Here is a 57,671-nt window from a genome sequence, read left to right as displayed (position 1 = left end):
ACTTTTTTAAAAATGTGAGTTACCTTCTTGGACAATTTTCATAATATAACTTATATACATTAAATATACTAATTAATTATTTATTTATTAGTTATTTATTAGTTGTGAACTTAATAATGTTTATTTTTATAGCATAATTTATATGTATATTTAATTTGAGTATGGACATACTAATAATGTAAAATCAAACATACTCAATCTCCCCCATTTTAGACTTCTATTATTTCCCCCAATAGAAGTCTTTTTTTATAAAATAAAAAGCTAATAGATTATCAATCTATCAGCTTTTTTATTTATTGTATACCTTTTAGCTCAAATCCTAATTCTTCTATAACTTTCTTTAATTCATCATGCCTCACATCGTTATTCATTTCTACTAATGCATATTTTCCTTCTAAGTTAACTTCTAATACATCTATCCCCTCTATATCTTCTATAAGAGCAGTTTTTAAATGGTTTACACAATGACCACAACTCATGCCTTCTATTAATAATTTTTTGTTCATAATTTATACCTCCTTGCATACCCTATGCAGGTATTATATCATATATTTTAAGTATCTAAACAATAGTTTTTTCATTTATCATGCTAAATATAATACAAATTTGATTTTTAGAGTATTCTAAGATTAAATCAAATAAAAAATAGCTATATATTTTATATAACTACTTTTTATTGATGTGGAAAACGTGACTTGAACCCGTATAGATGTAATCTACTACTCTCTCAAAGTAGCGTGTCTACTTATTCCACCATTTCCATATATTTATGTTATGTTTTAAATAGTATTAACTTTAAATAAGGAAGTCAATAAATCTAATTATTAAATTTATTGACTTCCTTATATTATTTTTCTGGAGTTTTTAAATTAGTTATCCCTTCATAAACATCAAAATCATTTGGTGATATTTTCCCTTGAACTCTTCTATTTGTTACTATATATTCATCTCTAATTGCCAAACTAATAAATATTACATTGTCATTTATATATTTTTGCATTGATTTATATACATCACTTATTTGTTCTTCAGTTGTTGCACTTATCAAAGAGTTCTCATCACTAACAAGTTTTTCATCACTATACCCAGAACTATTTATTATATCCCTAGCATCTGGTATAATTGATAATTCCCAACCTACTAATGCCAAGTCATAATTTTTAGAGCTTATTGCATCATCTAAAGCTTGTCCTTCTAATTCTACAATATGAGACTTAATACCTATAACTTTTAAGTTTTCAACTGTTAAATGTGCCGATTTAACTCTTTCTGTATTATTTTTATTAACAAGTATTTTAAGATCTATTTTAGATAATTTTTCTTTTAGTTGAGCTTCTTTATCTATAGTTTCTTCTTTTTCTTTATTTTCTTTTGTGTCTTTTTCTTTTACTTCTTTGCTTTCTTGCTTAGTATCTGAAGCTTTAGTATTTGCTTTTTCTTTATTTTCTAATTGTTTTAATTCTTCATCTGTAACTGGTTTAACTTTTTCCAAATAAGATTTAGCCTTATCCTTATCATATTTTATCGCTTTTAAATTTTTATCATAATATTTTGAGTTTGAATTTAGAGGAAAATTAGATAATGTAGCATCTGACATATAACCTTCTTCAACTATACGCTCTCTATTAATTGCATGAGCTATAGCTTTTCTAAAGTTAACATCTCTTAAGTATAGATTGTCATAATTAAATATTATATTTTCATATCCTCTTCCTTCATATGTTGTTAAATTAAATTGTTTTTCATAAAATTTACTTAAATCATTTAAAGATATGCTAGCTATATCGCTTTCTAATGCCATAACCATAGAAACTAAAGCATCTTCATCAGGAACAACCCCTACTTTTATATCCTTTACTTCTTTAGGTAATTCATTATAATAATCTTCATTTTTAGAAAGTATTATGCCTTCCCTTTCCTCATATTTATCAATTTTATAAGGCCCATTACCTATTAAATTTTTCTTTATTTCATTTGCATCTTTTGTATTTACACTTCCTATCTTATTCTCAGAAACTATAGGAAATATTAACGTATCTATTGAAAAAGGATATCTTTGTTTAAATTTTATAGTAAATTCTTTTTCACTTTGAATAGATACTGATGATATATTCTTAGCTAATTCATAATAAGGGCTGTCTGGATTTTTTTGAATTAATCTTATTGTAAAATCAACGTCTTGAGATGTAACTGGTGTCTTATCATGCCAATTTGCATCTTTTAATTTCATATCTACACTTGTACCATCTTGAGCTATTTGGTATGTATCTACCAGCTGAGGAACTACGTTATAGTTTTCATCTATAGTAAATAATCCATCATAAATTAAGTTCATAACATATCCAACAGATTTATCTTTGTTCAGCAACGGGTTTATAGTTATAGGTTTTACCATACTTAGATTTATTTCTTGTGAATTTAATGAACTTTGTACAGTACTTTCTTTTGTTTCAGCCTTCTCACTTTTACTACACCCAGATGCTATCATTAGAGTTACTAAGACTATGGGTAAAATTTTTACTTTTTTCATTAGTTAATACCTTCCTTGCCATATATCTCATTGTAATTTTTATAATTTTTATTTACTTTTTCTAAATAGTTTGATGTTTCTTTAAATGGAATCATATGTAACTTTTCTCCATCCTTGCTAAAGTCACTATCAGATAACCATTTTTTCACATTACCTGAACCTCCATTATATGCTGCTATAACTAGATCTAAGCTTCCAAATTCTTTAAACAACTTGTTTAAATACCAGCACCCTATCCTAATATTTGTATCTGGATCAAATATATTTACCTCAGATAATTCAAGCTCTTCTTTAGCCCAATCTCTAGTTATATCACTTATTTGCATTAAACCTTTAGCCCCTTTATAAGATACTGCATTTTCTCTAAACTTACTTTCTGCTTTTATAATACTATAAACTAAATTTTCTTCTAAATTAAATTCTTTTGAATATTTTTCTACAGCCTCAGGATATTTTTTAGGATATATAATTTTATGTACTGTTTTACTTTCTACCAAAATTGTTATAAATAAAATCAATACAATAGACAATACTATTAATATATTTTTCTTATTCACACCAATTCTCCTTAATATATGCTATGCATTTTTCAGCTTCTAATTTTAACTTATTAATATCCCCTGAGTTATCTATTACATAATCTGCAAATTTAATCTTTTCTTCCTGCTTTATTTGAGAATTTATTCTACTTATAGCGTCTTCTCTAGTACATGCATCCCTATATTGTATCCTTTTTATCTGTTCTTCTTTATTACAAATCACGACTATCAATTTATCTATTATCTCTAAATATCCACCCTCTATAAGTAATGCAGCATCAATAACGACTATTTTCTCTTCCATTAATTTATATTTCTTTATTTGGTTTACTATCTTCATATATATCTGAGGATGAGTTAACTCATTTAATTCTATAAGCTTTTTATCATTATTAAATACAATACTTCCTAAAGCTTTTCTATTTAAAGTATTATCCCTATTTTTTATGCCATCTCCAAAATGATTAAATACCATTTGTAAAATATCTCTATCTTCAAATATTTGCCTAGATATTATATCCGCATCTATTATTTTTATATTATTATTCATAAATATATTAGATAGGCTGCTTTTACCACAACCTATATTACCGGTAAGACCTAATATTAACACACTTTCACCTACTTTGTTTCATACCATGAATCACCTATATTTAAGTCTACATCTAAGTGTACATCCATCAATACAGCATTTTCCATTTCATCTCTAACTATTTTTTTAACTATATCTAGCTCTTCTTTGACAGATTCAACAATAAGCTCATCGTGTACTTGTAATATTAATTTGGATTTTAATTTTTTTTCTTCTAATTTTTTATACACATTAACCATAGCTATTTTTATTATATCTGCTGCACTTCCTTGTATAGGAGCATTCATGGCAAATCTTTTTCCACGATTTCGTTCCATAAAGTTACTAGATTTAATTTCAGGGATGTATCTTCTTCTATTAAATAGAGTTGTTACATATCCATCTTCTGTAGCTTTTTCTATAGTTTGATCCATATAATTTTTTATTTTATCATACTTTTCAAAGTATCCTTCTATATATTCTTTTGCTTGTTTAACTGGTATATTAAGGTCATCTGCTAAACCAAAATCACTTTTACCATACACAATTCCAAAGTTTATTGCTTTAGCTGCACTTCTCAACTCACTTGTTACATCTTTTACATCTACACCGAATACTTGAGATGCTGTTTTTGTATGTATATCTTCATTATGCTTAAACGCATCTATCATATTTTCATCTTGACTCATTTGAGCTAAAACTCTAAGTTCAACTTGAGAATAATCTGCATCTACTAACTTACAGTTTTCATCAGCTATAAATACTTTTCTTATATTTCTACCCATTTCAAGTTTTACAGGTATATTTTGAAGGTTTGGTTCTGTTGATGAAATTCTCCCTGTAGTTGTTATCGTTTGATTAAATGACGAGTGAATTCTATTACTTATTGGATTTATTATATTTAATAACCCTTCTACATAAGTCGAATTTAATTTAACTATTTGTCTATACTCTGTTATCTTATCTATTATAGGACTTTGGGATTTTAATTTTTCTAAAACATCCGCATTTGTAGAGTATCCTGTTTTTGTTTTTTTAATTACAGGCAGTCCTAATTTCTCAAATAAAATCACTCCAAGTTGTTTTGGTGAATTTATATTAAATTCTTCCCCTGCAATATCATATATCTCTTTTTCTAATTTTTTTATAACTTCTTTAAATTCAGTTCCTAGTTCACTTAGTTTTTCTTTATCAACTCTTACACCCTCATATTCCATATCACCTAAAACTTCAACCAAAGGCATTTCTATATGATAAAATAATCCATCCATTTCCATCTCTTTTAGATTACTTTCCATGATAGGATTAACATCATTTACTGTAGTTAGTATTTGAGATATATGCTTTGATAGTTCGTCAAACTCTAAGTCTTGATACTTTTTAGCTTTAACTCCTTTACCTAAAAGTTCTTCTGATGATTTTACTCTTTTAGTAAGGTATTTCATAGCTATTGCACTACATTCATATGATGTTGATGACATAGAATCTATCAAATATTCTGCTATAGTTATATCAAAGTACATATTTTCTAATTTTATATCATATGATTTCAAAGCTATATAATCATCTTTTAGATTATATCCAAATTTTTTAATTTCTTCACTCGAAAGTATCTCTTCTAAGATACTTATACTATCCTCTTCTATATAGTATATATTACTACCGTCAGTACTTACAAACATATAAAGAATATTTTTTTCTAGTATATTCCCTTCTTTTCTAACTGTTTTTATCAAAATTTCTTTTTTATCACTTACTTCTTTTATAAAAGACTCAATATCTTCAAGTTTTTTAATGCTAAAACTATAACTATTTGAATCTATTTCTTCTTTATTATCTATTTCAATTATTCTAGGTATTAAACTAGTAAATCCTAAATATTTAAAGTATTCAACCACACTATTTGGGTCAAAATCTCCATACTTTAAATCCTCTAATTTTACATCTACTGGAACATCTCTTACTATAGTTGCAAGCATTTTACTTTTTAGCGCTAAGTCTTTATTTTCCTCTACTTTCTTTTTTATACTTCCTTTTAAATTTTCTATATTTTCAATTATACCCTCTATACTAGAATACTCCTTTATAAGCTTTATACCTGTCTTTTCTCCTACCCCTGGAATTCCAGGTATATTATCTGATTTATCTCCCATTAAACCTTTTAAATCTATAAATTGTGTTGGTGTCATTTCGTATTTATCGATAACTGCCTCAAAATCATATTCTTCTACTTCTCCAATTCCCTTTTTAGTTATCAAAGTAGTTGTTTTATCAGAAGCTAGTTGTATAGCATCCTTATCTCCGGTTACTATATATACCTTATACCCATTTTCTTCACCTAATTTAGAAACTGTCCCTATAATATCATCAGCTTCATATCCGTCTAACTCTAATCTATTAATTTTAATTTTATCCAAAAGTTCTTTTAATGGTTCAAACTGAACCTTTAATTCATCTGGCATTTTCTTTCTTCCTGCTTTATATTCTTCAAACTCTATATGTCTAAATGTCGGAGATTTTCTATCAAATGCAACACTAATGTGTGTAGGTTTATATGTATCTATTATTTTAAATAGCATTGTTGTAAAACCATATATAGCATTGGTTTTTAGTCCGTCTTTATTACTCATTTCTGGTAATGCATAAAATGCTCTATTTATTATTGAATTTCCATCTATTATAACTAATTTTTTATCCAAATTTATCACTCCTGCTAAGCTTTTTATTTTTATAAGCTAATACGTTATTATTTAATATTACCATAATTTTGAAATTATATTAACATTAAATATGTTGCAAACGTTTAATTATATTGTTATAATATAATTATATTCCATATTTTGCCGGATTGGTGGAATGGCAGACGCGACGGACTCAAAATCCGTTGGTAGCAATACCGTATGGGTTCAAGTCCCATATCCGGCACCAATATTTTTAAGAGTTACAACTAATAGTTGTAACTCTTTTATTGTACCCTAAAATACTAAATCCGTTAATATTAATTGAGAAATAAAATAAAGTATTAAAATTACTGTAATAAATATAGATATATATATAAATAAAAATTTATATTATTGTAGTTGATATTGACTTATTTAAAATTTGATTTATAATAGTATACAACAAGTAGATAACTGAGATAGAGGCGCGAAACTTAAAAGTAATATTATGGAGGTAAGCTCAATGAAGTAGTATGAAAGGAAGTTTTGCCGAAGTAAATAGTTAATAGCTTTAATACTATTTGCTGGGCTTGTATAGAATATATATAAGACTGTCACATTTTTGTGGAGAGCTATTTTCAATGAAAACGTACGGTATATTCATACTTTTTTAGTATGATCTTTTCGTATAAAGTCATGGGCATAGTCTCATGGCTTTTTTATTGTTAGAAAAATTTTTATTATCTTAGTTACTTATTTATAATTGATACCATAAGGAGGAAAATTTAAATGAGTGAACAAAATCATGATTTAAAAAGATGTTTAAAAGCAAGACACTTAAATATGATTGCTTTAGGTGGATCTATAGGAACAGGTATATTTCTTGCTATGGGAGATACTCTTAATCAAGCAGGTCCAGGAGGTGCATTAGTAGCCTATGGCCTTATAGGTATAATGGTGTATTTTTTAATAACTAGTTTAGGTGAAATGGCAACATATATGCCTATATCCGGTTCATTTAGCTCATATGCTACAAAGTTCATAGACCCTGCACTAGGTTTCGCACTTGGATGGAATTACTGGTATAACTGGGCTATAACAATAGCCGCTGAAATGGTTGCAGGATCTTTAATAATGAAATATTGGTTTCCTAATATTCCTGGATTTTATTGGAGTATAATATTTTTATTTATAATTGTGAGTTTAAACTTTTTATCTGCAAAGGCGTATGGTGAGTCTGAATATTGGTTTGCAGGAATAAAAGTAGTTACTGTAATTATATTTTTAATAATAGGATTTTTAATGATTTTGGGTATAATGGGTTCAGACAATATAGGATTTCACAATTACTTTATAGATGACGGACCATTTCACAGCGGAATAAAGTCAATATTTGCTATTTTTTTAGTTGCAGGCTTTTCATTCCAAGGAACAGAACTTATTGGAGTTGCTGCTGGTGAAAGTGAAAATCCGGAAAAAACCATTCCAAAAGCAGTTAAATCTATATTTTGGAGAATATTAATCTTCTACCTAGGAACTATCATCGTTTTAGGTGCTATAATACCTTTTACTCAAGCAGGTGTTTCAGAAAGCCCATTTACTATGGTTTTTGAAAAAGCTGGAATTGCTGGAGCTGCATCTATTATGAATGCTATTATACTTACTTCTGTATTATCTGCTGGAAATTCTGGTATGTATGCCTCTACTAGAATGCTTTATTCAATGGCTACAGAAGGACTTGCTCCTAAGATTTTTGCAAAAACTAACAACAGAGGAGTCCCGGTAAATGCTCTTATTTTAACAACTTTAGTAGCCTCTGCTTGCTTCTTGACTGGGATATTTGCAGAGAGTACAGTTTATGTTTGGTTGGTTGCTGCATCTGGTCTAGCTGGCTTTATAGCTTGGGTCGGTATAGCTATTTGCCACTATAGATTTAGAAAAGCCTATATCCATCAAGGTCATGATTTAAAAGAATTAAAATTTAAAGCTAAATGGTATCCTTTTGGACCAATATTAGCACTTTTAATGTGTATTATAATTATTATAGGTCAAGGATATTCTTGTATAACACCAAGTGGAATTGATTGGAAGAATTTAATAGCTTCTTATATAGGTATCCCTTTATTTTTAGCCCTATATATTGGATATAAAATTAAACATAGAACTAAAGTCATTCCTTTGGATAAAGTAAATTTAGTTTATACCAAAGCTAATAAATAAATATTTAATTTAATAAGCTAAAAAGATTTAGTAAAAACTAAATCTTTTTAGCTTATTTTTATTTATTTTTTAAAGTTATTTGTACTATTTCAGGTTTACAATTTAATCTAACTAAAACCTTAGAACCCCCAAGCCCTTTGCTTAATAGCATGGTAGATGAATTTTCCTTATATTCTCCTAAGTCGTATTTAGGGAAAAATTCTCGGCTAGGCGAAAGTACTCCTCCTAAATAAGGTATTCTTATTATACCTCCATGCACGTGACCTGATAAAATTAAATCAGCTCCCCACTTAGAGTATTCTTCAAAGAAAAATGGATTATGTGCTAATAAAATATTATATTCATTATCATTAATTTTCCCTAGATTATCATTCATAAAGTTACTCCCTAAAGGTTTGTTTTTATTTTTATAGTTACTAAAAAAATATGGATAATACTCTAAAGGAACAACTAACCCATATAAATTTATATAGCTATCTCCCCTATTTATTGTGATTTTATCATTATCTAAATTAATTATTTTTTTATTATATAGTTGTTTAAAATAATCTTTATATAATTCTCTATGTTTTTTATTCAATGATTTTTGTTCATGGTTTCCTATAATATGATATATTGGATATTTTAAACTCAAGGCGTCTACTAAATCTAACGCTACTTTATAATTTTTATTTTCTCCTTCAACCAAATCACCTGTAATAAATATAGCATCTGGCTTTAAAGCATCTATTTTTTTTATTAATTTGTAATTATCTTTACCAAAACTTTTATTATGTAAGTCACTAATTTGAACTATTTTATAATTATGAAATTCTTTAGGTATTTTTTTATTTTTTATTTCATATTTATTGATTTCAATTGAATTAGTTTCGTATAAACATATTCCAGCGATGCCTAGTATTGCTGATCCTCCTAAAATTACTTTATCTAACATAAATATATCTCCTCTATATTATTTTGTCTTTACTATTATACCTTATATGATTTTTTATATCTTAAAAGTTAAATAATAATATTATTTTTTAGGTATAAACTTTTTCGACAAATTAAATTTATACTTATTCTAATTATTTTAATTTTTACTAAGTTAAAAATAAAAGCAGCTAAATTTAGCTGCTTTTATTTTTAAATGAATTTATTAATCCTCTTTTTTTACTTTATTATATAATTTTTCTGTTTTAGTTCTATTTGTACCACTATCTTTAGCACCTACATGTAATCCATCTTTTATTCCTAGCTCTGACCCATGTTCGAAGTACATTTTTCTCATCTCAGCTTTTGATTTTGGTCTGTCTTTTAGTCTATTCTTATTATTGTCCATCTTAATCTATGCCTCCTAGAAAAATTTATTCTCTAAGATTAATTTATCCAAAAAAATATTATTTATTACTCAAATAAATAACCTATGAATTTTTAAACAATATATTCTTAAACCAAAAAAGCTATAATTTTTAATTATAGCTTTAATAATTATACAAATACTTTTGAGCTAAATCCATTGTTTTGTCTTTATCTACAATATCAATTTTTTCAATTTTTCCATTATCTCCAAAAACAGTTAGTATTTTATTTATTTGACCACCATTATCAATTAATGCATATGCTTCCACGTATTGATTTCTAGATTTATCATACGCTTCTACATTATACATGCCATCTCCTACTACTTCATATAGTGAATCTATAGATTTACCTTCAAATTTACTAAAATCAATGCCTTCTACTTTACTTAACGGTAAATATGATGATTCATTATACTGATCTACTATTATATCTATATCATCACTTACGTTTTCTGACTTTATATCATTTTCAGAAAACTCATATGTCTGAACTTCTACAACTTTATCATCCTTTATTTCTATATATAAAGCACTACCTTCAAACTCATCTTCAGCTGTATACTTAGGATATATAAGTCTTAAGTTATCTGTTTCATCCATATTCTCTAAATTACTTACATTATCCATATCGATATAATATGTCGTGCAATATGGCTGTCCCATATTATTTATAACATATTCATAGTCTTTATCCATTATTTCATTGACATCATTTTGAACTTTTGTCATCATCCTTTGTTGAGTTGCTTCGTCTTCTATAGAAACATCTTCTTTAGCACTATTTTTATTACATCCCGTAACAAATATACTTAATACAACAATGCTAGTCATAAATGTCCTTTTTAAATCCATATTTACAGACCTCCTCCCGTTGATTTAAATATTTATATAATCTAAAGTACCATTCTTATTAAATAAAGATATTCCTTGCCTTATATAAATTATATACTATTTGTTATATCTTAATAATAAATAGGGCTATTTTGTAATATTTTTGTAATAGAATCTCTAGTTATTTCCCAATTATGTAAAATAATTACATATAGATAGTACTATTATATCAAATTATTATGTATTAATCAAAAACCTATATATCCTATTTACAGATATTTTAAATTTTATGTGTGATATAATACTTATATAATATCAAAGGGAGAGGGTAATAATGGACTTTAAACAACTTGAAGTTTTCGTTGCAGTTTCTAAGCATCAAAGTTTTTCTAAAGCTGCTAGAGAACTATTTTTAACACAGCCTACAGTTAGTTCTCATATTCAAAATTTAGAAAAAGAACTAGATACTATTTTAGTTAATAGAAATAATAAAAACATAACATTAACAAAATCAGGTGAGATACTTTATAATCACGCTATATATATATTGAATAATTGTAAAAAAGCAGTATATGATATAAAAGAATATGCAGGAAAAATAGAAGGTATAATAGACCTTGCTTGTAGTTCTATACCTGAAACTTACATACTTCCTAATTTTTTAAAAAGTTTTTCTTCTACTTATCCAGATGTTAAATTTAGCATTAGCCACTATGATTCTCAGTATGCTATATCAGAAATACTTAACGAAAGAGTAAGTTTTGGGCTTGTGGGATCTAAAATAAACAATACTCAAATTGAATATATGGACTTAATTGATGATGAATTAGTTCTAATTACTCCTTTTAATTTAGAGCTACCTAATATAAATGGTTCTATAGATATAAATGAATTAACAAACTTAAAGCTTATTATGAGAAAAGAAGGATCTGGAACTAGAAATTTAATCGTGAATACACTTAAACAAAATAATTTTTCAATTGATAAGTTAAGCATTTTAGCTCATGTAGAATCTAATGAGTCTATAAAAGAAATGGTACGATTAGGATTAGGAGTTTCATTTATATCATATGCTTCATGTATAGATTATTTAAACTCCAATAAAATAAGGTATTATAAAATAAATAATATAGAATTTAAAAGAAAGTTCTACTTTGTTTATTCTAAGAAGAAAATTTTTAATCCTTTAGAAGATAAATTTTTAACTAAATTATGTGAGTACTTTGAATTAGAAAAAAATAGACATTGATTAATCAATGTCTATTTTTAAAATTATATATTTAAATTAAAAAATGCTTTATATCCTTTATACATTTCATATATATCTACTTTTGAAACTATTTCATAAGGAGCGTGCATATTTAAAACTCCTACGCCACAATCTATAACTTCAGCACCAGAGTTAGCTAAAATATATGCGATTGTTCCACCGCCACCTTGATCTACCTTACCAAGTTCTGCTGTTTGCCATACTACATCAGCTTTATTGAATATCCTTCTTACTTCTGCCATAAATTCAGCATTTGCATCATTACATCCACTTTTACCCCTAACTCCTGTATATTTACTAAGTACAATTCCTTGACCCATATATGCAGAATTTCTCTTTTCATATACATCTGGATAGTTAGGATCATAACCTGCTGAAACATCAGCTGATAAAACTTTTGTATTTGCCATTGATCTTCTTACTTTTAGATCGCAATAATTTCCTTCTAAAGCAATAAGTTCAGCTACTGCGTTTTCAAAGAATTTTGATTGCATCCCTGTATTACCTTGTGATCCTACTTCTTCTTTATCTACACATAAAGCTACCGCACAATACTCTGGATTTTCAGTTTCTACTATAGCTTTTACTGCACCATAAGAACACACTCTATCATCATGACCATATGCTAGTACCATAGATCTGTCAAACCCTAAGTCACGAGCCTTTCCTGCTGGTACTATTTCTATTTCAGCACTTAGGAAATCTTCTTCTATCATTCCATACTTTTCATTTAACATTTTTAATATATTTTGTTCTATCGCTTCTTTTTCAACATCTTCTAATGGCATATGTCCTATAAGTAAGTTTAACCCTTCTCCTGTTATACCATCAGCTAGCTTCTTTTGCATTTGATCTCCTGCTAAGTGAACTAAAAGGTCTGTTATGCAAAATACTGGGTCAGAATCATCTTCTCCAATACAAATATCTACTTTTTTACCATCATTTAAAATAACTACTCCATGTATAGCAAGTGGCGTTGCTGTCCATTGGTATTTTTTTATACCACCATAGTAATGAGTTTTGAAAAATCCTAAATTAGCTTCTTGGTATAAAGGATTTGGTTTTAAATCAATTCTAGGAGCATCTATATGTCCTCCTACAATCCTCATCCCTTTTTCTAAGTTATTTTTACCCATTACAAATAAGGCAACTGCCTTATCTTTATTAACCGCATAAATTTTTTCTCCAGGGCTTATACTACCTTTTTCTATAGCATCTTCTATTGATATGTATCCATTTTGTTGAGCTATTTTTACTATTTCTCTTGCTGAAGTTCTTTCAGTTTTTCCATTATCTAAGAAAGTCATGTACTCTTTTGAATAAGCCATAACATTTTCTATTTTATTATTTTTTCTTTCTACTTCCCATGCATTTCTAAATTCATGTTTAAGTTCCATGTTACCCCTCCAAATTTTTTTTATTTTTATATTAAGTCAATATTATAAAAATTTTTTATTAATCTTTTTTTATTATTGGCTCTACAGGTTGTGCTTGAGGATTATTTTTCATATACTCATCATATTCTTCTTGAGAATGAACAACTTTAACATTGTCTAATCTTGATTTAAAATGAGCTCTAAAATGTTGTAAGTATTCTTTTCTTAATTCGTCTCTCTCTTTTAACTCCGCTTGTATTAATCCCTCACCCTTATTTTTTTTTGCTAGTTCATTTATTCTATCTAATTTTTTCTTATCAAACATTTTTAGTTCTACTTAAAATATACTAGTTATCTTAAGTAATCTCCTTTCTTATTTTTGCATTTAATAAAATAATTTATTACTTTTTATTTTTGCTATATTTTTATATTCTGTAAAAAATCCATCTAAATTATCACTTATTATAGATATTCCCTTTTCTAAATCTTGTATACTTGACTTTGCTATATTTATCCTAAAAAATCTATCATCAATTATATTATCAAAAAAATATGTACCAGGAAGAATTGACACTCCTTTATTTAACATAAAATCAGTAAAATCTTGTGATAAATATCCTCTAGGTAATTCTAAGAAAAAGTTAATACCACCATCACTATTTCTAACTTTCAATCTTCCTTCTAGTTTATCTTTTATTAATTTTTTTGTTAATATATACTTTTCTAAATATACATTTTCTACAGATTTTAGATATTCATTCCAATCAAAATATTTCATATAGTAATACATAGATTTTTGTATTAATCCTGGAGTAGATATATCTGAAGAATATTTTGCCCAAAGTACCTTTTTTAATAATTCATTAGGAACTTCTACCATACCGATTCTAAGACCAGGCATTAAAATTTTTGAAAAACTTTTTATATAAATGACTCTATTTTTATCATCATAACTTTTCAATGGTTTGTTATCAATTGATTCAAACTTAAAATCACTAATAAAATCATCTTCTACAATATAAAAATCATATTCTTCTGCTAATTCAATTAATTTTTTCTTTTTGTATGTAGAGTATGAAATTCCAGTTGGATTTTGAAAATTAGGCATTGTGTAAATTAACTTAGGTTTAACTTTATCTAACTTTAATTTAAGTATGCCTATATCTATTCCATCATCTAACATTGGTATTGATATTATTTTAGCTCCCCTACTTTTAAATACTTGTATCGCTCCATTATAAGTAGGCTCTTCTACAAATACTACATCTGAGTAGTTTATAAGACCTTTACAAACAATGTCTATACCCTGTTGAGCCCCTGATATTATTTGAATGTTATCTTTAGTCGTACTTATTTCTTTTTCTTTTAAGTAGTCAACTAACTTTTCCCTTAAATCATCAAATCCTAAACCTTCATCATATTCAAATATAGAGCTTCCTTCATTGGTAAGGGCCATATTAACAGCACTTTTAAAATCTTCTATTGGAAACATATCTGTTGACGGATTTCCACTATCAAAATGAATTAGCCCTTCTTTTTTTATTACTTTAGCTTCCTTTTCACTATTCATAGGCGATACAAAGGTCCCACTACCAACTGTTTTATATACATACCTTTCTTTTTCTAAAAGTTCATATACTTTAACTATAGTAGTATTATTAACTCCTATTAACTGAGATAACTTCCTTATTGGAGGAAGCTTTTCATGTTCAATTATCTTTTTTTCAATAATCATATTTTTTATATGATTATAAATTTGTAAATATTTTGCAGTATCTTTTTCTAATTCTATATTGTATTTTTCCATTTTATCACCACTTGTATTTTTCATTAATTCCTTGATGGTTATATTTATATTTGCTAATATGTAGTATGTATATATAATACCAAAATTTAATAAAAAGGGGAAATATTTATGTTTTATGACTATCACATGCACTCTAGTTTCTCTAATGACAGCAAAACTGATATGGAGGACATGATTAAAAGATCTATTGAACTAGGATTAAAAGAAATTTGTTTTACAGATCATGTTGATTATGATCTTGATACTGATTTTGATTGGGGAATTGACTATGGTAAATACTTTGAAAGATTAAATTTTTTACAAGATAAATATAATGATAAGATCTCTATAAAAAAGGGAATTGAACTTGGACTACAAAAACAAATTACTAAAAAATGTAGTGAGGATGCATGTAAATATCCTTTTGACTTTATAATATGTTCAATCCATGCTATAAACAAATTAGATTTATATTTTGGTGAATTTTTTAAAAATAAAACTCAGCATGAAGCCTATGAGGCTTATTTTAAAGAACTTTATACAGTTGTTAAAAATTATAAAGACTACTCAGTTTTAGGTCATCTTGATCTAATTAAACGTTATGGTAATTATGAAAATTTATTAGATGATAGCTTATTTTCAGATATAATAGAAGCTATCTTAAAACAAGTAATTTATGATGGTAAAGGTATAGAAGTAAATACGTCTTGTTATAGATATAATTTATCTGATTTAACACCATCTAGAAATATTATATCTCTATACAAAGATTTAGGCGGAGAAATAATAACTACAGGATCAGATTCTCATAATCCATCTCAAGTAGCTTATCAATTTAACTATATATATACATATTTAAAAAAATCTGGATTTAAATATGTATCAACATTTAATAAAATGAAACCCGAATTTAAAAAGATATAATTATTTTTTCACCCCCTTATGAATATATTTAAACATAAGGGGGTGATTTATTGAGGGTTCCCAACCTTATATTTTCTACAATAGTACTTTTTTTATCAAACTTAATAGTTAGAGTTCTTGGGTTTTTATACAAAATATTTTTATCAAGAGTTATAGGTGATACAGGACTTGGAATTTATCATATTCTTTTTAATTTTTTAATGATATGTCTTGCTTTTACTACAACAGGAATTCCTACTACCCTTAGTTGTCTTGTTGCAAATAAAAAAGCCTTAAACGATAAACATAGTAGTAATGTTTTATTTATTTCTACCTTATATGTTGCGTTTTTCATCTCTTTAGTTGTATCATTATTTATTTCATTAAATTCAAAATTTATAGCATTTAAATTACTGCATGATTCTGATTTAAATCTATTTGTTTTGGCTATATGCCCTGCTATAGTAGTTATAACACTATCTAATATTTTAAGAGGGTACTACTACGGATTAAAGGATGTTTGCGTACCTGCTATAGGTCAAGTATTAGAACAATTAACTAGAATTATTTTTGTATATTTAATAATTATGTATTTAAATGATAAGTCACAAAACTGTTATATTGCACTTTTAGGAATTTCAATTGGAGAAACAATAAATATACTCTTTATAGTAACTTGTTTATATAAAAACTCTAACTTATTTAATAAATACACTATAAATTTAAGAGATTTTTATAATGCATCTTTGGAGACATTGAAAATGTCTATACCTATAACTTGTAATAAAATGTCAAATATATTGTTACATTCTCTAAGCTCATTGATTGTGCCTTCAAGATTAGTTTTATCTGGAATTAGCTATTCACAGTCTTTAAGCATGTATGGAATTATAAGCGGTATGGTAATGCCTTTTATTTATTTACCTTTTACCCTTGGTTCTGCTTTGGTTGTTAATTTAATCCCTAGCATCTCTCAAGAGATATCTTTAGGAAAATATAAAAGTATTATAAAAAAGATAAACTATGCCTTAGCACTTACATTATTTGTTGGAATTATATCATCAATATTTTTTTATATTTGTGGAGAAAAACTTTGCTTAATTATATTTGATAATGTTTTAGCTGGCACTTACTTGAAGGCTATGTTTTTAGTTCCTTTATTTATGTCATTGAATCAGACTTTATCTGGAATCTTACATTCTATAAGAAAAGAGGTTGCATCAAGTATTATAACTATTATTAGTATGTTTATACAACTAATAGCTTTGTATGTTTTACTACCTATGCCAGATTTAAATATTTATGCTTATATTTATACAATGACTATAGTTTCATTTTTTACGTGTTTATTACATATTATAGTTCTTATTAGAACATTAAAAAAATTTAAACATTAGGAGGCTAAAATGAATAATAATAAAGATATAAAACCATTTTATATATATGCAGATAGAAATTCTCTTTATATAAAAAATATAAATGAACAAACTGAAAAATTAGCAAATAATATACATACTTATTGTGCTAATTTTGATGATAATCAAAGTATTCACATTTGTGCTTTAGATGTTAAAGGAAAATTATCTCATTTTATTAATGTAAATGGAGTATGGAAAAGAAAAATGATTTGCAAAGTTTTTAATAATCTAAAAAATATTAAAGATATGAGACTATACATAATCAATGGTTTATTAAATATATTTGTAGTTGAAAATTATGCTATTTCAGATAATCTTTATAAAGTTTCTCACTTTAATTTTTCTCCATTAAATTATAAAGTCTCTAAATATTCTATTAATAATATTTGTAAAGAGGATGAGTATATTTACAAATTAAATATTGATGAAACTTCAAATATTATATTTGAATACAATAAATTTAATCCTTCTACTAGAAGTATATTAAATGAATTAATAGTCTTTGACACAAGTTGTAATAAGTGGATATTAAGTAATAAATTTTCGCGTAGATCTACTCTTGAGAACTCTAACAATGAAATATTTGAGTCTTTCCGCAATAATATAAAAGATGATATTTTCGAATATTGTTACAGCATAAAATATAAATTTTAGTATCTATCATAAAAATAAGAAGGCTATCAATTGATAGCCTTCTTATTAATTGTAAAATTAAACTAACGGCTGCATCCGCATCCATTATTGTTATTGTTATTGTCTTTTGCTCCTGGACAAGTAGTGAAATCACAAACTTTATTGAATGTATCTACTATTCTAGGTCTTATAGCATTAGGTGCTCCTAAAACAACTATTTGCTCACTTATTAATGTACTAACTGTACATTGTAAGCATAATATTAGGTCTATTCCATTTGGCACACATAAATCATAATAACATTCACATCCATCATGATCTACAAATTTTAATAATGCTTTTCCTATACAATCTACAGTTAAGTTAGTTTGATAATCTTGTCTTAAAGTTACTCCTCTACCATCTGATGGTAAACAAATTGGTGCAGATAATGTGTTGTATATAAATTCTACATCACAACATCTTTTTATTTGTCCACCCATTCCTCTTACAGCTGGATATGCAAATGCCACAAATTTAGTACATCCACATCTTCCTCTTAATTCTAGTACTAAATCTTCTACAGTTACATTTAATCCTCTTTGTTTATATACTACACTAGTTCCTTTTCCTTTTTTACAGCATTCAGAATTTTTTTCTCCACAAACTACATATTCAAAATTAGTTTCACATGGTTTTCCAACTACTGGTTCTAAAGCTTGTATATCATAGTCTTCTAATGTTGTAACGCCTGCATCTATTACTATTCCACTGTAATTCATACATACTTTATCTATAGTTACATTTACCTGACTTGATCTTGGTATTGGACCATTTACTTCTACTACATCATAATCAAATACTAAAGCTTCTCCATTTTGAGCTACTGCATCTGTAAATGTTTGGAATGCCATAGTATCAAAAACTCTATTAGCTTCTATTGCATATGGTACACTGTTTGCAGGTGAGAAGTTTGGTGATGATATAGGATTACAGCATCCTGATCCACATTGGCTAACATTATCTATGCATTCTTTTGCTTCTGGCTCACATTGTTCACATTGTTGATGTGGCTTTTTACAAACACATACACAATCAAATTCTTCTGTATTTGAATTACATCCACAACCATGGTTGCAGTTGTTGTTACATTGATTATTACAAGAGTTATTGCAAGAATTATTGCAAGAGTTATTACAATTATGATCATGTTTTGGTTTACTGTTGCATCCTCTATTTAATTCTTCTTTTACTTCTTGTTCTTTTATCACGTTAACATCTTCGTTTAATTTGTTTTGCATTTGAACCATTTGTTGGTTCATTACTCTTTTTTTACTTCTTTTTAAGTCTTGCATAATTTGAGTCCTCCCCTTAAATGAATAATTATTATAAATGTCTCGGCTTTTTTGTAGCCTAATTAATATTATGCATTTTTATTGATATTTGTTACTTAAGTTGTACTTTAGTTTATATAATATTGAATAAATATTTTTTGTTGATAATATACATTTACTATAAACAATTTTTAAGGAGGTACATATGAGCTTTTATAATAACAGTTCTACAATAATTAGACGATCTAATAAAGATATATTTAGTATTTATTGTGATGATAAAGATCAAAAACTAATTTGTAATTGCTTTGGTCAAAACTATAATTTTTATAATTCTATTACTATATTAAATAATTTCATAGATTTTACGAACTATTCAGCATCTCTTGGAACAGATGATATTATATATGGGATTTATAAAGATAACGGTTTAAATTACTTTGAAATTTCTAATGATAACACACTTTCTCTTAATGAAATCTTTACTTTTAATAATGAAAAATTTGATTTGTTATTTCCTTACATAAAAAAAATTGATGATAATCTTCACTTATTTTATTATGTTTTCAATAATGATACACCAGGCATGTGCGCTTTATTTCATCACCATAAAAAAAATGGTATTTGGACAGAAAATAAAATTGACTTTATATCACATTCTATTCTAAACAATTATTGTATATCATGGGTTAATAATTCTCCAGTTATATTCTATTTTAATATAGTAGATGGATATGAGGAGATATTTTTATGCAGATTTAATTATAATTCCTTAACATGGTCCAATCCTTTACAAATAACTAATTCTAAAAAAAATAAGGTATATTTATCAATTTTAAAAGACACTATGAACTTTTATCACTTAACTTTTTGTGAAACTGAAAACAGTGCTTATTCAGTTAAATATATAAATGGTTATTTAATGGATGATTGTCTAGATATACGCAGTGTTAAAAATATATCAAGTCCTTGTGCATGTATGTATCCTAATTTAATAAAACATAAATCTAATCTTTATTTAATGTGGGTTGAATATAATAGACTTAAAACTTGTTCTTCTAGTGACTTAGGTAGCTCATGGACAGATCAAATAACAGATGAATTTAGTGTTGAGGAAGATTTCATAAAAGCCACATTTATTTCAAATTATAAAGAAGACTTGCTATATGATTCTACATCAGTTTTTACTATAGCCAATGATATTGCACTTTTAGGATTTTAGATTAAATTAAAATTTCAAATATTATAAAATAAAAAAGTGTTGCTAAAGTAGCAACACTAATTTTTTTAAAAGAAAATCCCGAAACACCGGTGGCTCAATAAATTCAGACCCGAGATACTCCCAGGTGGGTGACCTGCTAATAACTTTTAACTTCCTATAAGAATATACAGGCATGTTATCTGCTATTAGACTCAGTCTCCCGAACAACATTTGTCGGTTGAATTTAAATAAGCCGTGTCGTATGTTTCAGGATTTCATATTTTTATTATATAACAAATTCAAGTATTTTTAAAGTGGTTTTATATACTAATTACTATAATTTTATGACTTTTTTCAACATTAATCCTTAGGTTTTTCTATGTAGTCTATATTTTCATCATCTTCGTATTCATATTTATCCTCAAAATCTTCAAAATCATCATCTTCTTCATACTCTTCATATTCGTATTCATCATCTTCATTATCATCTTCGGTTCTTAATAAACTTCCTAATAATTTTAAATTATTCATACTTCCTAAGTTATTAATATTAGCTAACGAACTTATACTAAATCCACCTTCTCCAAAATCATCAGGTAAAAATAATTCTGCAAATAAATCTATTTTCTTTTTCATATCAATTGCCTTTTCAATTGATTCTTTTCTCTTTTCTGGAAATACTTCTATGATTTCTTTTATCATCATATTTTTTTTATCTTCTTCTTCCATACTTCTAAAAAAGTTTGTTTCCTCTTCCTCCACATTTTCTATACTACTAAGCTTCTTAATGCCTCTAACTAAATCTAATAAACTTTCTACCTTTACTAAAATTTTTTTTTCATCTCTTGACATATATTTTTTAGTTCTTGTTATAATTTCCATTCCACGTTCTAGATCTTCATCACTTAATTCCATCAGTTTCATGCCTTTATTTATGTCATTCATATTAAATCCAAACATATTATCACTTCTTTTAGTAGTCTCCCTTTTCTTTTTTACTTTTCTGTTAACGTTAGATTTTTCACTACTTTCAATTTTAGGTTTTGTTTTTTTCTGTTGTAAATTTCGCTTTGGTTTTGGTGAGACTTTCTTTGCTTTTGATTTATTTTTATTATCAAATAACGGTAAATCTGCCAATGATATATTTCCGTTACTTAATGCTATCATTCCAAGTATTAATAGTATATTATTCAATTTTCGTCACCCCTTAAAATATACTCTCCCTCATATATAAAGTATGTTTTATTTGCTATTAATGTTACTTTTTTTTATACACTTTGCATATACATTATCTATAAGAAAATTTATTTTTTATCAATAAATATCTTTCACAATTTATAGATTATTCCTATATATAAATAATATGAGGTAAGTTCAATATATATTATAGAAAGGGGCATTTTTATGAAAAAACTAAACACTGATGCTTTAGAGAAAATGGCAAAGGAGAAAAATATAGATAAAGATAAAATAGAAAATATAGCTAATAGCTATAAAGGAAAATCTGAAAATGAACTTATGGATGAGTTGGTAAAAATAGGCCAAAACTTAAAGGGCAGAGAAGAAGTTGTGTCTAAATTCAAGGCATTTTTAGATGATGATCAAAGAAAAAAACTAGATGTTATAATGAACAAAATCTCTGAGGCAGAAGTTCAAAACAAAATAGATAATAAAAAATCTAAACAAAAAAAATCTTCACATAAGCCTTCAAAGGATACAAATCAACAAGACAAAGCTACTAAAAAATCTTCACATGGTAAAAATAATAATTACTCACCTGAAGCTCACCAAGACTCTCCACATAGTAGCAAAAAAGTAAAAAAAGTTGTTAAAAAAGTAAAAAGAGGTTCTGATAAATAATTTTTTTATTACGTAAGATATCTCAATTTATTTTATAATAAAAAATGCCTTAAAGTAGCTTCTATTACTTTAAGGCATTTACATATTTTAGACTTCTAATTTAGCATGTACTTCATCTATTATCTTGTCTTTTATTCGTTTTGCTTTATTTAAAATTTCCTTACAACTTTCACTGTAACTATCATGTATTTCTTTATTTTCAATGCCCATTAAATTAACTTTTACATTTAGTATGGCTCCCTCTAATCCTGTATATAACATTAAAGTACCTACTCCAATATCTGTTATTGCATTTTGATTTCCATTATCAACCACAAAGTCTAATAATTCTAGTGCTTTAAGAGATAATTTAGCTGTTTTAAATGGAACATCAATCGAAAATAATGTAGCATCTTGAATAGCATTTTTTCTAGCTTTCTTTTCTGCTTCAGTTTCTTTAGGCATTTTCATAGCTTTCATAACTTCGTTAAAAGATTCTGTATCTTTATCTATTAATACAACTAACTCTTGTCTTATATCTGCTAATTTATTAAATCTATTTACAAACTCTTGTCTTGTAGATTCATCTAACCCTTCATATTTTTTCTTTCCAAAACTTAAGTGTGCCATCATCCTCGCTAATCCTACGCCTATGTTACTAGCAAGAGCTGCAACTGATCCACCTCCTGGAGCAGGTGAATTAGAATCTACTTCATCAGAAAATTCAATTATACTCATATCAACCAACTTCATATCATATCCCCCTTTAAATTTTTAATTATTATAAGTAATATGTTTATTATCCACGACTAACATTCCATTTTTATAAACTTGATTAACATGGTTTATTCCAAAATGATACATTAAGTATTCTACATTAGGAGCGTCAAATACTACAAAATCAGCTTTTTTACCAACTTCAATTGATCCTACTTCATTTTGTCTATCTATACAGTAGGCTGCATTAATTGTAACCGCATTTAAAACTTCATATGGAGTCATTTTTAATCCTAAGCAACCTAATTGCATTACAAATTGTAGGTTTTCACTAGGACAGCTTCCTGGGTTGTAATCACTAGACAATGAAACACCAACATTTAAATCTATCATCTTTCTTGCATTTGCATATGCTTTATTTAAATTGAAAGATGTACCTGGAAGTATATTTGCTATAACATTATTTTTTGCCATCATTTTTAGCCCATCTTCACTTGCTGCCATTAAATGATCCGCTGATGTGCATTGTAATTTAGCTGCTAATTCAGCTCCCCCTAAAGATACTATTTCATCTGCATGTATTTTTAATTTATAACCTATTTCTTTTGCTTTTGAAAGTATATACTCAGTTTCGTCTATTGTAAATACACCTTCTTCACAGAATACATCACAAAATTCAGCTAAACCTAGTTCTTTAACTTTAGGCATCATTTTATTTACAACTTCATCTATAAATGGCTTATGATTAGTTTTATATTCTACAGGTACTGCATGAGCACCTAGAAAAGTATGTACTAAATCAATAGGGTGCTCTTTACCTAGCTTATTAGATACTTTAAGTTGTTTTAACTCTGTTTCTAATTCTAGTCCATATCCACTTTTTGACTCAGCTGTTGTTACACCTAACTCTAGCATTCTATCCAAACTTTTTTTTGCTTTGTCATAAAGCTGTTGTTCTGTAGCATTTTTAGTTGCATTTACAGTGCTTAGTATTCCTCCTCCTTCATTAAGGATTTCTATATAAGGAACGCCAGCTAATTTTTTAGAGAATTCATTTTCTCTAGATCCACCATGCACTAAGTGAGTATGTGAATCGATAAGTCCTGGTGTAACTAAAAGACCCTTTGCATCTTCTATTTTTGTATAATTATTTGCTATTGATTTATAACTATCCTCTAACCCTATCTCAATTACTTTTCCATCTCTTATAGCTATATATGCATTTTCAACTATTTCAAGTTCGTTCATTTCTTTTCCAACTTTAGGTCTGCCTAAATCTTTACATGTAACTAATTTCCCTATATTTTTTATAATTAGATCTACTCTCATAATTTTACTCCATTAAACTAGTCTCTAAAACTTTTCCTAAATCAAAGTTTTCTAGACCTAAATAATAAGATGCTACATCTATTAGAGCTTCCATTGGGCAAAGTCCTACTACTTCACTACCTGTAACATTTACTCCATATCTTCTAGCTTCCATCTTAACAGCTTCAAAAGCTCTATACATACTTGTTTTTGTGTAGTCTGTTAAGTTCATAGTAACTTGAGTTATTTTTCTTTCTGGAATTTCAACAGGACCAGCTTTTATAAATCTATATCCTCCACTTGAGTGTCTTATAGTCTTTGCTATATTGCTAGCTATATTTATATCTTGTGTATCTAAATTTATATTGTATGCTATTAAAGGCCTTCTTGCCCCTATCGCTATAGCACCAGCAGTTGGATGTTTCTTAGCTTCTCCAAAATCAGGTGCCCAATTTGGATCTTCAAACTTTTTATCAAGTCCTTCATATTCACCTTTTCTAACTGTTGCTAGATTTTCTCTTTCTGGTTTACTCGCTGCTTTTTCATATAAAAATACTGGTATATTATACTTTTTAGATACTTCTTGTCCTAATTCTTTTGCTATTTGTACAGCATCATCCATTGTCATTCCCTTTATAGGAATAAATGGGCATACATCCGTAGCTCCAAATCTAGAGTGTTGTCCTTCATGGACATTCATGTCTATAACATCCATAGCTACTCCTATAGCTTCTAATACTGCATTTTTAACTTTTTCAGGTTCTCCTATTACTGTTACTACTAGTCTATTATAATTTGGATCTGGTTCATAATTTAATAATTTTACACCTTCTTTACCTCTTAAAGGACTTACTATTTTCTCTACCTTTTCTAAATCTCTACCTTCACTAAAATTAGGTACACATTGTACTATTGCCATATTTAGCCCCCCTATCAAATACTATTAGTTGTTAAAATTTTATAAATAAAAGTTTAATAAAACTTTATAAGCTTTTAATATTTTATTATTAGGTTGAATTATTTTTTTAATTCAACCTAATATGTCTACTTTATATCATATTGTTTTCTATTACTTCATTTATTAAATCATCATTTACTATATATGGAAGAGTTATATGATCTTTTCCTTCACACATTTTGTTATATTCTATAACAGTAGTTATAGAGTTTTCATTTCTAGCCCATGCACGTCTAGCAACGCCACTCATAACATCCCAAGGCATAGATGTTCTTAGTATATCATCTACTCTTTGAGACCCATCAAGAACCATACCAAATCCACCATTTATAGATTTACCTATACCTACACCTCCACCATTATGAAGTGCAACTAAGCTCATTCCTCTTGCACAGTTTCCTGCAAAACAGTGTGTAGCCATATCTGCCATTATATTACTTCCATCTTTTATATTAGACGTTTCTCTAAAAGGAGAGTCAGTTCCTGATACATCATGATGATCTCTTCCTAACATTACTGGTCCTATTTCACCTTTTCTTACCATCTCATTAAATTTAAGAGCTATATTAGTTCTTCCCATAGCATCTTGATAAAGTATTCTAGCTTGAGTTCCCACTACTAGTGCATTTTTCTTAGCATCTCTTATCCAAGCCCAGTTATCTCTATCTTGATATCTTCTATTAGGATCTATAATATCCATTGCTGCTTTATCTGTTTTTTCTAAATCCTCTTCTTTGCCTGATAAACAAACCCATCTAAACGGTCCATATCCATAGTCAAATAATTGAGGTCCTAAAATATCTTCAACATATGATGGGAATATAAATCCATCTTTTTCATCAACTTTATTTTTTGATATTTCCATGCAACCTGCATCATATACAGCTTTCATAAAACTATTTCCGTAATCAAAGAAATACACACCTTTATCATGTAATTCTTTGATTAAGTCAAAGTGTTTTATAAGAGTTTTGTCTACTAGTTTTACAAATTCATCTTTATCCTCAGCTAGTAATCTTGTTCTTTCTTCAAAAGTTACACCTTGTGGGCAATATCCACCATCATATACTGCATGGCAAGATGTTTGGTCTGAAAGTAGATCTATATGTATGTTATTTTTAACTGCATATTCTAATAAATCTACTATGTTACCATGATAAGCAATTGCACATGCTTTTTTATTTTCCATATTTTCTTTAGCTATTTCAAATGCCTCTTTGCAAGTTTTTGCAACTTTACTAACCCATCCTTGAGTAAATCTAGTTTCTATTCTAGAATAATCAACTTCAGCAATTATACCTACTCCACCAGCTATTTCAACTGCCTTTCCTTGTGCTCCACTCATTCCTCCTAAGCCCGAAGTTACAAATAACTTACCTGCTAAATCTGAATGTTGGTCTATTCCAAGCATTAACCTTCCTGCATTTAAAAGTGTTGAATATGTTCCATGAACAATTCCTTGAGGACCAATATACATCCATCCTCCAGCTGTCATTTGACCATAATTAGAAACCCCTATTGCAGCTGCTCTTTTCCATTCTTCTTGATTATCAAATAATCCTACCATAAGACCATTAGTTAATATTACTCTTGGTGCATCTGGCTTAGATTTAAATACTCCAACAGGATGGCCTGATTGTAATACTAAAGTTTGATCTTGAGTTAAAACTTTTAAATATTCTTTTACTACTAAATATTGCATCCAGTTTTGAAATACTTGCCCTGTTTCTCCGTAAGTTACTAACTCATATGGGTATAATGCTATATCAAAATCTAAGTTATTATCTATCATGACTTGAAATGCTTTTCCTTCGATGCATTTACCTTCATATTCCTCTATAGATTTACCATTTAAACTTCCTTCTGGTCTAAATCTATATCCGTAAATTCTTCCCATAGTCATTAATTCATTTAAAAATTCAGGTGCTAGCTCTTCATGATATTGCTCTGGTATATATCTTAATGCATTTCTTAGAGCTAATTTAATATCGCTTTGAGATAATTTTGCTTCTCTTTTAGGAGCTCTTCTTATTCCTTCTATAAAGCTTGGTATTTCCTTTGGAATATTATTTATTTTTATGCTCATTGCATCTTGTATTTCTCTGTTCAAATTATTTAGTACCTTTTCCATCTCTAATTCCCCCCCTATGCTATATTATATTGTGCTTTCAGCTAAAGCTTCTTCATCTACCAATAAATTACTACCTAAAGCCTTTTCAACTGCATTAACTAATAAATTTTGTTTTATTATATCTTCAGATATATTTATATCTTTATACATTACTCTATCTTTATCAACAAAAGGAGTATGCTCTCTTACAACTTTATAAGCAGCTTCAGTTCCTACTCCTAAAGCTTTCTTACCTCTTAAATCTATCGCTTGTACTGCACCTAAAATTTCCATTGATAAAACTTTACGAGCATTTTCCATTATTTCTCTTGCTTTTCTTGCTGCTATCGTACCCATTGATACATGATCTTCCTGATTTGCTGATGATGGTATTGAATCTACACTTGCTGGATGTGCTAAAACTTTATTTTCTGATACTAATGATGCTGCGCTATACTGAACTATCATAAATCCTGAGTTTAATCCACCTTTATTTACTAGAAATGCTGGTAGTCCATGACTTAATGCTGGGTTAACTAGTTTTTCTAGTCTTCTTTCTGATATATTTGCTATTTCTGATAAAGCAATTCCTAAAAAGTCAAAACTTAATGCCATTGGTTGTCCATGGAAATTACCTCCAGATATTACTTGCTCTACGTCTGGGAATATTATTGGATTATCTGTTACTGAATTTATTTCTATATTTATTTTATTTTTTACATATTCTATAGCATCCTTACTAGCTCCATGAATTTGTGGAGAGCATCTTAAAGAATATGCATCTTGTACTCTCATATCCCCTTGCTTAGTTACCATTTCACTACCGCTTAATATATCTAATATGTTTTTGGCTGTATTTATCTGTCCTTTATGCGGTCTTACACTATGAACTTTTTCATCCATAGCACATGTTATACCATTTAAAGCTTCCATAGTAAGACCAAATGCTATATCTGCTGTTTTTAATAAGTTTATTGAATCATGAACAGTTAATAAACCAACTGCAGTCATTACTTGTGTTCCATTTATAAGTGCTAATCCCTCTTTTGATGATAAGTATTCTAACACATTTATACCAGCTCTTTGCATAGCATCTTTAGAGCTTAATCTTTCACCATTATAAGTAGCTTCTCCTTCTCCTATCATAGTTAAAACCATATGTGATAGTGGAGCTAAATCTCCTGATGCTCCTAGAGATCCCTTTTCTGGAATAATAGGATGTACTCCTTTATTTATCATTTCAACTAATGTTTGTAATGTCTCTATTCTAATCCCTGAATGTCCTTTGGAAAGAGCATTTACTCTAAGTAACATTATTGCTCTTACTATATCTTCATCTAATGGTTCCCCTACTCCACAAGCATGACTTATAATTAAATTTCTCTGTAATTGTTTAGCATCATCTTTTGATATTGCTATATCGGAAAATTTTCCAAAACCTGTAGTTATTCCATAAGATATCTTTTCATTATCTACTAAATTATCTACTAAATCTCTAGCTACCTTAACCTTGCTTAATGCCTGTTTTGTTAGTTCTACTTGGTGCCCATTTCTAGATACATTAACCACATCTTCTATAGTTAAACTATTTCCATCAATTAATACTTTTTTCATAAATTATCCCCCTTACTTTTATCTATTTAATTGTATAAAACAAATAAATCTAACCATGACATACTACAACTTCACCTACTATATTTCTATTATCTGTCCTAATAATCCTCCTCGTACTGTATTAAATTTTTTGTATTATTTTTAATATATGTTTAATAACTTTTAACGAGTTAAGTACTTAATATAAAGTAAAAAAGTAGCATATTATCTATATAGATAATATGCTACTTATATATTAAAAATTATATTTATTTTTTACTTATAACACTTTCTCTTTCTACTATTCTATATGGTAGTTCTATTTTTTTGCTTTCTAATGGCTCTTTATTTATCATCTTTATTACCATTCTCATAGCTACAGCACCCATATCATATAATGGTTGATATACAGTAGTTAATTTAGGTCTATACATTTTAGCTATTTTTACATCATTGAAACCTGCAACAGATATATCTTCAGGTACTTTATATCCTGCATCACATATAGCATTTATAGCTCCTATAGCCGCTTCGTCTCCAGTTACAAATGCTGCATCTGGTATTATACCTTCATCTAATAATTCTTTCATACTTTCATATCCAGCTTCGTAAGTAGTATCTCCATACTTTATAAGATTTTTATCTAAAGCTATGTTGCTTTCTGTTAAAGCTTCTTCATATCCTGATAATCTTTCCATTTCAAGAACAGTATCGTCTTTACTAGTCATTACAAATGCTATTTTTTCATGACCTTTGTCAACTAAATATTTAGTCATATCATGAGTAGCTTCTTTGTTACTAGTACTTACAGTATGAATGTCGTAATCTCTTGCAGTCTTACTTATATATGTAGCTGGTATTCCACAGTTTTGTATGTAATTTATATGATCTTCTTCTACTTTCCAACATATCATTACTATACCTTCTACTTGCTTTGCTCTTAAAAGGTTTATACTTTTTAATTCTTGTTCTTTATCTGAGTAAGTATTTGCTAAAAGTATATCGTAATCATACATTTTAGCTATTTCCTCAACTCCATTTAATATTTCATTTACAAATGAATCCGATACTTCAGGAACTATTACACCGATTAATTGGCTTTTCTTAGTAACTAAACTTCTAGCTAATGGATTTGGAATATATCCAGTTTCCTTTATAACGTCTAAAACTTTTTGCTTTACTTCGTCCGTCACTGGTTTTGAATCGTTTATAACTCTTGACACCGTAGATATAGATACTCCTGCGCGTTTGGCTACATCTTTGATAGTTATAGTGCTCTTCATGTCAAAGCCCTCCTCATATTGATTTTAATTAATTTATTTTAATTCATCGTCTCTATTATTAAATTATAATTTTATCATATATTTGAGATTATATAAATAGATTATTCAATATTATGTAAATGTTTCTTATTTTAAGTATGTATTTTATTTGTTATTTTTATTCAATTAGTAAATATATTCTTACTTTTAATATATTATTTTTTTTATAAAAATATAAAAGCATCAGTTATGCAACCGATGCTTTTAATCATGGATTAATTTATTAGCAACCGCATCCTCCATCACCAAATAATCCACCACAAGAACAAGTTATTAATAATAATATTAAGAAAGGTATCCATGCCATTATATCTATGTCTACCCAACTTTCTCCAAATGCTAAGAATAAGAAGAATAATACTATTATCCACCAAGCTCCTCCACCAAAGAATCCTTCTTCACCGAAAAATCTACTTAACATATTTAAGTCCTCCCTTTAAATAAAAGATATTCATTGATATACTAAACTGTATATCATATTAATTGGCTAGTATTGCTCAATCTAGCTTTTTACATAGTATATACTATGAACTTTTTTAAATTTTGTTACTCCATACATGCTCCACAACTACAAAGTATTAATAATACTATTAAGAAAGGTATCCATGCCATTATATCTATGTCTACCCAACTTTCTCCAAATGCTAGGAATAAGAAGAATAATATTATTATCCACCAAGCTCCTCCACCAAAACATCCACATTCACCAAATAATCTGTCTAACATATTGCTACCTCCTGTTGATATTTAATTTATTGAGCTTTCGCTCTTAACATATAATATGCATCTCACTCAAATTGTGATAGTAATTTTATATTAATTTTTTTATGGTTATGATAAACTGCGCTATATATTAGTATTTTCAATTATTCAAGGACTGAAAAAATATTTAACTAAGCAAAAAAACAAAAAGGGTGTAATTTACACCCTTTTTGCTTGATAATTTTCAATTAATTAACATCCGCAGTCAAAGTTATTATCTAAACATCCACAATCCCCATCATCGAATCCACTACATGAACATACTATTAATAATAATATTAAGAATGGAATCCAATCTGTTATGCATATTTCACTCCAACATTCTTGGAAGGCAAGGAATAAGAAGAATAGTACTATTATCCACCATCCACCTCCACCAAAACAATCAAACATTCTAGTTAATTTGCTACTCACACAAATCCCCTCCTAAAATATAAATATGCTATTGTGTACGAACTAAGCTGTCATATAGGACCTTTGCCCTCTCCTTAATATAGTATGTAGTTTTTCAAAAAGTGTTATTGTTTTTTTAATTTTTTTATTTTAAATTATATATTCAATAAAAAGGGGCTATTTGCAAGCCCCCTCTTTATTTTTAGCAACAACATCCATCAAAATCAAAGCTAGTTAAAAGTAAAATAATTAATACTATCCATATCAATGCCATATCATCACAGAATATCCATTCTAAAAGGTCATCACCTAATAAAAGTATTGCACCTAATATTACAAGTATTATCATTCCACCTCCACCAAATCCACATCCAAATAAACGAGATAAAGTTTGGTTATCTGACATTTTTATGCCCCCTTTTTAGTTTATAGGTATATCCTGTTAATACCTATTTACTAAATATTATGTAATAATGTGTAAAATTGTTACATTTTATTGACTATTAATAAAATAAACTTCACAAAATTAAAACAACCCCAAAAAACAAAAAAAGAAATCTAAAAGATTTCTTTAAAATGATTATATTAACAACAACTATCATCAAAGTTAAATAATAAAAGTATCACTAATATAATCCATATCCATGCACTATCATTTTCTAAAAAGCTGTCTAATATATCTGTACATAATACTAAAAATACTAATACTATTATTATTAGCATTCCATTACTAAAAAGGCCATTATTACCACCAAAAAAACGGGATAATGTATCTTCTAATTTTGCCATGACATTCCCCCCCTAAGTTTAAAATGCCTTTTATTATTTATATATGTTTTAAACTTAATAAGTTGCTAAATAAATATAGCTACTTACTTATTATCAATTTATCTATTTCCTTATCACATAATTCATTGTATTTGTTTACATCATTTAATTGGATTTTTTTTATATTTTCATCTGATATCGTGTTTATTAAGCTATCGATAGATTTAAGTTTGTATTCTTTATAGTCTTTTATTAAAAAAGTTGTTTTTGTGTTATTAATTCCCTTCTTTAGTGTCAATAATCTTGATATGTATTCGTCTTTATTTTTTATAACTGTATCTTCTTTTTTAACTACGTCTTCTAATATAATATTACTTTCAACTACATACTCTTTCATCTTTTGCATATCTAGTGTTACTGAATTGTAGTAAAAGTTTGCTAATATTATTAAAAATGCTCCTATAGATGATACTAGTAAACCTACATATTTCATAACAATTCCTCCTATGTATAAAAACTTATATAGTAATTTATATTCATAGGAAAAAACTTTATTACTTTTTATTAATTCTATATTGAAAAATTTTCAATATTATATTAAACTACAATTAAATTTATAAAACCGTTTTAGGAGGGTGCAATAATGTTTGAAAAAATAAAATCAATCATCGCTGATCAATTAAGTATAGATGATGAAAGCAAAATAACTATGAACACATCTTTAATAGATGATTTAGAAGCAGATTCATTAGATGCTGTTGAGGTTATAATGGCTCTTGAAGATGAATTCGGTATAGAGATACCTGATGAAGAGGCTGAGCACTTCAAGACTATTGGTGATATTTATAAATTTATAGAAGAAAATAAATAAATGTACACATAAAAACCGAGCTATATAAGCTCGGTTTTAAATTTTTGATTAACAACAAAAATCATCATCGTCACAGCAACAACAGTCATTATTATTATTAAACATGAATAATAAGAACACAATTAAAATAATCCATACTAATGAGTTATTTTGTTCAAAGAAACACTCTAATCCACCATTATTTCCAATCATTAGCAACACTACTGCTCCTATTATTATGAATAACAATATTGGATTATCATCTATGCAATCAAATCCTCTAAAAAGCCCCTTTAATTGTTCCACACGCTCCCCCTCCTATTTTATGTAGCACAAATTTAAAATTCTTCTTATTTACTTATATGATTGTATTTTAGCTATGGTGCCTGTCTACTTATAAAAAAATACAAGAGCATCATACTCTTGTATTAAAAATTTATTTTTCTTCATAAAATTTTACATTTTTAATTGTTATATCTATAGAACCATCAGGATTTTGTTTTACACTATACTTCATTGGATCTTCAAAGTCTTCTAAATTTCCTTTTAAATCAAATCCATTATCAGTCTTTATACTTCTCTTTTTTAATTTTTTCTCTACCCAAGTTTTATCTATACTAAAGCCTTCTTCAAGACCTTTATCTTCCATATGTTCTTTGAAGCTTTCTTTTAAATCATCTTCTTTTATAGTATTTTCTACGAATTCATGTATGTCTATTGCTTCTTTTTCTTTTAATGTATAATTTAATAAACTTCTTACATCTTCAGCTTGCTTAATATTATCACTTAGTGCATTAGTTATCCATGTTTCGGCCGAATTTTTAAATACTTTTGTTTTGTATTTATCATCATCAATTCTCTCTGCATTTAAAAACTCTTTTATAAATTTTGATTCTAGTTCTTCTTTTTCAGCATCTTTGTCTAAAAGCCTTAAGTGATATTCATCATTTATTCCACTTATTCCAACTATAGCACATTGTTTTTGTCTACCAGTTTCAGGTATTCCTATTTCATTTGCAACCATTTGTATATTAAATTTATCATCTACAAACTCGATTGAATGAGTATACAATTTTTTATAATCTAGCTTTAATATAGCTACATATTTTTCATCTTTTACAGTATACAGACAAATAGCTAAGTCACCAGAGTCTATTTCAGCATTAATTTTCATTATATCAAATAAATATGACGCGATTTCCTTAGAATTTTCTAAAAAAGTACTTTCATCATATATCATTTGTTCACAACAATTTTTTACTGTATTATTATTATAATCTTTAAAGAACCCTTTTCTTAAATCATCATCTTTAGTAACTCTTTTTATTACCTTTTGAAAAAATTTATCTACTTCTGGGTTTATTTTTCCTTCATAATCATTCAATATTGGAACATCACTATTTTTGTCTAGTACATGTATTATAAACTTATGTATTATCATAATCTCACCTCTAATTTAATTATTTTAATCTTTCTATTAATATTTTTATATCATCTGGTAACTGTGCTTCAAATTTTAATTTTTCTTTAGTTCTAGGTTGATTGAACTCTAAACTATATGCATGAAGAGCCTGTCTGTTTATAAGATTTTCATCAACATGACCATATAGTTCATCACCTATTATTCCATGACCTATATGATTCATATGAACACGTATCTGATGAGTTCTTCCAGTTTCAAGTTTTATTTCTAATAATGTAGCATCATTTAACCTTTCTAGTACTTTATAATGTGTAACTGAGGCTTGTCCCCTCTTATCCACTACTCTTTTTATACTATCTTCTGTCGGTCTATATATAGGTTCATCTATCGTTCCATAGTCATCCTTTACGATCCCTTTTACTACAGTTATATATTTTTTTTCAACTTTATCTTCTCTCATATCAACTGATAACGTATGATGAGCATATGCATTTTTAGCAATTATAACAAGACCAGATGTATTCATATCCAATCTATTTACAAATCTAACTTTTACTTTTTCATCTTTCTTTATTATATAATCAGTTACTCCATTTGCTATAGTTTTATCACTATGGCTTTTAGTTGGATGAACAACCATAAATGGTGGTTTATCTACCATTATTAAATCAAAATCATCATATAATATTTTTAAATTTAAATCTTGAGGTTCAAAACCAGCCATATCCTCTTCTATTTTTACTTCTATTAAATCGCCTTTTTTTATTTTTGTGCTAGGCTTTTTAAATTCACCATTAACCGATATAGTTTGATCTCTTTTCATTTTAGACAATGATCTGACAGAGAAATTTAACCTATCTAATAAAATTTCCTTTAGAGTTGATTCTTCATCACTTATATATGATATAAGATTATATCTTTGACTTTCTTTTTTAAACAAGTCTGCACCTACCTTCTTTCTTTTGCAATAATAACATTATCTATTTTACACTATTATTTAAAAATAGATAATAGTTTTTATATGTTTATATTTTTTATAATTTATTATTTCAAGTTTTGATTATATCTATATATTTATTCTAAAAACTACGTTTCAATTACATATTAATATTCTCAAAAATTATGCTATAATACAAAGTATAAAGGGGTGGAAAAATGAGAAGAATTATAACTATAAATTCAAACCAAGTAGTTAAGTCTCTTGAGACTAGAGAACTACTAACAAAAAAATTGAAGTCTGTGGGATTTGAAGTAAGATATGATTTCCATCCAGATACGGAATTAATTATATCAATAGGTGGCGATGGTTCTTTCTTAAAGACTATTCACGATTTTGATTTTCCTGACGTACCTGTTGTTGGAATTAATACAGGTCATCTTGGTTTTTTCCCAGATATTTCTCCCAATAATATAGATATATTTATAGATGCTTATTTAAATGGAGATTTTATTGTGCAAAATATACCTCTTCTTGGAGCAAGTATTTGTACAGATAAGCATTGCTTTGATGTGTTTGCAATAAATGAAGTTGTTGTAAAAGGCGATAGATCTAGAACTATACATATAAATTTAAAAGTAAATGATAAACATGTAGAAAAGTTTAGCGGGGATGGTATGATTATCTCTACACCTACAGGTTCTACAGCTTATAATTATGCTGCAGGGGGCAGTATTGTTGATTCAAGCTTAAGTCTTATGCAACTTACTCCATTATATCCTATAAATACAAATGCTTATAGAAGTTTTACTTCAAGTATAATCTTTTCTAGAGATTCAGTAATAAATATTGAACCTGAGTATAGATTTGAAAATTCTATACTTGCAGTTGTTGACGGTGTCGAACATCGATATAATCAAATATCTGATATTAGGATTTATACCTCTGATATCTATATTAAACTACTTAGGATGTCTAATTATGAGTTTTGGAGTAGAGTTTCAGAGAAATTTTTATAATATATATGACACAGGAGGAATTACTATGAAAATAGGCGTAATGAGTGATACTCATGGAAGTTTATTATATTTTGAAAAGGCACTAAATATATTAGAAGAATGTGATGTTATATTACATTGTGGTGATGTACTATATCACGGACCTAGAAATGATATTCCTGAAGGTTACAATCCTAAAGGTTTAATATCTAAAATCAATGAAATAAATAACATCATTATAGCTAGGGGCAACTGTGATGCTGATGTAGATCAAATGGTTATAAATCATCCTATCCAAAGTCCTTATGTTATGAGCCAATTTGGTGAAGTTAGAATTATTATGAATCATGGCTACATTGATTCTAAAGAAGATACTATAAAAAAAGCTAAAAATATGGGAGCTGATATACTTATATTAGGACATACACATATTAAAGAGCTATATTGCGATGAAAATTTAATTATTTTAAATCCAGGAAGTACTTCTATCCCAAAAGATGGAACTCATTCTGTTGCAATAATAGATATAATTCAAACTGAAGATGAGCTTGATATGAATTTAGATTTATTTGATATAAATACTGGTCAGATAATACATATTAATGAAGATTAATTTTATGAAAATAATAAAAAGAGTGTTTATTTTATAAACACTCTTTTTATTTAAATTTCAACTATCTTTCAGCGTATTTTTGAGCTATTTTAACTATAAGCTCTGCACATTTTTCCATAGATCTAACAGGTATACATTCGTTCTTACTATGGAAATTTAATCCACCTGTAAATATATTTGGACAAGGTAGACCCATAAATGATAATCTAGCTCCATCTGTCCCTCCCCTTATAGGTAGTACTAAAGGATTTATTCCTACTTCATTCATAGCGTCTTGTGCTATATCTACAATAAATTTAACAGGTTCTACTTTTTCTTTCATATTGAAGTATTGATCATTTAAATCTAATGTTATTCTTCCATCATATTTTTCATTTAATTTATTTATAGTTTCTTGCATATAAGCTTTTCTTGATTCAAATTTTTCATTATCATGATCTCTTATTATATAAACCATAGAAGCTTTTTCAACGTTACCATTTATATCATTTAAATGATAGAACCCTTCATAACCTTCTGTATTTTCAGGTCTTTCATTAGCTGGGAATTTTTCACTTATTTCTGCTACTATATGTAATGCATTTATCATTTTATTTTTAGAAGCACCTGGATGAACATTTCTTCCTTGTATAGTTATTGTAGCTCCAGCAGCATTGAAGTTTTCATATTGAAGTTCTCCCTCTATACCGCCGTCTATAGTATATGCATATTTAGCTCCAAATTTTTCTACATCAAATAAGTCTGCTCCTCTTCCGATTTCTTCATCTGGAGTAAATCCTATTTTTATATCTCCATGTTTAATTTCTGGATTGCTTATTAAATATTCTATCGCAGTAACGATTTCCGCAATACCAGCTTTATCATCTGCACCTAGTAACGTTGTTCCATCTGTAACTATTAAATCTTCACCTACAAAGCTAGCAATTTCTGGATAATCAGATATTTTAGTTACTATATTTAGTTCTTCATTTAAAATTATATCTTTACCATCGTAATTTTTAACTATTCTAGGATTAACATCTTTTCCTGTAACATCTGGAGCTGTATCTAAATGAGATATAAATCCGATTGTATCTACTCCATCTGTATTTCCTTTTAAAGTCGCCATTACGTAACTATTTTCATCTACATTTACATCCGTTAATCCTAATCCTTTTAACTCTTCTACTAAATAGTTTGCAAATACTCTTTGTCCTTCACTTGATGGACAATTTGAATTTTTAGGGTCTGCAGTTGTATCAAATGCGACATATTTTAAGAATCTTTCTACTACTTTTTGTTTCATTTTATTATTTTCCTTTCTTGTTTTGTTTTATATTAATTTGTTATGATATGTTTATTTATATGATTCCATTATATTACAAATTTTAGTTAAAGTATATCTACCTTTTTTAATATTTGGTGCATCATAACCAATCCTAAAAAGAAAATTATTCCTATTATTCCTTTAACTTGAACTCCAATAAATATTGCAGCTAAGGTTGCCAATGGACTCAATCCTATATTTATTGACACTAATTTAGGTTCTAGTATTTGTCTTAAAAGCGACAATGCAATAAAAATTATACTTATAGTTATTACTAAAAAATAGTTTTCTATTATCCAATAATAAATTATAGCAGGAACATAAATAACTGTTATCCCTAAAAATGGTATTAAATCTAGTATTGCAGCTATAAATCCTAATATAGATGCATATGGAATTTTTAGTATAGCAAAACTTATCCATGTAATTAAAAAAGTTATTCCCATTAAGATAGTATATGCTCTTATATATCCTACAATCGATGATAATATTTCCTTTTTTATATTTTTTACTTTTATCTTAGTACTTTCTGCAAACATGTTATAAAAAGATTTTTCTATTATATCTATATCTTTAGCTATAAAATATGTAGCTATAAAAAGTGTTATAGTAAATATAGCAATATAAGGTATAGAACTTGCTAAGCCAATTATACTCGATAATAAGTTTTTAGTTATGTTAATTAAACTTCCACTATATTTAGTTATTAAAGATTCTATATTTATGTTTGAAACATCTTGTATATATTCCTTATAAGAACTAGCTTTACTCGCTAAATCTATAGCAATTTGATTTAGATAGTCCGAGTGTTGGCTGATATTATTCAAAAAATTTACAAGATGCTTTGTCCCTGATACTATAAATACGCTTGCTAGTCCTATAACTATTGCTACACCTAGAAAACTTAAAATTAAAGTTGATATACCTGTATTTATTTTAAATTTCTTTTTTAATTTTTGTGAAATAGGGCTAATTATGAATGCTATCATTCCTCCTATCAAAAAAGGTGCTATATATGGAAATGTTTCATACATCAAAATAAATGTTATAGTATATATAATTACAAAAATAATATTAGATTTTAATTGATGTAAAAATTTCCTATCTAATACTGCCATATTATCCCCCCCTTAAAGGTTATATTCATTTTATAATTATTACCATTTAATATAAAAAATAAAACACTGCTTTAAACAGTGTTTTAATCTAAGTGAAAATTCTTATTTTCTTTATTCTATTTTTATCTAAACTCTCTATACAAAACTTTATGTTGTCAACTTCTAAAACTTCTTCTTCTTCTGGAAACCTTCTCAAGTGGCCTATTATAAACCCACCTATAGAGTCAAATTCCTCTGATTCTAACTTAACACCTATTAGTTCATTTACATCAGAAATTTTTGTACTACCTTCAACTATATATTCATCTTCTTTTATTACAATTATTTCTTCTTCCTCTTCATCAAATTCATCTTCTATATCACCAACTATTACTTCTATTAAATCCTCGATAGTTATAAGCCCAGCTGTTCCACCATATTCATCTACAACTATGGCCATTTGAACTTTATTTATTTTCATCTCTTCTAAAAGCTGTGTGATTTTTTTAAATTCATAAGTGAAAAATGGCTCTCTTATATATTTGTTTATGTCAAAATTAGCTATCTCTTCGTCATTTAAAAATATTACATCTTTTATATTAAGAATACCTATAATATCATCTACAGAATCATTATAAACTGGCATTCTGCTTAATTTCTCATTCTTAAATAATTCTATAATCTCATCATAATTATCTTCTGAGTTTATAGCTATCATATCAAGCCTTTGCACCATCGCTTCTTTAGCTTGCATATCACCAAATTGAAATACATTATTTATTATTTCTCTTTCTTCTACTTGAAGTACACCTTCTTCATGACTAACATTAACCATAGTTTTTAATTCTTCCTCTGTTATATATGGTTGTGAGCTTTTTGTTTGTATTCCAAATATCTTAAATATAAATTTTGTAATTATATCAAATACCCATACTACAGGTGTCAATATAAATATAATAAATTTAATTGGTTTTGATACTAAAAGAGCTACCTTTTCAGAACTATTTGCAGCAATTGTCTTTGGTGTAATTTCTCCAAATATCAATACTAGTATAGTCATAAATGCTGTCGCAACAGGAACCCCTCTTGAACCTAATAATGTTATAAATAAAGATGTTGATATAGATGTTGCAGCTATATTAACTACATTGTTTCCAACTAATATAGAACTTAGTAACTTATTAGGGCTTTCTATTAATTTACTTACTAATTTAGCACCTTTTATTCCTTCATCTTTCATATGTCTTATCCTAATTTTACTTAGCGACATTAATGCTGTTTCAGATGCCGAAAAGAATCCTGATCCTATTAAGAGGATTATTAAAATTACGATTTGAATCAAAATACTGGCCGATTCCAACCTTTACCACACTCCTAAATTTTATGATTTTTATGTTAATATATTATATCATATTTAAATATTATTGGGAAATAATTCAATTAACTAATAGACTTTATTTTTTATTAGTATCTCTAATGTTCTAATAAATATTTACTCATTTATATGTTATAAATAGTTAATTTATAATTTATATGTACTTTTATTTTGTATTATTATTTAATTTATAAATTTTAAATATCTCCATATAATAATACAAAATATATATGGAGGTATTTTTATGAATGATTTATTAGATAAAGGTGCTGTTCTTCAAAGAGATAAAGAAACTTATGCTATAGCACCTCACATTCCTGCTGGTCTTATAAGCTCTGATCAGCTTAGAAAATTAGCTGACGTAGCTGATAGATATAAAGTTTCTGCTATAAAGATTACTGCAGCTCAACGTATTGCTTTAGTTGGATTGAAAGAAGAAGATATAGATAGCGCTTGGGATGATTTAGGCATGTCCCCTGGTGCCGCTATAGGTCTATGCGTTAGAAGTATAAAAACTTGTCCAGGCACAACTTTTTGTAAAAGAGGATTTAGAGATTCAGTTTCTCTTGGATTAAAATTAGATGATAGATATCATGGCATGAATTTACCTAATAAATTGAAAATAGGTGTAAGTGGATGTGCTAATAGCTGTTCTGATAATCATACTAGAGATATCGGTCTTATGGGTATGCCTAAAGGCTGGGCTGTTTTTGTTGGTGGAAAAGGTGGTACAAAACCTAGATTAGGAGACAGACTTGTAATAAATATCCCTGATGATAAAGTATTAGACTTAGTTGATGATATAGTTAAACTTTATGCAAGCAATGCAGATGGTAAAGAGCGTTTAGGTTCTTACATAGATAGAATAGGATTTGAAGAATTCAAGTCTATGATAGACTTAGATAAATATACTAAATAATATTTTAAGTTTTTTTAATATATTGTGTCACTTTTTGTTATTTTTTCATATGTTATATTAAGAGAAACAAAATATAAATAATAGTTTCTCTTAAAGAATAACAAACTCCTGTTAATATTCTAATTAATGATCGGATATAAAAATTTTTCCCCCCAAATATTCTTAAACCACCTATTCTCCCCCCCTGTTTAGGTGGTTTTCTTTTATTTTAACCATTATATTTCATATTTTTATTTTTTTATTATTTTTTCATTTTTTTGTGTCATTTTTCGTCATTAAAACATACCTTATATTAAGAGAAACAAGATATAAATAATAGTTTCTCTTAAAGAATATCAACCCCCCTGTTAATATTCTAATTAATGATCGGATATAAAAAATTCCCCCAAATATTCTTAAGCCACCTATTCTCCCCCCCTGTTTAGGTGGCTCTTTTTTTACAGAAACATCGTCAATGCTGTTGATGAAATAAACAAGGCGAATGTTTTATAAATTATGTTATACATGTGTATACAAAATCAAAAACTGTAAATACTTATATATGAGAGCGGAAATTATATATATCTCCCCCTAATAAGTATATATATGACGTCTACATGTTCCCCCTTGTAGGCGTCACTTTTTTGCAAAAAATAAGTATCTAACTTTTTAAAGTTAGATACTTATTTTTAACTATATTCTATTTTTACTTTAGATCCACTTCCTGCTTCACTTGGTGAAACTACTAATTTAATAGGAACCCTATTTTTTAGTTCTTCAACGTGACTTATTATACCAACACTTAATTTATCACTGTGTAATTTTTCTAGAGATTCCATAACTACTTCTAATAACTCATTATCTAATGATCCAAACCCTTCATCTAAGAAGAAGAATTCTAATGGCGCACTTCCTTTTAGCTGAATCTGAGATGACAATGCTAAAGCAAGAGATAAAGATGTTAGGAATGTTTCACCTCCTGAAAGTGTATCTACACTTCTTCTTTGACCACCATTAAAATTATCTCTCATAACGAAATTTAATGTTGAATCTATTTCTAATGCATATCTACCTTTTGTAATACCTTCCAATCTCTTAGACGCTTCTAATGCAATATACTTTAGTTGATTAGTGGCTACATACTCTACAAATCTATTCCCTTGAACTATTTTATCTAAATCTTCTAATAAATCTACTCTATGTTGTACTACTTTAAGCACCTTATTTAATTCTTTCACTTTCTCTATAGATTCCCTTAAAGTATTAAGTGTATTTTGTTTAGCTCCAATATCTTTAGTAATTGTTCCTACTTCTACTTTTAAGTTATAAATTTTATTTTTAAGCTCTTCAAATACCTCCGGTTTTACTGTCCTTCCACCTAGATATTCTATTAATTCATCTATTTTTAATGTTAATATCTTTTGTTCTTCATCATATTCAGTTATCTCATCATGAAGCCTTCTCTTATGATCTGGCTCTAATAAAGCTCTTTTAACTGCATATATACTTTCAAACTTATAGTCTATTAACAGTTGATTTAATATACTTGATTGACTTTCAAATTGTTCTTTAGCTATTTTTAGCCTTCCATCTACATTTGACTTTTCTGTGCTATATTTATCATATTCTAATCTTTGTTCTTCTAATTTTTTCTTAGTTGATTCTTCTTGTATTATTAACTTATTTATAGATAGCTCTAAACTTTCTAATAAAGATTTAGATGGCTCACCTTTAGTTATTGCTATTATATCATTATATTTTTCATCTCTTACTTTTCTTTTTTCTGTATATATTTCTCTCGCCTTCATTAATTCTAACTCTGTTTTATGTAAGCTGTCTTGATACTTTTTAATTTCATTTTCTATATTATCTTTAGTTTGCGCAACTTCTTGATATTGTTTATTTAAATCTTCAATAGTTTTTTCATTTTTATTTATTTCAATAACCTTTGATCCCAAGTCCTGTATTTTTACAATTGCTTTTAATCCAATATACTCTTCTTTTACTTTTTTTAACTTAACATCAATTACTTCAATTTCTTCTTTTAAGTCTTTTGATAACTTCTTATATGTATTTATATTTTCTTGTAACTTAAGCTCTTCTTTCTCTATTAAATTCTTTTCTTCTTTTAGTTTTTTAAGTTTATTATCTGTATCTTCTTTATCTTGTTGCCATCTTTGAACATTTATTTTAAGTATTTCTAATTTTTTACTTTCTTCATCTAACCTACTTGATAATTCACTAGATTTTAATTCACCAATTTTAGATTTTACTTCTTCCATTTCTTTTAATTTTATTTTTTCTGCTGATACGTATTCACTATTTTTACTATTTAAATCATCTATATTATTTTTTATTGAATGTTCTTCTTGTTTTAATTTTTCTAATTTAGATCTTGTAAATGCTATTTGTTCATCTTGATTTACTTTATCTAAATTGTCGTGATGTCTAGAACCACAAACTGGGCAAGGCATATTTTCCTTTAGTTCTTTTCTAAGCTCTAAAGCTAAATTTAGATAACGTAATTTATCAAGTTCCTTTTCTAAGTCATCTACATGTCTTTTTGTACTATCTAATCTATCATTTAAAGCAATTAATTCTCTTTCTACATGATGTTTTTGCTCCAGTATTTTATTTAAATCTGATTGTAACTCATCTTTCTTAGCTTCATTTTCTTTTATAATATCTATTTTTAATCTTAGGCTTGTTACATATTCAGTTTTTGATACAATATCTTCATTCTCACCAGGTGATTTTTTATTTAAACAATCTTGATGTATCTGATATTCATTTAATTTACTTTCAACTAAATTTTTATCTCTTTGAACATATTTTATTTTTAGATTTACATCATCTAAATTTTTAGATATTTCATCTAGTCTATCTAATTTAGTACTTTTTTCATTAGATATTGTATTATTTTCTTTTTCATATTCGTACGCTAAAAATATTTTTTGCTTTAAATCAGCACTGATTTTTAATTTACTAATTTTACTTTCTAAATCCTTTACTGATTTTGCTATTATTTCTTTTTTAGATTCTAAATCTAATTTTGATTTTTCTAATATATCTTTTTCTTTGTTTAAGCTAGTTCCTTTTTCTTTTATTTCTTTTAATTCCTTGTCTAAACTTATTAATTCTTCTTCTAATTTAAAAGCTCTTTGAAGTTTTGTTTTTTCTTCACTTAGCTTAGGCATATTTTCATTTTTATTTTGATAAGCTTCTTCATATTTATTTTTAGATAATAAAAGTTCTTTACTTAATATTTCTAGTTTTTTCTCTAACATTTCGCTATGTGAATTATCTTCATTAATTTTTTTATCTAGTTTTTGAACTTCAAATATATATGGATTAATTTTTTCAGCATTTATTGCATTCTCTAATTGAGTTGCTTTATCTCTAATTTCTTGATTTTTTAAATCTAATTCTTTTTTTCTTTTTTCATAATTTTCTTTTTGTACTTGTTTTTCATATATTTCACTACTCTCTGTGTACTTTTGTTGAGCTGATTCAAATTCATTATTTTTAATTTTTTCTAGCTCTTTTAATTCTTCTAATTGCTTTTCTATACCATCATAAACTTGTTCATTAACACCATCATATTGACTAAGTTTAGAAGTTATATCTCTTAAACTTTGATTTTGTATATTTTTTCTTTTTCTTACTTTATCTATTAGTCCTCTACCATATTTTTCTAAATTAAATATTCTTTCTAACATATCTCTTCTTTCAGATCCTGTTAACTTTAAGAAATCATTAAACTTACCTTGTGGAAGAACTACTGATCTTGTAAAATCATTTGCCGTTAATCCTACAATTTGTGTTACTTTAGTGTTTACATCTCCAACTTTGTCAGCAAGTACTGTTTCTTCTTCATCATTTTTAATTTCTACAAGTCTTGCATAAGATGTTTTTGTACCTGTGTTAGTTCTAACTATAGTTCTATCTACTTTATATCTTCTTTTAGTATTTTTACTTCCTATTTCAAATTCATATGAAATAATTGCTTTATCGCAGCTACTATTTATAAATTCCTTTGTATTTCTTGATATATTTCCATACATCGCTATTGTTATTGCATCTAATATTGTAGATTTACCACTTCCAGTATTTCCAAATATACCGAATAACCCTCTATCTGTCAATTTTTCAAAATCAACTGTAGCTTTATCTATATAACTATTTAATCCACTTAATTCTAATTTAATTGGTCTCATCTACTATATCACCTTCTTCATTTATTATATGTAAGAATAAATCCATAAGCTCTCCTTTTGGCTCTAACCCTCTGCTAAATGTATAAAATTCTTTAAACATCTCTGCCATAGATTTTTCTTTAATATCTACGTGTTCATATTCATTTTGAGATGTTATTATAGGTTTTATTTCTATAATATCTTTTAATGTATCTTTCATTTTTTTTATATTTGACTGAGATATTACCTCTTCTGTTTTTATTTCAAAATAAGACCAAATATCTCTATCCTTATTTTCTTCACATATCTCTAAAGCCTCTTCTATTCCGTCACATTTAAATACTTCTATCGGCTTATAGTTACTAAAATATATTTCTTCTATTTGTGGTTTTGTTTCAGGATGTATATCAACTATATATGCCCCTTTTGTGTATGCTCTTTCATCTTTACTATATTGTAGAGGTGAACCTGAGTAATATGCATTTAATCTCTGTGATGCCTTCTGTGGCTTATGCAAATGACCTAATGCTATATATTGTGCTTTACTTGGTAAATGCTTTTTCTCAACTAATAAACTTCCCCCTAGTTCTATAGGTCTTTCTGAATCAGTACCTTCTCCACCAGCTACAAATATATGAGATACAGCTAAATTTATAGAATCCTTATCAAAATTATCTTCTAATTTATTAAATATTTCTCCTATTTTTTGAGAATAAGTAACTTGTCTTTCTTTATCTTCATCATTTTGAAGTATAACTTCATTAAGCCTTTTTTCACTTGGATATGGTAATGTTATAACTGAAACTTTTTCATCATCTATTTTTAATTTTACACAACCTTCTTTAGCCTCTATTATTTCAAATCCATTGTACTTGCCTATGTCTGTTTTACTCAAAGGGTTTCCAAGTATAATTATTCCTTGTTCATGTGCTAATGGTGTTACAGCAGATAATCTTTCTGGATTATCATGATTACCACTTATAACTAAAACACACCTTTCACCATTATTAGCTAATTTTGATACAGTTTTATAAAATAATTTTTCAGCTAATGCTGGAGGATTTGATGTATCATATATGTCCCCTGCTATAATTACCATATCAATATTATTTTCGTTTACTATATTTATAAAGTCTTCACAAAACTTTATTTGTTCTTCTATCCTAGAGTGACCCTCTAGACTTTTTCCTAGATGCCAGTCTGATGTATGAATAAATCTCATTTTAACCTCCACGTTTAATCTACCTTATAAATTTATATAAATTATTTGTTTTGTAATAAAGTTAAATAAATCTTGCTTAATACAAATCAAGCAAGATTTATGGTAAATTTATCATATTATGTATATTTTGATTATATCACAAAAGGAAGAGGTCTAAACATCTTCCTTTTATACTTAAATTTAACCATTTAAATTTAAGCATTTATTTTTTATCAAATATAGCAAATTTAATCATTTTTATAAGCTGAATTACAACTATAATAAATGAAATTACAATTAAAATAGAACAATTTTTTAGAGTTAATATCTCTACTTTCCTAGCAAATAAACCTGTTACTACTAAAATTCCTGTGATTGCTATATAAGCAAAAACAATTAATAAATCAAATTTTTTATTACGTGTCTTAGTTGTTGGTATTTTAGAAACATTTTCAATAACTATAATAGCTATTATAGCAGCTATTACTGAATTCAATATTGGTGCTAATGAAAGAGTATATTTTAATGTCCAAAAATTATTAAATATACCTTTACCATATTCTAAAATTGAAGATACCATATCTATTGCTATAAAAAATATTAATGAATATAAAATAGTTGGAATATAGTCTAAAACTTTTTTTAATGTATATGTTTTTGTTTCTATTTTATATGATTCTACTATCTCTTTGCAAAATATTTCATAATCTCCTACAACATTAAAAATATCTTCCCCTCTCTATTGAGCTCCTAATAATATTTCATTTATATCATTTATTGCTTCCTCTGCATCTTTTTGAGTTAGCTCCCCTCTTATATAACAAACAATATCTGTGACTAAATCTTGATATTTGTCATCTATTTTCATCATATTTTCATAATTAGTCTTTAATAATTTTTTAATACTTCCCATAACTTACACCCCTTCATAATTTTTAAATATACTATCTACAAAATCCTTAAACTCTGTCCATGTATCATAAAATTCTTTTAATTCTTCTTCACCTTGATCAGTAAGTGAGTAATATTTTCTTTGAGGACCAAATGGTGATTGTTTCTTCTGTGATTTTAAGCTATTTTTCTTTTCTAATCTTGTTAATAATGGATATATAGTACCTTCTGTACATTGACCAAACCCAAATGTCCTCATTTCCGTTACTACCTCATATCCATAGGTTTCTTTTTTATGTTTCACTATATTTAGTATACATCCTTCAAGTACCCCTTTTAATAACTGTGATTTATCTTTCATTTTTACTCCTTTATTACTATGTTAAACATAGTAGCAACTTTTTTAAATAGGTACTATGTTTAACATAATACCTATTTACATATTATTCCTATATCTATTTATTGTCAATCATATTTTAAATTTTTATATGCAAAAAGGGCTATATTAGATATTATATAGCCCTTTTTTACAAGGTTTATATTACTTTTGATTATAATCTGCTAAAAACTTCTCTATCCCTATATCAGTTAAAGGATGCTTAGCCATTTGTTTTAATACTCCAAATGGTATTGTAGCTATGTCAGACCCTGCTAATGCACATTCTGATACATGTATAGGATTTCTTATACTTGCTGCTATTATTTCAGTTGATATATTATGTATTTTAAATATACTAGATATTTCAGTTATTAATTCTATACCTCTAGCACCTATATCATCAACTCTTCCTACAAAAGGACTTACATATGTAGCACCTGCTTTAGCTGCTAATAAAGCTTGTTGAGATGAGAATATTAAAGTTACATTAGTTTTTATTCCTTTATCCGCTAACACTTTAACTGCTTTTAATCCTTCTATACACATAGGGATTTTTATAACTATATTCTTGTGTAATTTCACTAATTCCATCGCTTCTTCAACCATTTTATCAGCTTCTAAACTTATAACTTCTGCACTTATTGGTCCATCTACTATAGAGCATATTTCATTTATAACCTCTTGTAAATCTCTTCCTTCTTTAGCTATAAGAGATGGATTTGTTGTAACTCCATCTATTATTCCCCAGCTATTTGCTTCTACTATTTCGCTTACATTTGCTGTATCTATAAATATTTTCATCTTTTATATCCTCCCTATTTTAAATCACTACCTGTAAATGAGTGTGGTAATAAATCTTTTATTGTAAATTCTTTTATGTCGCCTTTAGAATAACCTAATATTACCTTTATATCTAATCCAAATTCTCCAATTACTTGTCTGCATATTCCACATGGTGCTGTTATTTCATTTTTTTCAGAGTTATCACTTGCTATTGCTATTTTTTCTATATCTTTATTCCCTTCCGATACAGCTTTAAATATAGCTGTTCTCTCTGCGCAGTTAGTTCCTCCATACGATGCACATTCTATATTACATCCAGTATATACTTTACCTGATTTAGTAACTAAAGCTGCTCCTACATGAAATTTTGAATATGGTACATATGCATTTTCTCTAGCTTTTTCAGCTAGTTCTAATAATTGTTTGTTATCCATAAGATAAATCTCTCCTTTGCGACGAATATTTATAATATAAATTATTTTTTGTAATTTTCTTTTATTAATCTAACTATATTTTCACTAGTTAATCCGTGTTTTTCTAATAATTCTTTTGGAGTTGCTGATTCTCCAAATACGTCATTTACTCCTAATTTAATAACTTTTGTTGGAACTGTCTCTGATGTAACAGATGCTACTATTTGTCCTAATCCTCCAACAACAGAATGTTCTTCACAAGTTAATATAAAATCAGTTTCTTTTGCTGCACATTCTATAATTTCTCTATCAATTGGCTTTATTGTAGGCATATGTATAAGTCTTACATCTATACCTTCTTCTTTTAATGTTTCACATGCTGCTTTTGCCATAGCTGTCATAAGCCCTGTAGCTATTATAGTACAGTCTTTTCCTTCCTTTACACAGACACCTTTACCATATTCAAACTTATAATCGTCACCAAATATATCTTCACTATTTAATCTACCTAATCTTATGTAAACAGGCCCGTTATGCTTCGCTGCATATTTTATTATTTCATTTGTCTCTTTTGCATCTGCTGGAACTAATACACTCATATTTGGAAGAGAGTTCATTATTGCTATATCCTCTATAGATTGGTGAGATCCACCATCTTCCCCAACTGTTATTCCTGCATGCGTCGCTGCTATTTTTACATTAGCATTTGGATAACATACTGAATTTCTTATTATTTCAAAAGCTCTTCCTGATGCAAACACTGCAAATGTACTTGCAAAAGGAATTTTTCCATATCTAGCAAGACCTGCACTCATACCTAATAAATTTTGTTCTGCTATACCTGCATTTATAAATCTCTCAGGATATGCTTTTTTAAAATCTGCTGTTTTAGTAGATTTTGAAAGGTCTGCATCTAATACAACTATATCCTTGTTTTCTGCTCCTAATTCAACTAATGCCTTTCCATATGCTTCTCTTGTTGCTAATCCCATTATAAGCACCCCTTTCTCATTTCTTCTAACTCATTTATCGCCATATCTCTTTGCTCTATGCTTGGTGCAGCTCCATGCCATCCTGCATTATTTTCCATAAATGAAACACCTTTTCCTTTTACAGTGTTAGCTATTATCACAGTTGGCTTTCCTTTTGTTTGTTTAGCTTGATTTAATGCACATTCTATTTCTTTAAAGTCATGTCCATCTATAACTAATACATTCCATCCAAAGCTTTCAAATTTCTTATCTAATGGTTTTATTCCCATTACATCATCATTATTTCCATCTATTTGAAGTTTGTTATAATCTACAAATGCTACTAAATTATCTAATTTATAATGAGCTGCACTCATAACAGCTTCCCATACTAGGCCTTCTTGCAGTTCTCCATCTCCTAATAATGCATATACTCTAGAGTTATCATTATCTATCTTAGCTCCAATTGCAAGACCTACTGCATTAGATATACCTTGTCCTAATGAACCTGTTGCTATATCTACAGCTTTTATTTTTTTACTATCTGGGTGTCCTTGTAATTTAGATCCTAATTTTCTTAAAGTCATTAAGTCTTTTTGAGGTATAAATCCTTTTTCACTTAATGTTGCATATAGTACTGGTGCTGCATGTCCTTTACTAAGTACAAAATAATCTCTTTCTTTGTTATCTATATTCTTTTCACTTATATTCATTTCTTCAAAATATAAATATGTAAGTATTTCGACTGCTGATAATGATCCTCCTGGATGTCCTGATTTTGATTCAGCTATCATATCTACTATATTTTTTCTTATGTTTATAGCATGATTTTGTAAATTTTTATACATATGGCTTCTCCTTTTAATATTCGATTTTAAATTTATATATTTTAAATAAAATTCCCCACATATTTTTTAGACCAAATCAGTACGTGGGGAAAATAGTTCTTAATTAAATTATTAATTATAGTAAATATTAATTATATAGCTATTATTAAACCTACTATTAAAGAACTTAATAAACTTACACAGAATCCACCTATCATTCCTCTAAATGCTAGTTTTGATAATATCCCTCTTTTGTCTGGACAGAATACTGATATTCCTGATATACATATCCCCATACTAGATATATTTGCAAATCCAGCTAAAGATATTGATAACATTAAACCTGTTCTATAATCTAAAGTATTTAATATTTTACCTAGTTCACCAAAAGCAACAAATTCATTTAATATTAACTTACTTCCAAGTAATTGACCTGCAGTAAGCATATGCTCTGTACCAATACCCATTAATAATCCTATAGGTGCAAATATATATGATAATATTTGTTCTAAAGATAATCCAACTACGCCTAATATACCATTAACTAAAGCTACTAAAGATATTATTGCGATTAATGATGCACCTATACCTAAAGCCATTTGAAGACCTTCATTAGCTCCTTGAGATATTGCTGATATAAGGTTTGCATTATCACCTTTATTATCCATTTTTACTTCTTCTACAACTGCTGCTGCTGCACATTCAGAAGATTCTAAAGAGTTATCACTAGTACTAGCAACTTCTTTTTCAGTCTCTGGAAGTATAAGTTTTGACACTATTATACTACCTAATGGAACTAATGCTCCAGCTATTAAAAGATTTTGCATAGGTATACCCATTGCTGTATATCCCATAAGTACAGTTGCAGACATACTACCCATACCTGATATTAAAACTAACATTATTTCACTTTCAGTCATACGATCTAAGTACTTAGATACAAGTATTGGAGATTCTGTTTGCCCTAAAAATACGTTTGCAACAGCAACGAAGCTTTCTACATTACTAGTTCCTAATGTTTTACCTATTATTCCACCAATCACTTTAACTATGGCACCAAGAACTCCAAGATAGTATAACGCAGCTACTAATGCTGATATAAATATTATATTACCTAAAACCTGAATACCAAATATAAATCCTGTTGGAGCTCCTGCATTTTCTAATGAACCAAATATAAATGTTAATCCTTGTGCTCCATAATTTAAAATATTCGTTACACCATCAGATACCTTCTCTAATGCTAGTCTACCTAATGGGAATTTAACTAATAAAAATGCTACTACAAACTGAATTATAAGTGCTTTTAATATCATTTTTTTCTTAACATTTTTTTTATTAGATGATACTAAATATAACCCACCTAACAATATCATTATTCCTATTATGTTTAATATTATTGCCATCTTATCACCCTCTGCTTTTTAGATTAACTACTATATTTCACTAACTATTTTTTTCACTAAGCTTAAAAATTGTTGTTTTACTCTTTGAGTTGTTTCTATAACTTCTTCATGATTTAATGGTTGGTCAAGTATTCCTGATGCCATGTTAGTTATACAAGATATACCTACTACCTTAAGCCCACTATGAGATGCCACTATAACTTCTGGAACTGTAGACATACCTACTGCATCTGATCCCATTATTCTTGCCATTCTTACTTCAGCTGGCGTTTCATATGTTGGACCTGTAAAGAATGTATAAACACCTTCTTTTACATCTATACTTAATTCTTTAGCACATTTTCTAGTTAATTCTATATATTCTGGAGTATATGCTGTTGACATATCAGGGAATCTAACACCTAATCTATCATCATTTTTTCCTATTAATGGATTATATCCTCCGAAGTTTATATGATCTTTTATTATCATTAAATCCCCTGGTTTAAATTCTGTATTAACTCCACCCGCTGCATTTGTTACGAATACAGTTTCTACACCTAATGCTTTCATAACTCTTACGGGGAATGTTGTTTCTTGCATTGCATATCCTTCATAATAGTGGAATCTACCTTGCATAGCTACTACATTTTTACCTTGTAATTTACCTATAACTAATTGCCCTTTATGACCTTCTACAGTTGATACTGGGAAGTTTGGTATATCATGATAGCTTATTTCTACTGGATTTTCTATTTCATCAGCTAAAACACCTAGTCCTGATCCTAGTATTAATCCTATCGTTGGTACTACATCTATTTTAGACTTTATATATTCTGCACTTTCATTTATTCTATCAAATAAGTTATTCATATTGTCCACCTCAAATTATTTTATATTTTGTAAGAATGATTTCCCTATCTCAAAATCATAATTTTTATCTTCATTGTTAAAGTTATCTAGTATCGTTAATCCTATATCTGCCATACTTTCTAATATAGGCATTTTGCCACCTTTTTTTATTTGCTTATTATAAACTAATACTGGAACATACTCTCTAGTATGATCAGTACCTTTGAAAGTAGGGTCATTCCCATGATCTGCAGTTATTATTAAGAGATCATCTTCTTTAAGCTCTTCGATAAGAGTTCCTAATTGAGAATCAAAATTCTCTAATGCTCCCTTATATCCTTCAACGTTTCTTCTATGCCCATATAGAGCATCGAAATCTACTAGGTTCAAGAATATTAAACCTTTATGAGATCCATCTTTTGCAATTTCTATAGTTTTATTCATTCCATCTTCATTGCTCTTTGTCTTTATACTTTTTGTTATACCTTGATAAGAATATATATCACCTATTTTACCAATACCAACTACATCTAAATCGTTTTCATGAAGTTCATTTAAAATTGTTTTAGTTGGTGGTTTTAGAGCATAATCTTTTCTATTTGAAGTTCTCGTAAAATTCTCTTTATTAGTTCCAATAAATGGTCTTGCTATTATTCTAGCAACTTTATACTCTTCCTTTAAAGTAACTTCTCTTGCTACTTCACAAACTCTATATAATTCTTCAAGTGGTATTATCTCCTCATTAGCTGCTATTTGTAAAACGCTATCCGCAGATGTATAAAGTATTAAACTTTTAGTTTGTAAATGTTCTTCGCCTAAGTTTTTTATTATTTCTGTACCTGATGCTGAAATATTTCCTATAAATTTATGCCCACTTTTTTGTTCAAGTTCATCTATAAGTTCCTTTGGAAATCCTGTATCTGTAAATACTTTGAAAGGTTCTTTTATAAGTATTCCTGCCATTTCCCAGTGGCCTGTTATTGTATCTTTTCCTTTAGATAGCTCTCTACATTTTGTTGTGTATGATGTTTGACTATCAGTAGGATTTACACCTTCTATACTTGCTATATTACCTAGACCCATTTTTTGTAGGTTAGGAAGGCTAAGCCCTCCTGTTGATTTAGCGATGTTGCAAAGAGTATTAGCACCTAAATCACCATACTCATTTGCATCTTCTAGCGCTCCTATACCTACTGAGTCTAATACAGTTAAAAATACTCTATTAAACTTTTTCATTTTTAGTACCCCGTTACTTCTTCATTATTTATTATTTTTATTATAGAACTTGTTCCAAGTCTTGAAGATCCTTTTGTTATAAAATCTCTAGCTGTATCTAAATCTTTTATTCCTCCAGCTGCTTTTATTGAAACATTTTCTCCTACGTTCTCTTTAAATAAAACTATATCTTCAGCAGTTGCTCCACCTGTACTAAATCCTGTAGATGTTTTTATAAAATCAGCTTTTGCATCAGTTACACACTTGCACATTTTGATTTTTTCATCTTCATTTAAAAGGCAAGTTTCTATTATAACCTTTAATATATTTTCACCACAAGCTTCTTTTATTTGTCTTATTTCTTCTGTTATTTCTTCATATTTTTTATCTTTTAACATACTTAAGTTTATTACCATATCTATTTCATCCGCACCATTTTGTATAGCATCCTTAGTTTCAAATACTTTTACTTTAGTTGTATTATAGCCATTAGGGAAACCTATTACTGTACAAACTTTCATCTTATTCCCTACATATTCTTTTGCTTGCTTAACAAATGATGGTGGTATACACACAGATGCTACATCATATTTAATTGCATCATCACATATTATTTTTATATCATTCCATGTTGCCGTTTGCTTTAATAAAGTATGATCTACTGCTTTTAAAATTGTTTTGTTATCCATAATTACTATCTCCTTATTTATAACCATTTAAATATATGATTTAGATTTTTAGTTATGTTTAAACTTTAAGTATTGTTTATTTATTATCTTATTATTTTGTGTATTATTGAACTCTTTTCTGGCTTTTGAGGTTGTATGCTGTAAGCCTTTTGTAATTCTTCTTCTGCCTTTTCAAACTTAGCTTCATCACTTGAATATAACGTAGCTAATACATCTCCAACCTTTACGTAGTCTCCCATTTTCTTTTTAAGAATTATACCTGCTCCATAGTCTAACTCATCATCTTTAGTATGTCTTCCAGCTCCTGTAAGTAATGAAGATACTCCAACACCTTCAGCGTTTAACTCGTATACATACCCTTCTTTAGTAGCTTTAACTTCATGAGTTAAAGGCGATATTGTAAATAATTCAGAATCATCTATGACTTTTGGATCTCCTCCTTGAAGTACTACTAATTCTCTTAATTTAGCTAATGCACTTCCATCCTTTAATATAGCTTCTAATTTAGCTCTTCCTTTTTCAATATCTGTTTCTATTTTTCCTAATCTAAGCATTTGTGCTCCTAATTGTAAGCATAATTCTCTTAAGTCTTCTGGACCTTCACCTTTTAATACTTCTATAACTTCTTTTAGTTCAAGTGCATTTCCTATTGCATAACCTAATGGTTCTCCATTTAAAGTTATTGCAGCTGATGTATTTCTTCCTACGCTTTTACCTATATTAACCATCGCAGTTGCTAATTTTTCAGCATCTTCTGCTGTTTTCATAAATGCACCCTCACCATATTTAACATCTAATACTATTGCATCTGAACCTGATGCTATTTTTTTACTCATTATGCTTGCTGCTATTAGAGGTATACTGTCTACTGTTGCAGTAACATCTCTTAATGCATATATTTTTTTATCTGCTGGAACTAAGTTTTGAGTTTGACCTGCTATAACTAGTCCTGCATTTTTTACCATATCTATAAATTTATCTTCTTCTACTGATATATTAAACCCTGGGATTGATTCTAGTTTATCAAGAGTTCCCCCTGTATGACCAAGTCCTCTACCTGATAATTTAGCTACTTTTCCTCCTGCAGCTGCAACCATAGGAACTAATATAAGAGATGTCTTATCTCCAACTCCTCCAGTACTATGTTTATCAAGTTTTACTCCTTCTATCATACTAAGATCTACAACGTCTCCTGAATTTACCATTGCCATTGTAAGATTTGCAGTTTCTTCTTTAGTAAATCCATTTAAGTATATAGCCATTAATAATGCTGATGCTTGATAATCAGGTACTTCACCATTAGTGTATTTTTCTATGAAAAATTCTATTTCTTCTTTAGATAATTCCTTTTTATCTCTTTTCTTAGCTATAATATCGTATAATCTCATGATACTCTCTCCCTTATATTTTAATTTTTATATTGATTCTCTTTAACCCATTTTTCTAATTCACTCTTATTTGAAGGTATTTTTATTTTTTCTTCTATTATTTGAGTTTTAATTTCTTCTACTACTTCTATTATTCCTGGTGGTATATCAACATTTGAACCTTTTGTTGTATACCCGATAATGTTTTCCTTAATGCCAAATTTATGAACACCATCTTTCCAAGTATCATTCGTAATAGATTTAATTTCATTGTACACAATTTCATTTGCATATCTTGTTGCTGTAGATACTATATGATTTGGTTCAAATAAATTTTGGTTATCATCTATCCCAAATGCATATTTATCTGCTTCTTTAGCCGCAGCAAAAACTCCAAGTCCAGACTCCCCAGCTATGTGTTGTATATATCTTACACCTTTGCTATACATTGAAAGAGCTATCTCTTTTGCTTTTGCTGGATTTGCAAAATCATCTACAACACCTACTATTATATTTATATCTGGATTTACATACTTAGCTCCTGCTTCAAATCCAATTGCACCTTCGCTAAGATGTTGCATATCTCTTCCTAATATTACACCTAATGAATTACTTTTATTTAAACTCGTATTTTCGTATTT

57 protein-coding genes, 1 tRNA gene, 1 other RNA gene and 1 riboswitch (1 of these 60 cut by a window edge) are annotated in these 57,671 nt (G+C 27.8%); of the genes, 12 read left to right on the top strand and 47 right to left on the bottom strand.

Features of this window, described 5'->3' with window-relative positions; all coding sequences use genetic code 11:
• Positions 1–293 precede the first annotated feature (293 nt).
• The 5 genes from NWE74_RS15070 to polA all read right to left on the bottom strand — a co-directional run bounded on the left by NWE74_RS15070 (position 294) and on the right by polA (position 6,339).
• On the bottom strand, positions 294–506 hold the full coding sequence (locus NWE74_RS15070; protein ID WP_258243797.1) for a heavy-metal-associated domain-containing protein: 213 nt from the start codon (positions 504–506) through the stop codon (positions 294–296).
• A 341-nt stretch (positions 507–847) separates the two neighbouring features.
• A complete protein-coding gene (locus tag NWE74_RS15065; protein WP_258243796.1) occupies positions 848–2,530 on the bottom strand; it encodes an ABC transporter substrate-binding protein in 1,683 nt (560 codons plus the stop codon).
• Positions 2,530–3,087 carry a lytic transglycosylase domain-containing protein gene (locus tag NWE74_RS15060; protein WP_258243795.1) on the bottom strand — a complete coding sequence of 186 codons (558 nt, stop codon included), beginning with the start codon at positions 3,085–3,087 and terminating at the stop codon, positions 2,530–2,532. The genes NWE74_RS15065 and NWE74_RS15060 overlap by 1 nt, the downstream gene beginning before the upstream one ends.
• On the bottom strand, positions 3,080–3,682 hold the full coding sequence (gene coaE, locus NWE74_RS15055) for a dephospho-CoA kinase (protein WP_258243794.1): 603 nt from the start codon (positions 3,680–3,682) through the stop codon (positions 3,080–3,082). Before coaE ends, NWE74_RS15060 begins: the two co-directional genes overlap by 8 nt.
• 8 nt (positions 3,683–3,690) lie before the next feature.
• Positions 3,691–6,339: a DNA polymerase I gene (gene polA / locus NWE74_RS15050; protein WP_258243793.1), complete on the bottom strand. Its 2,649-nt coding sequence runs from the start codon at positions 6,337–6,339 to the stop codon at positions 3,691–3,693.
• Positions 6,340–6,482: 143 nt separating this feature from the next.
• Between polA and NWE74_RS15045 the strand changes: the two genes are divergently transcribed.
• Positions 6,483–6,568 (top strand) — tRNA-Leu (locus NWE74_RS15045).
• 204 nt (positions 6,569–6,772) lie between these two features.
• Positions 6,773–6,943, top strand: a riboswitch (Lysine riboswitch).
• A gap of 146 nt (positions 6,944–7,089) precedes the next feature.
• On the top strand, positions 7,090–8,520 hold the full coding sequence (locus NWE74_RS15040) for an amino acid permease (protein ID WP_258243792.1): 1,431 nt from the start codon (positions 7,090–7,092) through the stop codon (positions 8,518–8,520).
• Positions 8,521–8,578: 58 nt separating this feature from the next.
• Here the strand turns inward: NWE74_RS15040 and NWE74_RS15035 are convergent, their stop codons facing one another.
• The 3 genes from NWE74_RS15035 to NWE74_RS15025 all read right to left on the bottom strand — a co-directional run bounded on the left by NWE74_RS15035 (position 8,579) and on the right by NWE74_RS15025 (position 10,715).
• On the bottom strand, positions 8,579–9,454 hold the full coding sequence (locus NWE74_RS15035) for a metallophosphoesterase (protein ID WP_258243791.1): 876 nt from the start codon (positions 9,452–9,454) through the stop codon (positions 8,579–8,581).
• A gap of 204 nt (positions 9,455–9,658) precedes the next feature.
• The gene (locus NWE74_RS15030) at positions 9,659–9,841 is read right to left on the bottom strand and encodes a hypothetical protein (RefSeq protein WP_258243790.1); all 183 of its coding nucleotides are present in this window, start codon (positions 9,839–9,841) and stop codon (positions 9,659–9,661) included.
• Between the two features lie 142 nt (positions 9,842–9,983).
• Positions 9,984–10,715, bottom strand: a complete 732-nt coding sequence (locus tag NWE74_RS15025) for a hypothetical protein (RefSeq protein ID WP_258243789.1) — start codon at positions 10,713–10,715, stop codon at positions 9,984–9,986.
• A gap of 313 nt (positions 10,716–11,028) precedes the next feature.
• On the opposite strand from NWE74_RS15025, the gene NWE74_RS15020 reads away from it, so the two are divergent.
• The gene (locus tag NWE74_RS15020) at positions 11,029–11,943 is read left to right on the top strand and encodes a selenium metabolism-associated LysR family transcriptional regulator (RefSeq protein ID WP_258243788.1); all 915 of its coding nucleotides are present in this window, start codon (positions 11,029–11,031) and stop codon (positions 11,941–11,943) included.
• 23 nt (positions 11,944–11,966) lie between these two features.
• Here NWE74_RS15020 and NWE74_RS15015 read toward each other — a convergent pair whose 3' ends face one another.
• From NWE74_RS15015 to NWE74_RS15005, 3 genes are read right to left on the bottom strand one after another with little or no spacing between them, the layout of a single operon-like run.
• The gene (locus NWE74_RS15015) at positions 11,967–13,361 is read right to left on the bottom strand and encodes an aminopeptidase (protein ID WP_258243787.1); all 1,395 of its coding nucleotides are present in this window, start codon (positions 13,359–13,361) and stop codon (positions 11,967–11,969) included.
• Between the two features lie 58 nt (positions 13,362–13,419).
• A complete protein-coding gene (locus NWE74_RS15010; protein WP_258243786.1) occupies positions 13,420–13,665 on the bottom strand; it encodes a DUF896 domain-containing protein in 246 nt (81 codons plus the stop codon).
• 60 nt (positions 13,666–13,725) lie between these two features.
• Complete coding sequence (locus NWE74_RS15005) at positions 13,726–15,147, bottom strand: PLP-dependent aminotransferase family protein (RefSeq protein ID WP_258243785.1); 1,422 nt, start codon at positions 15,145–15,147, stop codon at positions 13,726–13,728.
• Positions 15,148–15,255: 108 nt separating this feature from the next.
• Between NWE74_RS15005 and NWE74_RS15000 the strand changes: the two genes are divergently transcribed.
• From NWE74_RS15000 to NWE74_RS14990, 3 genes are read left to right on the top strand one after another with little or no spacing between them, the layout of a single operon-like run.
• A complete protein-coding gene (locus tag NWE74_RS15000; RefSeq protein WP_258243784.1) occupies positions 15,256–16,050 on the top strand; it encodes a histidinol-phosphatase HisJ family protein in 795 nt (264 codons plus the stop codon).
• Positions 16,051–16,100: 50 nt separating this feature from the next.
• On the top strand, positions 16,101–17,426 hold the full coding sequence (locus NWE74_RS14995; RefSeq protein ID WP_258243783.1) for a polysaccharide biosynthesis protein: 1,326 nt from the start codon (positions 16,101–16,103) through the stop codon (positions 17,424–17,426).
• A gap of 9 nt (positions 17,427–17,435) precedes the next feature.
• Positions 17,436–18,101: a hypothetical protein gene (locus tag NWE74_RS14990; protein ID WP_258243782.1), complete on the top strand. Its 666-nt coding sequence runs from the start codon at positions 17,436–17,438 to the stop codon at positions 18,099–18,101.
• Positions 18,102–18,163: 62 nt separating this feature from the next.
• Here the strand turns inward: NWE74_RS14990 and NWE74_RS14985 are convergent, their stop codons facing one another.
• Positions 18,164–19,414, bottom strand: a complete 1,251-nt coding sequence (locus tag NWE74_RS14985; RefSeq protein WP_258243781.1) for a hypothetical protein — start codon at positions 19,412–19,414, stop codon at positions 18,164–18,166.
• A 184-nt stretch (positions 19,415–19,598) separates the two neighbouring features.
• Here NWE74_RS14985 and NWE74_RS14980 point away from each other — a divergent pair, with 184 nt between their 5' ends.
• Entirely contained in the window at positions 19,599–20,615 is a 1,017-nt protein-coding gene (locus tag NWE74_RS14980; RefSeq protein ID WP_258243780.1) for a hypothetical protein, read from the top strand.
• Positions 20,616–20,686: 71 nt separating this feature from the next.
• Here the strand turns inward: NWE74_RS14980 and ssrS are convergent.
• Positions 20,687–20,871: non-coding RNA, 6S RNA (ssrS, locus tag NWE74_RS14975), on the bottom strand.
• Between the two features lie 83 nt (positions 20,872–20,954).
• On the bottom strand, positions 20,955–21,788 hold the full coding sequence (locus NWE74_RS14970) for a hypothetical protein (protein WP_258243779.1): 834 nt from the start codon (positions 21,786–21,788) through the stop codon (positions 20,955–20,957).
• 210 nt (positions 21,789–21,998) lie between these two features.
• On the opposite strand from NWE74_RS14970, the gene NWE74_RS14965 reads away from it, so the two are divergent.
• A complete protein-coding gene (locus tag NWE74_RS14965) occupies positions 21,999–22,454 on the top strand; it encodes a hypothetical protein (protein ID WP_258243778.1) in 456 nt (151 codons plus the stop codon).
• Between the two features lie 87 nt (positions 22,455–22,541).
• Here NWE74_RS14965 and NWE74_RS14960 read toward each other — a convergent pair whose 3' ends face one another.
• From NWE74_RS14960 to NWE74_RS14905, 12 genes are all read right to left on the bottom strand, one after another.
• Positions 22,542–23,186: a cyclodeaminase/cyclohydrolase family protein gene (locus tag NWE74_RS14960; protein ID WP_258243777.1), complete on the bottom strand. Its 645-nt coding sequence runs from the start codon at positions 23,184–23,186 to the stop codon at positions 22,542–22,544.
• A 21-nt stretch (positions 23,187–23,207) separates the two neighbouring features.
• On the bottom strand, positions 23,208–24,479 hold the full coding sequence (gene hutI, locus NWE74_RS14955) for an imidazolonepropionase (protein ID WP_258243776.1): 1,272 nt from the start codon (positions 24,477–24,479) through the stop codon (positions 23,208–23,210).
• 4 nt (positions 24,480–24,483) lie between these two features.
• Positions 24,484–25,377, bottom strand: coding sequence for a glutamate formimidoyltransferase (ftcD, locus tag NWE74_RS14950; protein ID WP_258243775.1), 894 nt, complete (start codon positions 25,375–25,377; stop codon positions 24,484–24,486).
• 130 nt (positions 25,378–25,507) lie between these two features.
• The gene (locus tag NWE74_RS14945) at positions 25,508–27,547 is read right to left on the bottom strand and encodes a urocanate hydratase (RefSeq protein WP_258243774.1); all 2,040 of its coding nucleotides are present in this window, start codon (positions 27,545–27,547) and stop codon (positions 25,508–25,510) included.
• A 24-nt stretch (positions 27,548–27,571) separates the two neighbouring features.
• Positions 27,572–29,140 carry a histidine ammonia-lyase gene (gene hutH, locus NWE74_RS14940; protein WP_258243773.1) on the bottom strand — a complete coding sequence of 523 codons (1,569 nt, stop codon included), beginning with the start codon at positions 29,138–29,140 and terminating at the stop codon, positions 27,572–27,574.
• Between the two features lie 248 nt (positions 29,141–29,388).
• Complete coding sequence (locus tag NWE74_RS14935) at positions 29,389–30,402, bottom strand: LacI family DNA-binding transcriptional regulator (RefSeq protein ID WP_258243772.1); 1,014 nt, start codon at positions 30,400–30,402, stop codon at positions 29,389–29,391.
• A 262-nt stretch (positions 30,403–30,664) separates the two neighbouring features.
• Positions 30,665–30,862 (bottom strand): hypothetical protein, encoded by a 198-nt coding sequence (locus NWE74_RS14930; protein ID WP_258243771.1) that lies wholly within the window; start codon positions 30,860–30,862, stop codon positions 30,665–30,667.
• A gap of 125 nt (positions 30,863–30,987) precedes the next feature.
• Entirely contained in the window at positions 30,988–31,167 is a 180-nt protein-coding gene (locus NWE74_RS14925) for a hypothetical protein (protein WP_258243770.1), read from the bottom strand.
• Positions 31,168–31,395: 228 nt separating this feature from the next.
• Positions 31,396–31,596 (bottom strand): hypothetical protein, encoded by a 201-nt coding sequence (locus NWE74_RS14920; RefSeq protein WP_258244475.1) that lies wholly within the window; start codon positions 31,594–31,596, stop codon positions 31,396–31,398.
• A 202-nt stretch (positions 31,597–31,798) separates the two neighbouring features.
• Positions 31,799–32,002: a hypothetical protein gene (locus NWE74_RS14915; RefSeq protein ID WP_092725317.1), complete on the bottom strand. Its 204-nt coding sequence runs from the start codon at positions 32,000–32,002 to the stop codon at positions 31,799–31,801.
• 179 nt (positions 32,003–32,181) lie between these two features.
• Positions 32,182–32,385: a hypothetical protein gene (locus tag NWE74_RS14910; RefSeq protein ID WP_258243769.1), complete on the bottom strand. Its 204-nt coding sequence runs from the start codon at positions 32,383–32,385 to the stop codon at positions 32,182–32,184.
• Between the two features lie 79 nt (positions 32,386–32,464).
• The gene (locus tag NWE74_RS14905; protein ID WP_258243768.1) at positions 32,465–32,857 is read right to left on the bottom strand and encodes a hypothetical protein; all 393 of its coding nucleotides are present in this window, start codon (positions 32,855–32,857) and stop codon (positions 32,465–32,467) included.
• A 150-nt stretch (positions 32,858–33,007) separates the two neighbouring features.
• Between NWE74_RS14905 and acpP the strand changes: the two genes are divergently transcribed.
• On the top strand, positions 33,008–33,235 hold the full coding sequence (gene acpP, locus NWE74_RS14900) for an acyl carrier protein (RefSeq protein ID WP_092725312.1): 228 nt from the start codon (positions 33,008–33,010) through the stop codon (positions 33,233–33,235).
• Positions 33,236–33,283: 48 nt separating this feature from the next.
• On the opposite strand, the gene NWE74_RS14895 is transcribed toward acpP, so the two are convergent.
• The 3 genes from NWE74_RS14895 to NWE74_RS14885 form a co-directional block, all read right to left on the bottom strand.
• Positions 33,284–33,520, bottom strand: coding sequence for a hypothetical protein (locus NWE74_RS14895; protein WP_258243767.1), 237 nt, complete (start codon positions 33,518–33,520; stop codon positions 33,284–33,286).
• Between the two features lie 130 nt (positions 33,521–33,650).
• Entirely contained in the window at positions 33,651–34,655 is a 1,005-nt protein-coding gene (locus NWE74_RS14890; RefSeq protein WP_258243766.1) for a nucleoid-associated protein, read from the bottom strand.
• Positions 34,656–34,674: 19 nt separating this feature from the next.
• Positions 34,675–35,577, bottom strand: coding sequence for an RluA family pseudouridine synthase (locus NWE74_RS14885; protein ID WP_258243765.1), 903 nt, complete (start codon positions 35,575–35,577; stop codon positions 34,675–34,677).
• A 215-nt stretch (positions 35,578–35,792) separates the two neighbouring features.
• On the opposite strand from NWE74_RS14885, the gene NWE74_RS14880 reads away from it, so the two are divergent.
• Both NWE74_RS14880 and yfcE read left to right on the top strand, forming a co-directional pair.
• On the top strand, positions 35,793–36,593 hold the full coding sequence (locus NWE74_RS14880) for an NAD(+)/NADH kinase (protein ID WP_258243764.1): 801 nt from the start codon (positions 35,793–35,795) through the stop codon (positions 36,591–36,593).
• A 25-nt stretch (positions 36,594–36,618) separates the two neighbouring features.
• Positions 36,619–37,185 (top strand): phosphodiesterase, encoded by a 567-nt coding sequence (gene yfcE / locus NWE74_RS14875; protein ID WP_258243763.1) that lies wholly within the window; start codon positions 36,619–36,621, stop codon positions 37,183–37,185.
• Between the two features lie 61 nt (positions 37,186–37,246).
• Here yfcE and pepT read toward each other — a convergent pair whose 3' ends face one another.
• The 3 genes from pepT to NWE74_RS14860 all read right to left on the bottom strand — a co-directional run bounded on the left by pepT (position 37,247) and on the right by NWE74_RS14860 (position 40,948).
• Complete coding sequence (pepT, locus tag NWE74_RS14870) at positions 37,247–38,470, bottom strand: peptidase T (RefSeq protein WP_258243762.1); 1,224 nt, start codon at positions 38,468–38,470, stop codon at positions 37,247–37,249.
• Positions 38,471–38,556: 86 nt separating this feature from the next.
• Complete coding sequence (gene ytvI, locus NWE74_RS14865) at positions 38,557–39,609, bottom strand: sporulation integral membrane protein YtvI (protein WP_258243761.1); 1,053 nt, start codon at positions 39,607–39,609, stop codon at positions 38,557–38,559.
• 88 nt (positions 39,610–39,697) lie between these two features.
• Positions 39,698–40,948 (bottom strand): HlyC/CorC family transporter, encoded by a 1,251-nt coding sequence (locus tag NWE74_RS14860; RefSeq protein WP_258243760.1) that lies wholly within the window; start codon positions 40,946–40,948, stop codon positions 39,698–39,700.
• A gap of 259 nt (positions 40,949–41,207) precedes the next feature.
• Here NWE74_RS14860 and NWE74_RS14855 point away from each other — a divergent pair, with 259 nt between their 5' ends.
• Positions 41,208–41,882: an NAD(P)/FAD-dependent oxidoreductase gene (locus tag NWE74_RS14855; protein WP_258243759.1), complete on the top strand. Its 675-nt coding sequence runs from the start codon at positions 41,208–41,210 to the stop codon at positions 41,880–41,882.
• A 668-nt stretch (positions 41,883–42,550) separates the two neighbouring features.
• On the opposite strand, the gene NWE74_RS14850 is transcribed toward NWE74_RS14855, so the two are convergent.
• The 15 genes from NWE74_RS14850 to NWE74_RS14780 all read right to left on the bottom strand — a co-directional run.
• Complete coding sequence (locus NWE74_RS14850; RefSeq protein ID WP_258243758.1) at positions 42,551–46,078, bottom strand: AAA family ATPase; 3,528 nt, start codon at positions 46,076–46,078, stop codon at positions 42,551–42,553.
• Positions 46,065–47,279: a metallophosphoesterase family protein gene (locus NWE74_RS14845; protein WP_258243757.1), complete on the bottom strand. Its 1,215-nt coding sequence runs from the start codon at positions 47,277–47,279 to the stop codon at positions 46,065–46,067. Before NWE74_RS14845 ends, NWE74_RS14850 begins: the two co-directional genes overlap by 14 nt.
• Before the next feature lie 202 nt (positions 47,280–47,481).
• Entirely contained in the window at positions 47,482–47,838 is a 357-nt protein-coding gene (locus NWE74_RS14840) for a hypothetical protein (protein WP_258243756.1), read from the bottom strand.
• A gap of 159 nt (positions 47,839–47,997) precedes the next feature.
• Entirely contained in the window at positions 47,998–48,171 is a 174-nt protein-coding gene (locus NWE74_RS14835; protein WP_258243755.1) for a hypothetical protein, read from the bottom strand.
• A 3-nt stretch (positions 48,172–48,174) separates the two neighbouring features.
• Positions 48,175–48,510: a PadR family transcriptional regulator gene (locus tag NWE74_RS14830; RefSeq protein ID WP_258243754.1), complete on the bottom strand. Its 336-nt coding sequence runs from the start codon at positions 48,508–48,510 to the stop codon at positions 48,175–48,177.
• A 180-nt stretch (positions 48,511–48,690) separates the two neighbouring features.
• On the bottom strand, positions 48,691–49,329 hold the full coding sequence (fsa, locus tag NWE74_RS14825) for a fructose-6-phosphate aldolase (RefSeq protein WP_258243753.1): 639 nt from the start codon (positions 49,327–49,329) through the stop codon (positions 48,691–48,693).
• A gap of 14 nt (positions 49,330–49,343) precedes the next feature.
• Positions 49,344–49,745, bottom strand: a complete 402-nt coding sequence (locus NWE74_RS14820) for a cytidine deaminase (RefSeq protein WP_258243752.1) — start codon at positions 49,743–49,745, stop codon at positions 49,344–49,346.
• Between the two features lie 41 nt (positions 49,746–49,786).
• Positions 49,787–50,716, bottom strand: coding sequence for a transketolase family protein (locus tag NWE74_RS14815; RefSeq protein WP_258243751.1), 930 nt, complete (start codon positions 50,714–50,716; stop codon positions 49,787–49,789).
• On the bottom strand, positions 50,716–51,579 hold the full coding sequence (locus tag NWE74_RS14810) for a transketolase (RefSeq protein WP_258244474.1): 864 nt from the start codon (positions 51,577–51,579) through the stop codon (positions 50,716–50,718). Before NWE74_RS14810 ends, NWE74_RS14815 begins: the two co-directional genes overlap by 1 nt.
• 95 nt (positions 51,580–51,674) lie before the next feature.
• Positions 51,675–52,928: a NupC/NupG family nucleoside CNT transporter gene (locus NWE74_RS14805; protein ID WP_258243750.1), complete on the bottom strand. Its 1,254-nt coding sequence runs from the start codon at positions 52,926–52,928 to the stop codon at positions 51,675–51,677.
• 30 nt (positions 52,929–52,958) lie between these two features.
• Positions 52,959–53,780, bottom strand: coding sequence for a purine-nucleoside phosphorylase (locus tag NWE74_RS14800; RefSeq protein WP_258243749.1), 822 nt, complete (start codon positions 53,778–53,780; stop codon positions 52,959–52,961).
• Between the two features lie 15 nt (positions 53,781–53,795).
• The gene (locus NWE74_RS14795) at positions 53,796–54,995 is read right to left on the bottom strand and encodes a phosphopentomutase (RefSeq protein ID WP_258243748.1); all 1,200 of its coding nucleotides are present in this window, start codon (positions 54,993–54,995) and stop codon (positions 53,796–53,798) included.
• Between the two features lie 2 nt (positions 54,996–54,997).
• Positions 54,998–55,663 carry a deoxyribose-phosphate aldolase gene (gene deoC / locus NWE74_RS14790; protein WP_258243747.1) on the bottom strand — a complete coding sequence of 222 codons (666 nt, stop codon included), beginning with the start codon at positions 55,661–55,663 and terminating at the stop codon, positions 54,998–55,000.
• Positions 55,664–55,746: 83 nt separating this feature from the next.
• Positions 55,747–57,051: a pyrimidine-nucleoside phosphorylase gene (locus NWE74_RS14785; RefSeq protein ID WP_258243746.1), complete on the bottom strand. Its 1,305-nt coding sequence runs from the start codon at positions 57,049–57,051 to the stop codon at positions 55,747–55,749.
• A 20-nt stretch (positions 57,052–57,071) separates the two neighbouring features.
• Positions 57,072–57,671 carry the 3' portion of a BMP family lipoprotein gene (locus NWE74_RS14780; protein WP_258243745.1) on the bottom strand. Its footprint extends 492 nt past the window's final position, so only the last 600 of its 1,092 coding nucleotides appear in the window; its start codon lies beyond the right edge, outside the window; it ends in the stop codon at positions 57,072–57,074.

The organism is Romboutsia lituseburensis, from assembly GCF_024723825.1.
Lineage (GTDB): Bacteria > Bacillota > Clostridia > Peptostreptococcales > Peptostreptococcaceae > Romboutsia_F > Romboutsia_F lituseburensis_A.
Note: the sequence above shows the minus strand (reverse complement) of the source record. Positions and strands in the feature narration are given on the sequence as shown.

What these genes read in the sequence shown, in the direction of transcription:
- NWE74_RS15070 (WP_258243797.1), bottom strand. Translation starts at nt 506, where the DNA reads ATGAACAAAAAATTATTAATAGAAGGCATGAGTTGTGGTCATTGTGTA.
- NWE74_RS15065 (WP_258243796.1), bottom strand. Translation starts at nt 2,530, where the DNA reads ATGAAAAAAGTAAAAATTTTACCCATAGTCTTAGTAACTCTAATGATA.
- NWE74_RS15040 (WP_258243792.1), top strand. Translation starts at nt 7,090, where the DNA reads ATGAGTGAACAAAATCATGATTTAAAAAGATGTTTAAAAGCAAGACAC.
- NWE74_RS15035 (WP_258243791.1), bottom strand. Translation starts at nt 9,454, where the DNA reads ATGTTAGATAAAGTAATTTTAGGAGGATCAGCAATACTAGGCATCGCT.
- NWE74_RS15030 (WP_258243790.1), bottom strand. Translation starts at nt 9,841, where the DNA reads ATGGACAATAATAAGAATAGACTAAAAGACAGACCAAAATCAAAAGCT.
- NWE74_RS15025 (WP_258243789.1), bottom strand. Translation starts at nt 10,715, where the DNA reads ATGGATTTAAAAAGGACATTTATGACTAGCATTGTTGTATTAAGTATA.
- NWE74_RS15020 (WP_258243788.1), top strand. Translation starts at nt 11,029, where the DNA reads ATGGACTTTAAACAACTTGAAGTTTTCGTTGCAGTTTCTAAGCATCAA.
- NWE74_RS15015 (WP_258243787.1), bottom strand. Translation starts at nt 13,361, where the DNA reads ATGGAACTTAAACATGAATTTAGAAATGCATGGGAAGTAGAAAGAAAA.
- NWE74_RS15010 (WP_258243786.1), bottom strand. Translation starts at nt 13,665, where the DNA reads ATGTTTGATAAGAAAAAATTAGATAGAATAAATGAACTAGCAAAAAAA.
- NWE74_RS15005 (WP_258243785.1), bottom strand. Translation starts at nt 15,147, where the DNA reads ATGGAAAAATACAATATAGAATTAGAAAAAGATACTGCAAAATATTTA.
- NWE74_RS15000 (WP_258243784.1), top strand. Translation starts at nt 15,256, where the DNA reads ATGTTTTATGACTATCACATGCACTCTAGTTTCTCTAATGACAGCAAA.
- NWE74_RS14990 (WP_258243782.1), top strand. Translation starts at nt 17,436, where the DNA reads ATGAATAATAATAAAGATATAAAACCATTTTATATATATGCAGATAGA.
- NWE74_RS14985 (WP_258243781.1), bottom strand. Translation starts at nt 19,414, where the DNA reads ATGCAAGACTTAAAAAGAAGTAAAAAAAGAGTAATGAACCAACAAATG.
- NWE74_RS14980 (WP_258243780.1), top strand. Translation starts at nt 19,599, where the DNA reads ATGAGCTTTTATAATAACAGTTCTACAATAATTAGACGATCTAATAAA.
- NWE74_RS14965 (WP_258243778.1), top strand. Translation starts at nt 21,999, where the DNA reads ATGAAAAAACTAAACACTGATGCTTTAGAGAAAATGGCAAAGGAGAAA.
- NWE74_RS14960 (WP_258243777.1), bottom strand. Translation starts at nt 23,186, where the DNA reads ATGAAGTTGGTTGATATGAGTATAATTGAATTTTCTGATGAAGTAGAT.
- hutI (WP_258243776.1), bottom strand. Translation starts at nt 24,479, where the DNA reads ATGAGAGTAGATCTAATTATAAAAAATATAGGGAAATTAGTTACATGT.
- ftcD (WP_258243775.1), bottom strand. Translation starts at nt 25,377, where the DNA reads ATGGCAATAGTACAATGTGTACCTAATTTTAGTGAAGGTAGAGATTTA.
- NWE74_RS14945 (WP_258243774.1), bottom strand. Translation starts at nt 27,547, where the DNA reads ATGGAAAAGGTACTAAATAATTTGAACAGAGAAATACAAGATGCAATG.
- hutH (WP_258243773.1), bottom strand. Translation starts at nt 29,140, where the DNA reads ATGAAAAAAGTATTAATTGATGGAAATAGTTTAACTATAGAAGATGTG.
- NWE74_RS14935 (WP_258243772.1), bottom strand. Translation starts at nt 30,402, where the DNA reads ATGAAGAGCACTATAACTATCAAAGATGTAGCCAAACGCGCAGGAGTA.
- NWE74_RS14930 (WP_258243771.1), bottom strand. Translation starts at nt 30,862, where the DNA reads ATGTTAAGTAGATTTTTCGGTGAAGAAGGATTCTTTGGTGGAGGAGCT.
- NWE74_RS14925 (WP_258243770.1), bottom strand. Translation starts at nt 31,167, where the DNA reads ATGTTAGACAGATTATTTGGTGAATGTGGATGTTTTGGTGGAGGAGCT.
- NWE74_RS14920 (WP_258244475.1), bottom strand. Translation starts at nt 31,596, where the DNA reads ATGTTTGATTGTTTTGGTGGAGGTGGATGGTGGATAATAGTACTATTC.
- NWE74_RS14915 (WP_092725317.1), bottom strand. Translation starts at nt 32,002, where the DNA reads ATGTCAGATAACCAAACTTTATCTCGTTTATTTGGATGTGGATTTGGT.
- NWE74_RS14910 (WP_258243769.1), bottom strand. Translation starts at nt 32,385, where the DNA reads ATGGCAAAATTAGAAGATACATTATCCCGTTTTTTTGGTGGTAATAAT.
- NWE74_RS14905 (WP_258243768.1), bottom strand. Translation starts at nt 32,857, where the DNA reads ATGAAATATGTAGGTTTACTAGTATCATCTATAGGAGCATTTTTAATA.
- acpP (WP_092725312.1), top strand. Translation starts at nt 33,008, where the DNA reads ATGTTTGAAAAAATAAAATCAATCATCGCTGATCAATTAAGTATAGAT.
- NWE74_RS14890 (WP_258243766.1), bottom strand. Translation starts at nt 34,655, where the DNA reads ATGATAATACATAAGTTTATAATACATGTACTAGACAAAAATAGTGAT.
- NWE74_RS14880 (WP_258243764.1), top strand. Translation starts at nt 35,793, where the DNA reads ATGAGAAGAATTATAACTATAAATTCAAACCAAGTAGTTAAGTCTCTT.
- yfcE (WP_258243763.1), top strand. Translation starts at nt 36,619, where the DNA reads ATGAAAATAGGCGTAATGAGTGATACTCATGGAAGTTTATTATATTTT.
- pepT (WP_258243762.1), bottom strand. Translation starts at nt 38,470, where the DNA reads ATGAAACAAAAAGTAGTAGAAAGATTCTTAAAATATGTCGCATTTGAT.
- ytvI (WP_258243761.1), bottom strand. Translation starts at nt 39,609, where the DNA reads ATGGCAGTATTAGATAGGAAATTTTTACATCAATTAAAATCTAATATT.
- NWE74_RS14855 (WP_258243759.1), top strand. Translation starts at nt 41,208, where the DNA reads ATGAATGATTTATTAGATAAAGGTGCTGTTCTTCAAAGAGATAAAGAA.
- NWE74_RS14850 (WP_258243758.1), bottom strand. Translation starts at nt 46,078, where the DNA reads ATGAGACCAATTAAATTAGAATTAAGTGGATTAAATAGTTATATAGAT.
- NWE74_RS14845 (WP_258243757.1), bottom strand. Translation starts at nt 47,279, where the DNA reads ATGAGATTTATTCATACATCAGACTGGCATCTAGGAAAAAGTCTAGAG.
- NWE74_RS14840 (WP_258243756.1), bottom strand. Translation starts at nt 47,838, where the DNA reads ATGGTATCTTCAATTTTAGAATATGGTAAAGGTATATTTAATAATTTT.
- NWE74_RS14835 (WP_258243755.1), bottom strand. Translation starts at nt 48,171, where the DNA reads ATGGGAAGTATTAAAAAATTATTAAAGACTAATTATGAAAATATGATG.
- NWE74_RS14830 (WP_258243754.1), bottom strand. Translation starts at nt 48,510, where the DNA reads ATGAAAGATAAATCACAGTTATTAAAAGGGGTACTTGAAGGATGTATA.
- fsa (WP_258243753.1), bottom strand. Translation starts at nt 49,329, where the DNA reads ATGAAAATATTTATAGATACAGCAAATGTAAGCGAAATAGTAGAAGCA.
- NWE74_RS14820 (WP_258243752.1), bottom strand. Translation starts at nt 49,745, where the DNA reads ATGGATAACAAACAATTATTAGAACTAGCTGAAAAAGCTAGAGAAAAT.
- NWE74_RS14815 (WP_258243751.1), bottom strand. Translation starts at nt 50,716, where the DNA reads ATGGGATTAGCAACAAGAGAAGCATATGGAAAGGCATTAGTTGAATTA.
- NWE74_RS14805 (WP_258243750.1), bottom strand. Translation starts at nt 52,928, where the DNA reads ATGGCAATAATATTAAACATAATAGGAATAATGATATTGTTAGGTGGG.
- NWE74_RS14800 (WP_258243749.1), bottom strand. Translation starts at nt 53,780, where the DNA reads ATGAATAACTTATTTGATAGAATAAATGAAAGTGCAGAATATATAAAG.
- NWE74_RS14795 (WP_258243748.1), bottom strand. Translation starts at nt 54,995, where the DNA reads ATGAAAAAGTTTAATAGAGTATTTTTAACTGTATTAGACTCAGTAGGT.
- deoC (WP_258243747.1), bottom strand. Translation starts at nt 55,663, where the DNA reads ATGGATAACAAAACAATTTTAAAAGCAGTAGATCATACTTTATTAAAG.
- NWE74_RS14785 (WP_258243746.1), bottom strand. Translation starts at nt 57,051, where the DNA reads ATGAGATTATACGATATTATAGCTAAGAAAAGAGATAAAAAGGAATTA.